Source organism: Undibacterium sp. WLX3042, from assembly GCF_049544825.1.
GTDB lineage: Bacteria > Pseudomonadota > Gammaproteobacteria > Burkholderiales > Burkholderiaceae_D > Undibacterium.
Window position 1 is genome coordinate 3,054,270 of the sequence record NZ_CP186698.1, and the last position, 57,671, is coordinate 3,111,940.

At 51.0% G+C, this 57,671-nt stretch carries 51 protein-coding genes, 3 tRNA genes, 1 pseudogene and 1 riboswitch (1 of these 56 only partly in view); of the genes and pseudogenes, 22 read left to right on the forward strand and 33 right to left on the reverse strand.

The annotated features are described in order from the left end of the window. Positions 1-927 carry the beginning of a VIT domain-containing protein gene (locus ACPAOP_RS13785; protein WP_423708400.1) on the reverse strand. 1,446 nt of this gene lie to the left of the window's left edge, so the window shows 927 of its 2,373 coding nt (coding positions 1-927); it begins with the start codon at positions 925-927; its stop codon lies off the left edge, out of view. A gap of 62 nt (positions 928-989) precedes the next feature. Continuing rightward, a complete protein-coding gene (locus ACPAOP_RS13790) occupies positions 990-1,412 on the reverse strand; it encodes a helix-turn-helix domain-containing protein (RefSeq protein WP_423708401.1) in 423 nt (140 codons plus the stop codon). A gap of 75 nt (positions 1,413-1,487) precedes the next feature. Between ACPAOP_RS13790 and ACPAOP_RS13795 the strand changes: the two genes are divergently transcribed. Further along, the gene (locus ACPAOP_RS13795; protein WP_423708402.1) at positions 1,488-1,907 is read left to right on the forward strand and encodes a hypothetical protein; all 420 of its coding nucleotides are present in this window, start codon (positions 1,488-1,490) and stop codon (positions 1,905-1,907) included. A 14-nt stretch (positions 1,908-1,921) separates the two neighbouring features. Next, positions 1,922-2,257, forward strand: a complete 336-nt coding sequence (locus ACPAOP_RS13800; protein ID WP_423708403.1) for a hypothetical protein — start codon at positions 1,922-1,924, stop codon at positions 2,255-2,257. A gap of 147 nt (positions 2,258-2,404) precedes the next feature. Here the strand turns inward: ACPAOP_RS13800 and ACPAOP_RS13805 are convergent. From ACPAOP_RS13805 to ACPAOP_RS13825, 5 genes and pseudogenes are all read right to left on the reverse strand, one after another. Beyond that, positions 2,405-2,515 (reverse strand): annotated as a pseudogene (locus ACPAOP_RS13805) (GTP-binding protein); the annotation flags it as partial. A 74-nt stretch (positions 2,516-2,589) separates the two neighbouring features. After that, a tRNA-Thr gene (locus ACPAOP_RS13810) sits at positions 2,590-2,664 on the reverse strand. A gap of 32 nt (positions 2,665-2,696) precedes the next feature. Continuing rightward, a tRNA-Gly gene (locus tag ACPAOP_RS13815) sits at positions 2,697-2,770 on the reverse strand. A gap of 39 nt (positions 2,771-2,809) precedes the next feature. After that, positions 2,810-2,894, reverse strand: a tRNA-Tyr gene (locus tag ACPAOP_RS13820). Between the two features lie 71 nt (positions 2,895-2,965). Then, a complete protein-coding gene (locus tag ACPAOP_RS13825) occupies positions 2,966-3,688 on the reverse strand; it encodes an MgtC/SapB family protein (RefSeq protein WP_423708404.1) in 723 nt (240 codons plus the stop codon). 175 nt (positions 3,689-3,863) lie between these two features. Then, a riboswitch (yybP-ykoY riboswitch) is annotated at positions 3,864-3,992 on the forward strand. A 91-nt stretch (positions 3,993-4,083) separates the two neighbouring features. Between ACPAOP_RS13825 and ACPAOP_RS13830 the strand changes: the two genes are divergently transcribed. From ACPAOP_RS13830 to ACPAOP_RS13840, 3 genes are read left to right on the forward strand one after another with little or no spacing between them, the layout of a single operon-like run. Continuing rightward, a complete protein-coding gene (locus ACPAOP_RS13830; protein ID WP_423708405.1) occupies positions 4,084-4,659 on the forward strand; it encodes a TMEM165/GDT1 family protein in 576 nt (191 codons plus the stop codon). A gap of 7 nt (positions 4,660-4,666) precedes the next feature. Then, positions 4,667-5,029 carry an ArsC/Spx/MgsR family protein gene (locus ACPAOP_RS13835; protein ID WP_423708406.1) on the forward strand — a complete coding sequence of 121 codons (363 nt, stop codon included), beginning with the start codon at positions 4,667-4,669 and terminating at the stop codon, positions 5,027-5,029. A 1-nt stretch (position 5,030) separates the two neighbouring features. Next, positions 5,031-5,834 (forward strand): hypothetical protein, encoded by an 804-nt coding sequence (locus ACPAOP_RS13840; RefSeq protein WP_423708407.1) that lies wholly within the window; start codon positions 5,031-5,033, stop codon positions 5,832-5,834. A gap of 6 nt (positions 5,835-5,840) precedes the next feature. Here the strand turns inward: ACPAOP_RS13840 and ACPAOP_RS13845 are convergent, their stop codons facing one another. The 5 genes from ACPAOP_RS13845 to ACPAOP_RS13865 all read right to left on the reverse strand — a co-directional run bounded on the left by ACPAOP_RS13845 (position 5,841) and on the right by ACPAOP_RS13865 (position 11,581). Further along, entirely contained in the window at positions 5,841-6,485 is a 645-nt protein-coding gene (locus ACPAOP_RS13845) for a LysE family transporter (RefSeq protein WP_423708408.1), read from the reverse strand. A gap of 113 nt (positions 6,486-6,598) precedes the next feature. Then, a complete protein-coding gene (locus tag ACPAOP_RS13850) occupies positions 6,599-8,218 on the reverse strand; it encodes an HDOD domain-containing protein (RefSeq protein WP_423708409.1) in 1,620 nt (539 codons plus the stop codon). Between the two features lie 33 nt (positions 8,219-8,251). After that, positions 8,252-9,886: a tetratricopeptide repeat protein gene (locus tag ACPAOP_RS13855; RefSeq protein WP_423708410.1), complete on the reverse strand. Its 1,635-nt coding sequence runs from the start codon at positions 9,884-9,886 to the stop codon at positions 8,252-8,254. 203 nt (positions 9,887-10,089) lie between these two features. Beyond that, the gene (locus ACPAOP_RS13860; protein ID WP_186883809.1) at positions 10,090-10,287 is read right to left on the reverse strand and encodes a DUF2905 domain-containing protein; all 198 of its coding nucleotides are present in this window, start codon (positions 10,285-10,287) and stop codon (positions 10,090-10,092) included. A gap of 112 nt (positions 10,288-10,399) precedes the next feature. Next, on the reverse strand, positions 10,400-11,581 hold the full coding sequence (locus ACPAOP_RS13865; RefSeq protein WP_423708411.1) for a class I SAM-dependent methyltransferase: 1,182 nt from the start codon (positions 11,579-11,581) through the stop codon (positions 10,400-10,402). 45 nt (positions 11,582-11,626) lie between these two features. Between ACPAOP_RS13865 and ACPAOP_RS13870 the strand changes: the two genes are divergently transcribed. The 3 genes from ACPAOP_RS13870 to ttcA all read left to right on the forward strand — a co-directional run bounded on the left by ACPAOP_RS13870 (position 11,627) and on the right by ttcA (position 13,889). Then, complete coding sequence (locus ACPAOP_RS13870; RefSeq protein WP_423708412.1) at positions 11,627-12,424, forward strand: SDR family oxidoreductase; 798 nt, start codon at positions 11,627-11,629, stop codon at positions 12,422-12,424. A gap of 98 nt (positions 12,425-12,522) precedes the next feature. Continuing rightward, on the forward strand, positions 12,523-12,921 hold the full coding sequence (locus ACPAOP_RS13875; protein WP_186883812.1) for a dihydroneopterin aldolase: 399 nt from the start codon (positions 12,523-12,525) through the stop codon (positions 12,919-12,921). 8 nt (positions 12,922-12,929) lie between these two features. Then, positions 12,930-13,889, forward strand: a complete 960-nt coding sequence (ttcA, locus tag ACPAOP_RS13880) for a tRNA 2-thiocytidine(32) synthetase TtcA (RefSeq protein WP_423708413.1) — start codon at positions 12,930-12,932, stop codon at positions 13,887-13,889. 78 nt (positions 13,890-13,967) lie between these two features. On the opposite strand, the gene ACPAOP_RS13885 is transcribed toward ttcA, so the two are convergent. After that, complete coding sequence (locus tag ACPAOP_RS13885) at positions 13,968-14,846, reverse strand: pirin family protein (protein WP_423680552.1); 879 nt, start codon at positions 14,844-14,846, stop codon at positions 13,968-13,970. Positions 14,847-14,883: 37 nt separating this feature from the next. After that, a complete protein-coding gene (locus ACPAOP_RS13890; RefSeq protein ID WP_423680551.1) occupies positions 14,884-15,486 on the reverse strand; it encodes an FMN-dependent NADH-azoreductase in 603 nt (200 codons plus the stop codon). A gap of 177 nt (positions 15,487-15,663) precedes the next feature. On the opposite strand from ACPAOP_RS13890, the gene ACPAOP_RS13895 reads away from it, so the two are divergent. Next, a complete protein-coding gene (locus ACPAOP_RS13895; RefSeq protein WP_423708414.1) occupies positions 15,664-16,575 on the forward strand; it encodes a LysR family transcriptional regulator in 912 nt (303 codons plus the stop codon). Positions 16,576-16,735: 160 nt separating this feature from the next. Here the strand turns inward: ACPAOP_RS13895 and ACPAOP_RS13900 are convergent, their stop codons facing one another. The 4 genes from ACPAOP_RS13900 to hmgA form a co-directional block, all read right to left on the reverse strand. Next, on the reverse strand, positions 16,736-17,272 hold the full coding sequence (locus ACPAOP_RS13900; RefSeq protein WP_423680548.1) for a flavin reductase family protein: 537 nt from the start codon (positions 17,270-17,272) through the stop codon (positions 16,736-16,738). 134 nt (positions 17,273-17,406) lie between these two features. Further along, positions 17,407-17,841, reverse strand: a complete 435-nt coding sequence (locus ACPAOP_RS13905; RefSeq protein WP_423680547.1) for a YidB family protein — start codon at positions 17,839-17,841, stop codon at positions 17,407-17,409. A 142-nt stretch (positions 17,842-17,983) separates the two neighbouring features. Then, entirely contained in the window at positions 17,984-19,315 is a 1,332-nt protein-coding gene (fahA, locus tag ACPAOP_RS13910; RefSeq protein ID WP_423710025.1) for a fumarylacetoacetase, read from the reverse strand. A 26-nt stretch (positions 19,316-19,341) separates the two neighbouring features. After that, on the reverse strand, positions 19,342-20,649 hold the full coding sequence (gene hmgA / locus ACPAOP_RS13915) for a homogentisate 1,2-dioxygenase (protein ID WP_423680544.1): 1,308 nt from the start codon (positions 20,647-20,649) through the stop codon (positions 19,342-19,344). A gap of 114 nt (positions 20,650-20,763) precedes the next feature. Between hmgA and ACPAOP_RS13920 the strand changes: the two genes are divergently transcribed. Both ACPAOP_RS13920 and ACPAOP_RS13925 read left to right on the forward strand, forming a co-directional pair. Continuing rightward, on the forward strand, positions 20,764-21,684 hold the full coding sequence (locus ACPAOP_RS13920; protein WP_423680542.1) for a LysR family transcriptional regulator: 921 nt from the start codon (positions 20,764-20,766) through the stop codon (positions 21,682-21,684). A 94-nt stretch (positions 21,685-21,778) separates the two neighbouring features. Beyond that, the gene (locus tag ACPAOP_RS13925) at positions 21,779-22,915 is read left to right on the forward strand and encodes an alpha-hydroxy acid oxidase (RefSeq protein ID WP_423708415.1); all 1,137 of its coding nucleotides are present in this window, start codon (positions 21,779-21,781) and stop codon (positions 22,913-22,915) included. A 74-nt stretch (positions 22,916-22,989) separates the two neighbouring features. Here the strand turns inward: ACPAOP_RS13925 and ACPAOP_RS13930 are convergent, their stop codons facing one another. Continuing rightward, positions 22,990-23,442: an Hsp20 family protein gene (locus ACPAOP_RS13930; RefSeq protein WP_212677544.1), complete on the reverse strand. Its 453-nt coding sequence runs from the start codon at positions 23,440-23,442 to the stop codon at positions 22,990-22,992. A gap of 225 nt (positions 23,443-23,667) precedes the next feature. On the opposite strand from ACPAOP_RS13930, the gene ACPAOP_RS13935 reads away from it, so the two are divergent. Next, the gene (locus ACPAOP_RS13935; protein ID WP_423680538.1) at positions 23,668-24,219 is read left to right on the forward strand and encodes a thymidine kinase; all 552 of its coding nucleotides are present in this window, start codon (positions 23,668-23,670) and stop codon (positions 24,217-24,219) included. A 359-nt stretch (positions 24,220-24,578) separates the two neighbouring features. After that, positions 24,579-27,125, forward strand: coding sequence for an alkaline phosphatase D family protein (locus ACPAOP_RS13940; protein WP_423708416.1), 2,547 nt, complete (start codon positions 24,579-24,581; stop codon positions 27,123-27,125). Positions 27,126-27,247: 122 nt separating this feature from the next. Here ACPAOP_RS13940 and ACPAOP_RS13945 read toward each other — a convergent pair whose 3' ends face one another. After that, positions 27,248-28,051: a prohibitin family protein gene (locus tag ACPAOP_RS13945; protein WP_423708417.1), complete on the reverse strand. Its 804-nt coding sequence runs from the start codon at positions 28,049-28,051 to the stop codon at positions 27,248-27,250. Between the two features lie 151 nt (positions 28,052-28,202). Between ACPAOP_RS13945 and rlmF the strand changes: the two genes are divergently transcribed. The 4 genes from rlmF (at position 28,203) to ACPAOP_RS13965 (ending at position 33,306) form a co-directional block, all read left to right on the forward strand. Then, positions 28,203-29,189 carry a 23S rRNA (adenine(1618)-N(6))-methyltransferase RlmF gene (gene rlmF, locus ACPAOP_RS13950; protein ID WP_423708418.1) on the forward strand — a complete coding sequence of 329 codons (987 nt, stop codon included), beginning with the start codon at positions 28,203-28,205 and terminating at the stop codon, positions 29,187-29,189. A gap of 716 nt (positions 29,190-29,905) precedes the next feature. Further along, entirely contained in the window at positions 29,906-31,162 is a 1,257-nt protein-coding gene (locus ACPAOP_RS13955; RefSeq protein WP_423680533.1) for a nitronate monooxygenase, read from the forward strand. Positions 31,163-31,468: 306 nt separating this feature from the next. Then, complete coding sequence (locus tag ACPAOP_RS13960; protein WP_423708419.1) at positions 31,469-32,896, forward strand: ammonium transporter; 1,428 nt, start codon at positions 31,469-31,471, stop codon at positions 32,894-32,896. Beyond that, positions 32,893-33,306, forward strand: coding sequence for a hypothetical protein (locus ACPAOP_RS13965; protein WP_423680531.1), 414 nt, complete (start codon positions 32,893-32,895; stop codon positions 33,304-33,306). The genes ACPAOP_RS13960 and ACPAOP_RS13965 overlap by 4 nt, the downstream gene beginning before the upstream one ends. Before the next feature lie 125 nt (positions 33,307-33,431). Here ACPAOP_RS13965 and ACPAOP_RS13970 read toward each other — a convergent pair whose 3' ends face one another. Further along, on the reverse strand, positions 33,432-34,571 hold the full coding sequence (locus ACPAOP_RS13970) for a JmjC domain-containing protein (RefSeq protein WP_423708420.1): 1,140 nt from the start codon (positions 34,569-34,571) through the stop codon (positions 33,432-33,434). A gap of 160 nt (positions 34,572-34,731) precedes the next feature. After that, positions 34,732-35,754: a DUF2804 domain-containing protein gene (locus tag ACPAOP_RS13975; RefSeq protein WP_423708421.1), complete on the reverse strand. Its 1,023-nt coding sequence runs from the start codon at positions 35,752-35,754 to the stop codon at positions 34,732-34,734. Between the two features lie 222 nt (positions 35,755-35,976). On the opposite strand from ACPAOP_RS13975, the gene ACPAOP_RS13980 reads away from it, so the two are divergent. Further along, on the forward strand, positions 35,977-37,359 hold the full coding sequence (locus ACPAOP_RS13980; protein WP_423708422.1) for an exonuclease domain-containing protein: 1,383 nt from the start codon (positions 35,977-35,979) through the stop codon (positions 37,357-37,359). A gap of 73 nt (positions 37,360-37,432) precedes the next feature. Here ACPAOP_RS13980 and ACPAOP_RS13985 read toward each other — a convergent pair whose 3' ends face one another. The 4 genes from ACPAOP_RS13985 to ACPAOP_RS14000 are packed head-to-tail and all read right to left on the reverse strand — an operon-like array spanning position 37,433 to position 41,913. Then, positions 37,433-38,695 carry an ectonucleotide pyrophosphatase/phosphodiesterase gene (locus tag ACPAOP_RS13985; RefSeq protein WP_423708423.1) on the reverse strand — a complete coding sequence of 421 codons (1,263 nt, stop codon included), beginning with the start codon at positions 38,693-38,695 and terminating at the stop codon, positions 37,433-37,435. Between the two features lie 39 nt (positions 38,696-38,734). Then, a complete protein-coding gene (locus ACPAOP_RS13990; RefSeq protein ID WP_423708424.1) occupies positions 38,735-39,787 on the reverse strand; it encodes a bifunctional nicotinamide-nucleotide adenylyltransferase/Nudix hydroxylase in 1,053 nt (350 codons plus the stop codon). 10 nt (positions 39,788-39,797) lie between these two features. Next, on the reverse strand, positions 39,798-40,988 hold the full coding sequence (gene pncB, locus ACPAOP_RS13995; protein WP_423708425.1) for a nicotinate phosphoribosyltransferase: 1,191 nt from the start codon (positions 40,986-40,988) through the stop codon (positions 39,798-39,800). A gap of 55 nt (positions 40,989-41,043) precedes the next feature. After that, the gene (locus ACPAOP_RS14000; protein ID WP_423708426.1) at positions 41,044-41,913 is read right to left on the reverse strand and encodes a cysteine hydrolase; all 870 of its coding nucleotides are present in this window, start codon (positions 41,911-41,913) and stop codon (positions 41,044-41,046) included. Positions 41,914-42,389: 476 nt separating this feature from the next. Here ACPAOP_RS14000 and ACPAOP_RS14005 point away from each other — a divergent pair, with 476 nt between their 5' ends. The 3 genes from ACPAOP_RS14005 to ACPAOP_RS14015 all read left to right on the forward strand — a co-directional run bounded on the left by ACPAOP_RS14005 (position 42,390) and on the right by ACPAOP_RS14015 (position 48,019). Beyond that, positions 42,390-45,035 (forward strand): hypothetical protein, encoded by a 2,646-nt coding sequence (locus ACPAOP_RS14005; protein ID WP_423708427.1) that lies wholly within the window; start codon positions 42,390-42,392, stop codon positions 45,033-45,035. Between the two features lie 369 nt (positions 45,036-45,404). Next, complete coding sequence (locus ACPAOP_RS14010; RefSeq protein ID WP_423708428.1) at positions 45,405-46,895, forward strand: HD domain-containing phosphohydrolase; 1,491 nt, start codon at positions 45,405-45,407, stop codon at positions 46,893-46,895. Between the two features lie 158 nt (positions 46,896-47,053). Beyond that, positions 47,054-48,019 carry a cation diffusion facilitator family transporter gene (locus ACPAOP_RS14015; protein ID WP_423708429.1) on the forward strand — a complete coding sequence of 322 codons (966 nt, stop codon included), beginning with the start codon at positions 47,054-47,056 and terminating at the stop codon, positions 48,017-48,019. Positions 48,020-48,086: 67 nt separating this feature from the next. Here the strand turns inward: ACPAOP_RS14015 and ACPAOP_RS14020 are convergent, their stop codons facing one another. Next, positions 48,087-49,598, reverse strand: coding sequence for a methyl-accepting chemotaxis protein (locus tag ACPAOP_RS14020; RefSeq protein WP_423708430.1), 1,512 nt, complete (start codon positions 49,596-49,598; stop codon positions 48,087-48,089). 419 nt (positions 49,599-50,017) lie between these two features. Here ACPAOP_RS14020 and ybaL point away from each other — a divergent pair, with 419 nt between their 5' ends. Next, complete coding sequence (gene ybaL, locus ACPAOP_RS14025; RefSeq protein WP_423680519.1) at positions 50,018-51,739, forward strand: YbaL family putative K(+) efflux transporter; 1,722 nt, start codon at positions 50,018-50,020, stop codon at positions 51,737-51,739. An 87-nt stretch (positions 51,740-51,826) separates the two neighbouring features. Here ybaL and ACPAOP_RS14030 read toward each other — a convergent pair whose 3' ends face one another. The 6 genes from ACPAOP_RS14030 to ACPAOP_RS14055 form a co-directional block, all read right to left on the reverse strand. Further along, positions 51,827-53,371: a DUF5666 domain-containing protein gene (locus ACPAOP_RS14030; protein WP_423708431.1), complete on the reverse strand. Its 1,545-nt coding sequence runs from the start codon at positions 53,369-53,371 to the stop codon at positions 51,827-51,829. Between the two features lie 455 nt (positions 53,372-53,826). After that, positions 53,827-54,624, reverse strand: a complete 798-nt coding sequence (gene map / locus ACPAOP_RS14035; RefSeq protein ID WP_423680516.1) for a type I methionyl aminopeptidase — start codon at positions 54,622-54,624, stop codon at positions 53,827-53,829. Further along, positions 54,621-54,881, reverse strand: a complete 261-nt coding sequence (locus ACPAOP_RS14040) for a ParD-like family protein (RefSeq protein ID WP_423708432.1) — start codon at positions 54,879-54,881, stop codon at positions 54,621-54,623. The genes map and ACPAOP_RS14040 overlap by 4 nt, the downstream gene beginning before the upstream one ends. A gap of 104 nt (positions 54,882-54,985) precedes the next feature. Beyond that, entirely contained in the window at positions 54,986-55,630 is a 645-nt protein-coding gene (gene maiA, locus ACPAOP_RS14045; RefSeq protein WP_423710026.1) for a maleylacetoacetate isomerase, read from the reverse strand. A 154-nt stretch (positions 55,631-55,784) separates the two neighbouring features. Continuing rightward, entirely contained in the window at positions 55,785-56,204 is a 420-nt protein-coding gene (locus tag ACPAOP_RS14050; protein WP_423708433.1) for an ankyrin repeat domain-containing protein, read from the reverse strand. Positions 56,205-56,310: 106 nt separating this feature from the next. Beyond that, complete coding sequence (locus ACPAOP_RS14055; RefSeq protein ID WP_423708434.1) at positions 56,311-57,105, reverse strand: hypothetical protein; 795 nt, start codon at positions 57,103-57,105, stop codon at positions 56,311-56,313. Positions 57,106-57,671 lie beyond the last annotated feature (566 nt).

Genomic DNA, 57,671 nt, shown 5'->3' on the forward strand with positions numbered 1-57,671 from the left:
ACTGAGGCTAAAGCGATCACCATCGATCAAATTCTCTATAATCGACTTTAATGACCGGCGAGCTGCAGAAATACTGTCACCGGCCATTGAGCCAGAACAATCAACCAGAATTTTTACCGAAATATTTGCACTCGTATTTTGTGGGATCTGAGGGTAAAAACTGGCCAGCATGACATGTCGCTCGGCATTGACATAATCTGGCCCGGTAGTGACTACAGCGTTATCTGAAAGCTGATCCAGTACCAGTACAAAATCTTTATCTAAGGTTCCCTGACGACTAAGTGATATATAAGCAATACCACTCCGGTTTTTCTGCGCTACCAGATGACTGGGTGAGGCAATTCGTGCCTGTGCGAGCACGTCGTGCAGCCGAAGTTCGATGTCGAAGGGATAGTCCGCCGCCAAAGTATGTCGAGGTATCAGATGCTCGGGAATGTCGGATCTCTTCGGCACATAGGATTTACTGCCGTCATAGCGCGGCGCGATCACGGTCGGAATCAATAAACGCAAGCCTTGCTGTTCAAATTGCAGTGTTTGTGCGTACCGGATAAAGATGCTGCAATGCTCTTTCGGCGTAAGATTACCGAGATTCAGGCTATAACTGTGGTCGGAATTTTTTTCCAGCATTACCGCTGTGTCGCCAGACGATAACGCTTCCTCATACTCAACTTCGGCCTGTTTTTTCTCGACCACGATACCTGTCAGCTTTTTGTCTCCTAGAGTCACTTCAACACTCAGCAAGACCGCGCCCCACGGCAATGGAAAGGTATAAATCACTTCGGCATGGGAGGACATGTGGTTATAAAACTGTTGCGTCATCTGCATGTCGAGCATCAGGCCTCGCACGTCGCCGCTCATACGAATACTTTCTAGTATGAACTCTTTACCATTCGTCGTTTTCAGGCAGGCATATTGAAGCGTATTCATCTCTTTCCCTTACATACACATTGATATTTCAAAGAGCAAAAAACTCGATTGCGGAACAGCACTTAATTTTTTTTAACCAGATCAGCATAGGCCTGCATTACACTGCGCACGAATTCCCGGACCTGTTCTGGCGTTAAACCAGCGCGCCCTGGCTCAATCACGATCTCAATGCCATTCGCTACTGTCAGGTGGCTGCGGACTTCTATGCTGCCAGCGGCGTGTGGCTTTGCCGGAACAGGTGGATCTTCGCCATGCAAGAGTTCACGAATCCGATCGAGCGAAACTCCGGCAGCAGTCCATTTTTTAACAAGCAGCAGTTGCTCAAGATGATGAGTGCGATATCTGGCGGCACGTGTTTCCCCATACGGTTTATCCACTAAACCGATCTGCACGTAATAACGCACGGTGCGAACTGGCAAATCGGCCAGAACACAAAGATCTGCGAGCGTAAATTCTTCCGGAGAAGTAGAAGTTGTTTTATTCATACACAATATTAAAACACTTTAACTGTATATAATCAAGCTTCACAAAACCTACCCGATTTAAGTGAAAGTAATGCTATGAATCAAACCTTATATCTTGCAGACGTGCTGCGCCCCTGGAAACTACTCACCTTCGCGGTGGGTATGAGCTGGCTGATCTGGGGTGCGATTCACTATCAATTCAGCGACTGGGATATCGGCATCTGCTTTGTAATGGGTTTTTCGACGTACCTGAGTGCTCCATGGTGCATTAGGACAATACTGAAGAGCTACCGCGAAAGAAAATTATCATGGCCGATTGTCGGTGCCATTTTTGCCTGGTATTGGTCGGTAGATGGCTGTTACTGGGTTTATCACACCCTCCTCGGCAACACTATGATCCGTTATGAAAACCTGCTCGCCTCCACCGGCTTGTACTTTAGCTGCGCAATAATCTGGGGATTTAACGGATCACTTGCGGAACTCTGGCGCGCCATCGTCAATGCAAGAATGACGTGAAGATAGAAAACTCTATGAATTATTTAAAAAATATATCTAAAGGTGTGATTGTGATCGTCAGCTTATTTGCAACGCTGGTAGCGTTTGGCACTTATGAAAAGCGGCAAGCAAGCAAAGCAAGTGCTGCATTCTGCAACTCCGTTGCCATCAACTCGCCAGATAATGGAATAAAAGAGAAAGCTATTTCCTTCGGTGCAGACCCAAGAATGTCAGTCTTCTTTATAGATGACAACAAGCAGCACAAATTTATTGCCGCATTCCATGGCATTTTTGTGTTTGATCACAGCATATGCGAAATCACAACAGAGAATAATCTTGTGCGATCAGTCAAACAGTGGGGGCTAGATTAAATTGCTTAAATAAAAATTGATCAATAACTCTGAAATTTAGAGCCTGTAAATAAATTTGTGTAAATGTCCACGGTCTATTAACCTCTCGAGCGAGGAATTACCGATGGACATTTTAATGGATAGAGAAAAACTGAAAGCTTTGGCAAAGGACAATACTGTTGCAATCGCTGCTGTCAATGTTGTTTTACCGTGATCAACGTGACCAATTGTACCTACGTTGACGTGCGGCTTGGTGCGTTCGAACTTACCTTTTGCCATTTTGGACTCCTAACGATTTTATGAGATACTCAGGCACGCGCCCGACGACTTCAGACTTGAAACACCAGCTTACATGGTGCCCTTGACGTGGATTGAACACGTGGCCTCTCCCTTACCAAGGGAGTGCTCTACCACTGAGCTACAAGGGCAGCTTAGTCTGCACAAACCCATGCAAAATAACTGGAGCGGGTGAAGGGAATCGAACCCTCGTCATAAGCTTGGAAGGCTTCAGCTCTACCATTGAGCTACACCCGCAGGGGCTACCACTTCAGCCGCAATACAAATTCTTACCTATGGTGGAGGGGGCTGGATTCGAACCAGCGTACTCAGAGAGAACAGATTTACAGTCTGTCGCCTTTAACCACTCGGCCACCCCTCCATAGGGAACTCAGAACTATAAAGATCCGAATCCCGACTGTCAAGCGCTATTTAAAAAAATGTCGAAAATAGTTAGTTTCTTGCATGAGAGAGCTGAAACGAATCGACGCCGTCAAATTTTTCAAAATCATTTGAGAGGACACTGATCGGCAGAGCGAGTTTTTTATCCATTGCAACGGCAACAAAGCGCCACTCCAAGGCATTATTACTCTGTGCAATCGCCAGAGTGCCACTCGCCATCTCGTAGCCGCGCCGCAGCGCCATTTCACGCAACGCTTTTTCATCCGGCAAAAAACCCGTCTTGAAACGTACCGTGATGACAATCGCCGCCTGCGACGGCAGCCAGGATTCAAGACGATGCACCCACACCATACAGGCCGCAGACAACAGCGCCAGCAGGATCGCGGCTGCATAAAAACCGACGCCGACCAGTATCCCTATTGCGGACGATGCCCAAACGGAAGCCGCCGTCGTCAGGCCACTGATCGTGAATCCTTCCTTCATAATCACACCGGAACCAAGGAAGCCAATGCCCGTCACAATCCCCTGAATAATCCTGGTTGGATCGAGTGCCACCGGCGTCAATGCACGGCCGCCATACCAGAAGTCAGGATAGCCGGCGATCACGACCAGCGCCGCAGAGGCCATACATACCAGACCGTAAGTCCGCATACCTGCGGCTCGTCCATGATAAGAGCGCTCATAGCCAACAACGAATCCCAGCAACATCGCGCCAGCCAGATTCAGGAAAATAATGATGTTGGCGTTCAGCTCAGCTGGCGACCAGAAACTCATGAAATGACTCAGGTAACTTCCCATACCGCCTCATAAATGATGTAAATCGTTTTTTTAGTTTATCAACTAGCGGTCAGTGGCAGGGAGTAATTTTGATTGCCAGCGACAGCCCTGCAAAGAACACGCGCCACTATTAAACATTTCAGCCGCCAGTAACTATGCAGTATAATCCGCGCTCACATTCATTGGGGAGTAGCCTGCTTCAGCCTGGCTGAAGAAATCGCGCCAACATACTTGACTCAACAGTCATGGTGCGATTGATCCTGTATTCAGCATCAGATCAGCAATAATCTGTGCAGGATTTGGCAAGACCTTTGATAGTCACGCTTCTGTTACCGGAGATCGGGCGGAGTGTTGCTGTCATTGGTTATCAGCGCCCGATCTCAATTAAAATTATGGAAGCTTTCCTCGTCTCTGCTCTGGCTGTCACCGTTGGCGAAATTGGTGACAAAACTCAATTGCTCGCCCTATTACTGGCGGCACGCTATAAGAAACCCATCCCTATTGTTCTCGGCATATTGATTGCGACCTTAGCCAATCATGCTCTGGCCGGATTACTTGGTCAGTGGGTTGCAAGCAATATTCCATCCACGTTGTTGCGCTGGGCACTGGGACTGTCTTTTCTGGCAATTGCGGCCTGGACACTGAAACCTGATGAAATGGAAGATGAAGGTCTGAGTGAAGGAAAATACGGCGTCTTCGTGCTGACTTGTATCACTTTTTTTATTGCCGAAATCGGCGATAAAACACAGCTGGCAACGGTCGCACTGGCAGCAAAATACTCGAATCTCTACCTGGTTATCGCCGGTACAACGCTGGGTATGTTGATTGCTGATATTCCTGCAGTTTTTTTAGGCAAAATCGCCGCTCCGAATTTTCCATTCAAAATAGTCCGCTGGATTGCTGCCGGTGTCTTCGCTATTTTGGGTATATTGGTGCTGATGGGTATCGGCGATCAATTTATGTCATGAGAAAAAAATGCTGACGATTTATCATAATCCGCGTTGTTCCAAGTCGCGAGAAGCACTCGCGATACTCGAATCTGCCTGCGCTGAACACGCGCAGGCGTTACAGGTCATCGATTACCAAAAAACACCGCTGTCGGTCATACAATTAACGACGCTGCTGGAGCAACTGGGCGGCGATGTCCAACAAATGTTGCGCAACAACGAAGCCGAATATGTAGAGAAAAATTTGGCGGATGCCGACGCTGCCCGTGCACTTCAGGCCATCGCCGATTGCCCTAAATTGCTGCAACGTCCTATCGCAACATTCAATGGAAAAGCGGTCATAGGACGTCCGCCGGAACAAGTGCTGCGTTTATTCAAGAAAGTGTCATAGCATGAGTGAATTTAAACTCGCCGCTGGCAGTATCGTCAAATTCGGCTGCACGACAACGCAGCTTTACCCGATTTTAAGAAACGGTATCGCGATGTCCAGCGTGCGCCAGGGTTTGGAAGATACTGCTGCCACAGCAACGCCGGGCATCATGATAGGGGAGTTGATGGCCTATTTCGCTGCGTGTGCAGATTTCTGCAATAACACCGGCGCGGTTCATCACGCACATCAGGACATCATGGCAGCTTTTGTGCAGGCGCTACAGGATCATCGCGGCGAAAAACCACAAATGCCGGAGCTGGAAAGCATTGCCAGTGAAACCGGCTTACCGGTCGTGCTGGAGATCGTGCTCGGCGAAGACTGTGTCGTGCTGGCGGATACCCATTTCGTCAGTGAAGGTGAAGCCGAGAAAAGCTGGAAACTCTGGCGCAGCGGTTCTTTGCAAAGAGAAGGCGGCATTCCGGCGGAATGGATCAGGCAATTTTATTTCCCACGCCTGCTCGATTACCGGGATATCAGCACGGCCCGAAATCCACGCAGCCTGGAACAAACCACCGATACAGCATTAATGGTCGGTGGCCTGATGCAATCGTGGCATAAAGACACACCGGCAGATTTACTGAATGCCTTTAACAAGCAGTACGGCCGCATTAATTTTTCTCAGCACACTCCATTTAATGAAGTAGCACTGGAACGCTTCTTCAATCTGAATGCCATGCTGGACCCGGCAACCCGCTTGTTAAATCAGATGACTATATGGCAAGACATTGACTCTCTCGCCAAGAAACAAGGTATTGAACTGAACTAAAGAAAATCAGTTGGACGGGCTGCGTTTGACGAAAAACAGCGCAGCCCCAATCGCCATCAGTATCCCGCCAAAGAAGCGATTCTGGCTTTTTAACCAGCGTGGATCACTGAAATATCTCTGCATGGTCGAGGCGGCATACGCATAGCTATGCATCACGATCAGATCGACGCCGCACATAGTCGCCCCGAGTATGCAGAGTTGCGGTAGCAACGGCGCATCATGCGCAATAAACTGTGGCAATACTGCGACCATAAAAATGATGCCTTTGGGATTCGTCGTATTCGTGAAAAAACCGATCAGAAAACGTCTGCGCGCAGTCGGCATCTGCGTCATCGGAATATTTTTTTCTTCTTCCCTGACCACATCGACCCGGGCACGCCACTGGTTGAAACCGAGATAAATCAGATACAGAGCACCGACAATTTTCACGATGTTAAAAGCGAATTCAGACGCCAGCAGTATGGAACCCACGCCCGCACCGGCAATCGCCAGAATCAACAGCAAACCAGCCTGCAGGCCCAGTATCGTTGTACTGGCTTTTCTGACACCGTAATTTAAGCCGTGCGACATCGATAACACGGCACCCGATCCCGGGGAAATGGCAATCACACAAGCGGCGAGCAAAAAGGCAAACCAGGTAGAAAAAGTCATAATGATAGGTAGCGCGATAAGCGCCGGAATTAAACTGAGAAAGCAAAATAAAAAAAACGTCGAAGCTATTGTAACCGCTACATTGCAATGAACGTCATCGTATCCATCATAAATCAGCCGCGCATCATCGCCGCAAGTAACTGACTTTTCAAGGTCTTGATCAAAGCGGTTTCATCCGGCGGCACGCCTTCATCCGCGGTGGTCGCGCGATCAGCATAAAACAAGCCCAGAGGCTTCTTTTGTATGACCAGCGGCAAAATAATAAAACTGCGCGCATCCGGTAATAACTCCTGATGCCAGGCAGGTAATAAACTGCGGATTTTTGGCACCATCGCATCTGAAATCATCACGTCAGCGTTATTGTTTAAGGCAAGCGTAAATAAATCAGATTCAGACTTAGCAGAAAAGAAAAAACTTTTTTGTCGTTCTGCATAATGTTCGCCAACGGCCAGACGGGCGACATAACGCCCGCTGCTGATATCGCGCAGGCAGACTGTGGCAAAACGAAATCCCATGCTGGTGTACAAGGTTTCGAGCACCAGCAAGATCAGATCATTGAGCTTATAGTCATCAGAGGTCAGCATCTGCGTGACATCCTGCACGCCGGTCAGCAACAGATCGCGGGCATTGTACGGTTTGCCGCTGGGGTAACGAATCGCTTCCTGCGCAGGTGTGACTTCAGCGGTCTTCAGCAAAAATTCGCTCGGAACGCCCAGCGCCTTCATCAACTCCGGTGCCTCAGCATTCGCTTCCGGCAAAGCAATATCCATACTCTTTGCCATCTGACGTGTTTCAGCTTCGACTTTCTGCAGCAGATCGTCCAGCATCGCCTGATCCAGCTCCAGCACTTTACCGAAGCGCTTCAGCAATTTTTCATAACGGGCAGATTTGTCGCCGGCAGCAGAAATCAGTATGCCTGCCAGTGCATCGCTGAAGCTTGCCACTTGTTTCAGCCAGTCATTGCGTTGTGCGCTTTTGCGCAACTCGCCGGAAGGCAACGGCGCCATCGCCTGAATAATGGCATCTGGAATTTTCCAGCCTTGCAACGCCAGCTCACCAAAACGCTCAAAGCTACAGCCCAGCAGCAATACCGATGCCGCATCTTCGCTGGTTTCTCCGGTGGCAGCGACATTCTGGATACGGGAAAACAAACCATGATCAAACGAGGCTACCAGCACCTTGCCGACATTCTTGAACAAGGAAGCAACCGCCGCTTCTTCGCCATCCTGAAAGCGCCCACGCTGTGCAATTTCGCGGCCGATAATACTGGCACACAAAGATTGAATCAGCTCTTTACGTACACTGATCGCCTGCGCCTGATCTTTGAAAAAATCGACCAGCAGCATCGCCAGAGCGCTGGTTTTAACGGTATTGAATCCGAGCAGAAATATCGAGCGTGAAATGGTCGTCACCGCAGCGCCAGCCGCAGTCCGGTATTGCACCGTATTTGCCAACCGCAAGATTTTTTGCGTCAGGCCGACATCCGACAAGACAAAATGCGCGAGACGGGAAACCGAATCTTCGCCGGACGAAGTAATTTCAACGACTTTAGCTATCGCGACACCCAGTGTCGGTAAATCGTTTTCGTCTCTGATTTTTTTAATAAGCGTTCGCGATGCGACTCGAGGGGAATCTGAGAAAAACCTGCTGTTGGATAAGTTGCCATAGTTCCTGCGTGTGCAGCCAATGAATTCGACAAGATACTGTGCGACTCCTGCCTGCCGTTCGATCAATCGCCGATACGGCTGGCAGATATGGCAATCGATCTAATTTTTTGTAAAACGACTGATACTCAAACCATACTTTTTCTGCAGCTCATCATATAAACCCCGAATCGCCTTCAGACGCGGATTCATAGGATCAAGATGACGCGCAGATTCGATCAGCATCTTTGCCTGTTCTCCGGTAGCATTATCCCAGCCGAGATTTTCCAGACATTTCAGTGCAGCCAGTGCAGCATTCATCACGACTTGTGAATTATCCGGCGATTTACGGGCAGCCGCGGTCATCAGTTCTACGGAACCACGGAAATCGCCCTGCTTCGCTTTCTGCACACCCAGCGCCACCAGATCCATGACTTCTTTCTGGCTACGTTGTGCCAGCTCTTTTGCCAGATGACCTTTACCGGCGCTCTCAAACACGCCCATCGCCTTGCTCATAACCCTCTGATTACTCGCCGCGTTCTTCATCACATCGAGAATGATTTCTGAGGCCGCATCTTCATTGTCATTATCCAGACAACTCTTGGCCAATCCGATCTTGGCGCCAGTCGATAAACCGATGTCTTCGCGCGAGGCTTCGACGGCGGCACCGAGTTCTTCGGTCAGTCGCGCGTCACCGGTTTTGGCATGTACCATCGCATTTGAAATCGCGCGGCAGGCCGCGGTCTTTTTCAGACCCACCATACTTCTGTCCATGTCGCGGATCACCGATTTGGCCTGATCGGTATCGCCTTTTTTGACCAGCGCATCGACCAGATTCATGTGATCTTCAGGATCGCGGAATTCTGAAAATTTTGCCTTGCTGACGACTTTTTTAAACACGTTTTCTGCAGTCTCGATGTCGCCAGTTTCCATTGCAATCCGCCCCAGATTACGCAAGCGGCGCACACCATGCGGCGAAACAGTGACCGCGGTATCGAGCACTTCTTTGGCTTCGGGTAACTGGCCGACCATTTCATGCGTCTTCGCCAGCCAGTCATACGCATCCATGTATTTACTGTTTTCCGCGACCAGATTTTTCAGTATGCTTTCCGCTTCCTGATATTTACCCTGCATATACAGCGTTTTCGCCAGCCCCAGACGAGCCCAGGCAACCGCTTTCATTTCAAATAACTGGGTGTACAAGGCTTCGGCTTCCGCTGCCTCGCCCAGCACCACGTGCAGTTCTGCACGCAAACGCATGAAATCAATTAAATAACGCGGAAACTCGCGTTCGCCATGATAGGTAGCGGTGATGGCTTCATTGATTTCGCCCTGCTCCATCAGATGATAGATTTCGACAAAGGCTTTACGTTTTTCCAGCGCACGCACGACACGTTCGAGCAACATGTCGGCCGTAAATGGCTTGAGCAGATAATCCGACGGGGCAAGTTCGGCAGCACTGACGACTTTCGCATAAGAGCGCTCTGCCGTCACCATGATAAAGATGGTCGATAGTGGCGCGAGCTTGTGATGGCGGATATCTTCGAGTAATTGCTGACCATCCTGACCAACGCCGAGATCGTATTCGCACAGTATCAGATCGAATACTTTGGCCTGTATCGTGCGCACTGCGGTACCGGCAGTCAGCGAGTGCTCGATTTTGGTAATGCCACACAGATTCAGCATATTGTGCAAACTGACCCGCATTCCCTGATGCGGTTCAATGAGCAATGCCCTGATTTCGCTGAGTTCGCTCATTTCTACCTTTAGCGTAATTTTTTGTTTGTAATCGCTAGTAAGACATATCAGATAGCAATGCTGATATAAGTTCAGCAACCTCCTGATTGCTGCCACGCCTGTCGATTCATTATATTAAAGTGACGGCGAAATAGCGTAAAAACTTTAATCGGCTAACGCTGCAAAATCGGTGAAAAACCGACATTGTTTCTGCGCGTTTGTACTCACTTGAAGACACGCGCAAGCAACAACACGACCAGCGAAATCAGTATCGTTGAGGCAAACGGAAAAGAAAAATCACGGCCAAATAAGCGAAAACGAAGGTCGCCGGGCAAGCGTCCTATACCCAGTTTTTCCAGCCAGGGCAGCAGACTCGAAAACACCACGACGGCCAGAAATATCGTCAATACCCAGCGAAACATCAGATACTCCCCCCTGTTTTCATGAAAAACACCTTTATGTCCTTATAAACAATGGGCTTCAAAATATACTCCCCCCAGTATATTGGACACCTATTTTCACGTCAGCACGCGATCAAAGACGGTGACTGCGGTCGTGCCGCAGTAAATTGTCAGGAAGATCAATCCCGCTGCCGACGACAAGGACTTTGAATAACTCGCCCATTTCCGCCGGGGAGATCAGTTTTTGCAGCGCGTTCGCCTGCGGCAGATAAGCCATTACCTCTTCCGGCGAGGTACGGCTGAGGATGTCTGCAATGCCCGATTCGAGTAAAAAACCGGCCTGACTGGTGTAGCTCAATACAGACAAATTTTCTTCCAGCGCCGCCCGCGCCATGGCAGTAAAGTCAACATGCGCGGTAATGTCTTGCAAGCCTGGCAAATAAAATGGGTCGGGATGCGCATGATGGCGATAGTGACACATCAGGCTACCCTGCGAGCGTTGCGGATGATAATACTCGTGCGCCGGAAAGCCGTAATCGATCAGAATTGCCGCGCTGCCTTTGCCGCTGGCAGCACGCCCGGCATTGAGCATCTGCGCCAGACTGTGCATGAAGCCGCTGGCGACCGCATGCACTTCCGTCAGGTAGCCGACCGGCAGCTCGTTAGGATCAGGAATCTGCGCGCATTTTTCTGCATCGCAGGCGCGTTCGCGGTATTGCAAAGACGCGGCGTCATTGTCGTTGTCGTCTGCCAGCGCCACTCCTATCTCACACCAGCCATCAGCGGTCTTGCGCACCAGATCAACGGGCATCGCATCAAGCACTTCATTGCCGAGCACGATGCCGGAAAACGCAGCCGGCATTTGCTGCAACCAGACCACCTGCGGAAAGTCTTTCAGCAAATCTTCCTGACGCGCGCGCAATTCGCCGGACAATTCCACGATAAAATAGCGTTCTATCGCGATACCGGATAATTGACACTCCGTTAAAAAATCTTTGGCGAGCTTACCTGTACCGGCGCCGAATTCCATGACTTGCGCGGTGGTTTGGGCGAATAATTTGCCCGCCAGCGTGGCCAGCGTCGCACCGAACAAAGCAGACATTTCCGGGGCTGTTGTAAAATCGCCGTCTTTGCCTAATTTTGTGGCACCGCCGCTGTAATAACCCAGATCCGGCGCATACAAGGCCAGTTCCATGTAGCGCGAAAAAGGGATCCAGCCCTGATGTTGCCTGATGTCGTCAATGATGAGCTGTTGCAGTGCCTGTGAAGCTGCGAGCGCCTCCGGCGCAGGATTAGGAAGAGATAATTTTTGCATACCGGCATTGTAGTAAAAACCCCGTAGTCACGTTAAAGAATTTCCATGACCCAGACCAAGCTCAACAACACCGAGGCGCGTGTTGCTCTCGTTACCGGCGGCGCGAAACGCATAGGGCGGCATATCGCCCTGACGATGGCGCAACAAGGCTGGGATATCGTCGTGCATTTCGGCACGTCGGCCACCGATGCCGCCAGCGTGGTGCAGGAAATTCAGGCACTGGGGCGACGCGCAATCGCTTTGCCATGCGACCTGGCCGATGAAACCGCGACGCGCGCTTTGTTACCGCAGGCGATTGCCGCGATGGGGGCGGTGCATTGTGTGGTGAACAACGCGTCCCTGTTTGCCGAAGACAGCGCTAGCAGTTTTACTTATGCCGCGCTCGACCGCCACATGCACGCCAATCTGGGCGCACCGTTGATATTGGCACAGGCACTGCATGCGGCCACCGCTGAAGGTCAGCAAGCCTGCGTGATTAATTTGCTCGATCAGAAATTATTTAATCTGAATCCCGATTTTTTATCGTATACCCTGTCCAAAGCTGCACTACAATGCGCGACCACGACACTGGCACAGGCGCTGGCACCGAAAGTACGGGTGGTTGGTATCGCGCCCGGCATTACGATGGTGTCCGGTCATCAGAGCGAGGCCGATTTTCAGCAGGCGCATCAGGTTACGCCGCTGGGTCGCTCCAGTACACCGGAAGATATCGCGCGCACAGTCTGTTTTGTGGCTGACAGCCCGGCCATGACAGGTACGACCCTGCTGGTTGATGGTGGCCAGCATTTAATTCCTTTGCTGCGCGATGTGATGTTTGTCGCCACTGCGAATAATACGAACTAAGATTAATACGAATAATACGTCGGCCTGGCGATAAGCTTGCCACAGCTTACCCGCTGATACGCTACCCAGAATCACGTTTTTACTTTATCAGGCTACTTATGCTATCCATTTTGCACCACCCACAACTCGCTGACTGCCGCCGCTTGTTTTTACGGAACTACGAAATATCGATCAACATCGGTGTGCACGAGTTCGAGAAAAAAGGCGAACAGCGCGTCTTGATCAATGTCGATCTGTATATCCCGCTGGCACTCTCGACGCCGAAAGACGATCAGCTCGATGAAGTCGTCGATTACGATTTCATGCGCGGCACGATTGCCGCCCGCGTTGCGCAGGGTCATGTGCATTTGCAGGAAACCCTGTGTGACGACGTGGCCCGTATCATGCTGGCACATCCGCGCGTGCGCGCTGTGCGTGTATCGACCATGAAGCCGGATGTGTATCCCGATTGCGAAGGCGTCGGTGTTGAAGTATTCCAGATCAAAACAGAAATTTGAGTCACCCCATGCAAGTAACTAACGTCTCTTTCAATGAGCAGGCTGCCGACAGCAAGCAAGCGGCAGATAGCGCTGCGACTAAATCGCAGGAAAAAATCATCTACGAAAACAATAAACTGCACAAACGTCTGTGCCGCCAGGTTGGGCAGGCGATTGGTGATTTCAATATGATAGAAGACGGTGACAAAGTCATGGTCTGCCTGTCGGGCGGCAAAGACAGCTATGCGCTGCTCGATATCCTGATGACGCTGCGTGAACGCGCACCTATCCATTTTGATATCGTCGCGGTCAATCTCGATCAGAAGCAACCCAACTTTCCGGCCGATGTTTTACCGGCGTATCTCGAAAAAATCGGTATTCCGTATCACATCGAAAACCAGGATACCTACAGCATCGTTAAGCGCCTGATCCCGGAAGGCAAAACCACCTGCTCGCTGTGTTCGCGCCTGCGTCGCGGTATTCTGTACCGCGTTGCCGATGAACTGGGCGCAAATAAAATCGCACTCGGCCATCACCGAGACGACATTCTGGAAACCTTTTTCCTGAATATGTTTTTCGGCGGAAAAATCAAAGGTATGCCAGCGAAATTGCAATCCGATGATGGCAAGCACATCGTCATTCGCCCGATGGCGTATGTCAAAGAGGCCGATACCGAGCGTTATGCACAGGTCAAAAATTTCCCTATCATTCCTTGCGATCTGTGCGGTTCGCAGGAAAATCTGCAACGCAAACAGATCAAAAATCTGATGCGTGAATGGGATAAGAAATATCCGGGTCGGGTAGAGAATATTTTCTCGTCCTTATCGACCGTGGTGCCTTCCCATCTGATGGATAAAAACCTGTTCAACTTCACCGATCTGCAACTGAACGGCGAAGCCAATCCCGATGGCGATATCGCATTTGACGAAGAACCATGCGCCACGCCAACCAGCGGCGTGATTCAACTGCATCTGGATCAGGACGATTAAGTCTTTTTCACTGACATAAAAAAAGCGGGCATGAAGTCAGTTCATGTCCGCTTTTTTATTTTCTTTGCTGCGTTCGTTTCAGGCCAGTTTCCCTTCGCGGAAATCGCTGATCGCCTTGAAGATCTCTTGCTGACTATTCATCACAAACGGCCCGTACTGCACTATCGGTTCACCCAGCGGCTCTCCGGCAATCAACAGCGCACGGGTAGCTGTGGCTGCGCTAATGATGACGCCATCCGCCTCTGCTACTTTTTTCAGGATCGCCATTCTTTGCTGTGGTACGGCTTTGCCAGCAACGTCCAGCTCGCCTTCGTACACATACAAAAACGCATTGGCCGTCGCACTCAGATGCTGGCGGAATTGTGTACCGGCAGGCAGGTGAATATCGAGATACAAAGGCTGCGTTACTTCACGCTGCATCGCACCAGCAACGCCATGACTATGCCCGGCAATCACGCGTGCTTTCACGCCTTCTGCGGTCAGCAATTCAGGAATCGCTTCACTCTGAATATCGCGATACCAAGGCGCGATCATCTTGTCTTTGGCAGGCAGATTCAGCCATAACTGAAAACCTGCCATACGGCCTTCTTCCTGTTCCGGCATTTCTGAGTGAATCACGCCTCGCCCGGCGGTCATCCATTGCACGCCACCGTTTTGCAGCAAACCTTCGTTCCCGGCGCTGTCGCGATGACGCATGCGCCCGGTCAGCATATAGGTGATGGTTTCAAAGCCGCGATGCGGATGGTCGGGGAAACCGCCGATGTAATCATCCGCTTCGTCACTGCCAAACGCATCCAACATCAGATAAGGATCAAGACGATACTGGAACGGTTGCGTCAACACCCGTGTCAGTTTGACACCGGCGCCATCGGAGGTCGCCTGACCGGCAACCAGTTGCTCCACCACCCGTGACTGGCTGACGTTTTCTGTCTGCAGATCTGTATGTACAGTGCTCATCCTGATTCTCCTTGTAACTGATTGCGCCAGAGCGTAATCAGGCTTTCAGTGCGTCTTCAATTTGTTGCGTCGCTGAAGCAATCGCTGCCGCTTCGGCGTCCGGGCCCATCGCCAGACCTTCAGCGTAAATGAATTCCACATCGGTCATGCCGAGGAAGCCGAAGAAAGTTTTCAGATACGGCATTTGAGTGTCGTTCGGTGTATTGCGATACAAGCCACCGCGGGTCAGCACTACATACACTTTTTTACCGGTCAGCAAACCTTCAGGGCCATTCGCGGTATAGCGGAACGTGACCTGGGCGCGGGAAATCGCGTCGATCCAGTTTTTCAGCTGGGACGAAATACCGAAGTTATACATCGGTGCGCCGAGCACAACCACGTCTGCAGCCTGAATTTCTGCGATCAGCGCATCATCTTGTGCCACACGCGCCTGCTGCGCTGCATTGCGCTGATCGGCCGGTGTGAACAAAGCTTGCAAGGCTGCTTCGTCGAGTGCCGGATGTGGCGTGTGTCCCAGATCACGCACGGTCAGGGCTGCGCCGGGATTAGCCGCGAGCAAACGCTCGACCAGCACTTTAGACAAACGGTTGGAATGGGAACCTTCGGAACGGACGCTGGAATTGACTTGTAAGAGTTTCATTTTCTTGCCTTTGATAAAGTGGTTAAGGGTCAGATGACCATGAACGTACTTTATCTGTTCCAAAGAGATTACAGAAGACCATAAATTGGATATCATTATCCCAAATATGAAACAATACCTTATTTCATCAATCAAGCCACCCATCTCCACAAAAAATCAAGCGAAAAGAGAACGACGATGCAACTGGAAGCGAATGATCTTTTACTGTTTGCCCGCATTGTGGCCGAAGGCAGCTTCAGCAAGGCAGCTGCCCGTTTAGCGGTACCGAAATCGACTTTGTCACGCCGCATCACGGCACTCGAATCGCAGCTCGGTGAACGGCTGCTGCTGCGCACGACCCGCAAACTCAGCGTCACTGAATTTGGTCAGCATGTCTTGCAGCACGCGCAGCATGTGCAGGAAGAAGTGGATGCAACTCTGGCGCTGACCCAGCATCGCCAGGCCGAACCTTCGGGACGCCTGCGGGTCTCGATGCCCGCCGATTTTGCGAATCAGGAAATGAGCCAGTTTTTATCTGCGCTGATCGCTGCGCATCCGGCGATTGCGTTTGAAATTGATTTGTCGCCGCGCCGTGTTGACCTGATCGGCGAAAACTATGATGTCGCCATCCGCGCCGGTGATCTGCCGGACGATGCCTCGCTCGCGGCGCGCCGGCTGGCCGTGTTCACAGTCGGCCTGTATGCGTCGCCCGCGTATATCGCGCGGCACGGCTTACCCAGCGAACCGGAAGCGCTGATGGAGCATGATGCTTTGCTGCTGTTGGCGCGCAATGGCGAACCGACGCCGTGGAAACTCAGTCGCAATGAAGAAAAATGGGAAGGCATTCCGCCCGGACGCGCCAGCGCCAATTCGCCGGAACTGCTGACCCGCCTCGCGCGCAATGGTAATGGCATCATCATGCTGCCGGATAATTTTGCGGAATGCTATGTGAAATCGGGCGAACTGATACGCATCCTCGGCGACTGGCAATCGCCGGATATCAAACTGTGGGCAGTCTTTCCCGGCCGTCGTCTGATGCCAGCGCGCACCAGAGTGTTTCTTGATGCCTTGCAGCAGCAATTCGCCGGAGCATGTCCACAGAAAACTTAGTCTGCAACATCCTGAAAATCTGAAAAAATGAGGTTTTGATGGGAGTATATGGCGATTTCGCCTTTATCTCCTTATAAACAAAGGGCTTTAAAATATACTCCCCCCAGTATATTTTCCGCTTCCGGGGCCGGAAATAGCTGAAAAATGGTAGCCGCAGCCATTAACGCATGCTTGATTTCAACTGAATGATGTCGCCAGCGACCATGAACTTGCCATAACCCAGATGATGCAAGGTGCGCGGCGCCGTCACCGCCGGATCACGCCAGGCCTTGACGACTTCCAGCACAAACTGACCGTATTTTTTGACCCTGCTGATGTCCACCACCCGGCATTCCAGACTCGCATAACATTCAGCGATCAGCGGCGCACCCACCATTTTTGCGGCGACCGCCGTCAGCCCGGATAGCAGGAATTTATCGGTATCCGCCCCGCTGACATTACCGCATTGCACGACTTGTTCCGCAATCTCGGCGGTCGGAATATTGATCACACATTCCCGCGTCGCCATCAGCAAATCGAAAGAGTAATTACGGTTGCTGACAACGCAGCTCAACAGCGGCGGCTCGAATTCCAGCATCGCATGCCACGACATCGTCATCACATTCGCCCGCCCTGCAGCCGCCGTCGTCAGCAACACCACCGGCCCAGGTTCCAGCAAGCCATAGACCTTGGCTAAGGGATAAGATTTTTTGGGCATGATTTCAGTTCGCTCAATTGTCGTCTTCACTGCTGCACGCTATCCATACAAGCACAAAAAACTGAGCCCGTGAAACGATCAACGATTCACAGGCTCATATTGTGCAACATTCCCTTATCAACAAAACGCTGCGATCAGCGGCTCATGCCCTTTAACATCCCCAACACACTACCCAGGGTATCGTCCATTGCATTACCTTCAGGCACAGTGCCGTCCGGCGTTAACTTGTCAACGACCTGAGGTAACAGCTCTGCCAGATGACCTGACACTTCCTCCGCGGAAAATCCAAATTTTTCAGCGATCGCCTGTACCTGTTCACTGCCGAGTACCGACTGTAACTGCTCAGCAGATATCGGCAGATTCTCGCCGGTTGCGACCCAAGAGGAAACCACGCCACCCAGCCCTTTTTCCTGAAATATGGTGATCAAACCGCTCAGGCCGCCGATCTGCGGATTATTCATCAAACCGCCTATCGCTTCCAACAACCCCGCATGCTGCGTTGCGCCTGTCTGACCGGACTGCGTCAACGAGCCCAATACTTGTCCTGCGATTGAATCGAATAACCCCATCATCATCTCCTCAACTAAGCTACTGAACGCCTGAATGTCCCTACATTCAGGATCTGACCAGATTTCCTTACCTAGTATAAGCACAGATCAGCCAAATGAGCAGCAACTGGTTTCAGCGATGAATACGGTCTGCGCCAAAACCTTAGCTTCTGGCAGGCAATAAAGTCCCGGCAACTTCGCCGAAACCTATGCGTGGCAGGCCTTGTTTTTGTGTCCAGCCGCGCAGGATGACGGTGTCGCCATCCTCCAGAAACAGCCTTTGCTCACCATTACTCAGTGCAACCGGCTTTTTGCCGCCGTCGGTCAGTTCCAGCAGGGAACCTGCTTCTTCCGGAGCCGGGCCGGACTGGGTGCCGGAACCGAGCAGATCGCCGGGATTGAGGTTACAACCATTGACCGTGTGATGCGTGACGAGTTGCGCGACCGTCCAGTACGAATCGCGGAAATTCGATGTGGACAGGCGTTGCGGCGCAGCGCCGTCGGCACGCATTTTTTCAGTTTGCAGTAAGACTTCGAGCTGAATATCAAACGCGCCGCTGTCGCGCAGATCGGGTGCGTCCAGATACGGCAAGGGTTGCGGGTCAGCCGCATCGCGTTGCCACGCCTGACGATATGGCGCCAGCGCTTCCAGCGTCACGACCCATGGTGAAATCGTGGTGGCAAAATTCTTGGCGAGGAAAGGGCCGAGCGGCTGATATTCCCAGGCCTGCACATCACGAGCAGACCAGTCATTCAACAGGCACAGGCCGAATACATGCGCTTCGGCCTGATCCATGCCAACCACATCGCCCAGCGCATTACCCTGACCGATAAAAATGCCGATTTCTAGTTCGTAATCCATGCGCTTGGCCGGGCCGAATACCGGTGTCTCTGCTGTCGGCGGTTTGGTTTGCGCGACCGGGCGACGGAATTGCTGGCCGGACACGCCTATCGACGAAGCGCGTCCGTGATAACCGATCGGTACCCATTTGTAGTTCGGCAGCAGCGGATTATCGGGACGGAATAATTTGCCGACGGCGGTAGCATGATGCAGCGAGGTGTAAAAATCGGTGTAATCGCCAATCTGCGCAGGCAAGGCATATTCTGCCGCGCTTTGCGGCAGCAGGCAGTTTTGCAATGCGGCCAGATGTTTCGCATCAGCCCGTAATACACGTGATAAAGCCAGACGCAGTGCAGACCAGACCGGCGCACCGAGTGCCATCAGCGCGTTCAGATGTGGCGCATTGACCGCCGCCGTAAAATGCCCGCCCTGCAATTCGGTATAACCGGCAAATGCATGAATCGCATGAGCTGCAGCCAGATCAAGAATCTGGTCACCGATCGCCACACCGATGCGGAAAGCCTGATGGCTGCCGTGGCGGCGAAATACGCCGAAAGGCAGATTCTGGATAGGAAAATCACTGTCAGGCTGATTCGCTGATACAACCCAGCTGCGCAGCTCAGGATTGTGGGTTTCATTCAATTGTATCGTCATGGTGGTGCGGTCTTTCACGCTTGTTTTTACGCTTGTTTTGGATTGAAATTTTTTCTGATGCCCTGCCAGCATTGATAATAATCCGCCTGCAATTGCGGCGAAGTCATCGCGGCGCGGGTCGGTTTGATGATGTTACGCGTTTCTATCATGAACGCCATCGTATCAGCGACTTTATGCGGTGTGCTGGTGTCGATGCTGCTGGCTTTTTCAAACGTCGCCGCATCCGGGCCGTGGCCGCTCATGCAGTTATGCAGACTCGCACCACCCGGACGGAAACCGGTCGATTTCGCATCGTATTTTCCATGAATCAGCCCCATGAATTCACTCGCAATATTGCGATGGAACCAGGGCGGGCGGAAGGTATTTTCCGCAGCCAGCCAGCGCGGCGGGAAAATCACGAAATCGATGGTATCGACACCCGGCGTGTCGCTGGGCGATTGCAGCACGAGAAAAATCGAGGGGTCAGGATGATCGTAACTGATCGAACCAATGGTATTGAAATGACGCAGATCATATTTGTACGGCGCGAAATTGCCATGCCAGGCGACCACATCGAGCGGCGAATGGCGGATGTTTGCCGACCACAGATTGCCACTGAATTTGGCCAGCAATTCAAAATCACCTTCTTTATCTTCATACCAGGCGACTGGCGTCTGAAAATCACGCGGATTGGCGAGGCCATTCGAGCCAATCACACCAAGATCAGGCAAGCGGAACATGCTGCCAAAGTTTTCGCAGACATAGCCACGCGCCTCGCCATCCGGTAACTGCACCTGAAAACGGATACCGCGCGGAATCACGGCAATCTCTTGCGGCTCAATATTCATGCGACCCAGCTCGGTGCGGATATGCAAGCGCCCTTGCTGCGGAATGATCAGTAATTCGGCATCGGCGTTGTAATAGAAACGCGTATTCATGTCGCGGTTTGCCGCATACAGATGAATCGCGCAACCGCTCTGCGCATCGGCTGACCCATTGCCTGCCATTGTCAGCCAGCCATCAATAAAATCGGTGGGTGTCTGCGGCATGGGCTGCGGATCCCAGCGCAGTTGATTCGGTGTCGATGGCATCTGACTGAAATCATTCGTCATATTGCCATTGCTGACTTGCTGAAACGGCTGATGCATTGCCGCCGGACGTATGCGATACAACCACGAACGCCGGTTCGCATGGCGTGGTGCGGTAAAGGCCGTTCCGGAAATCTGTTCGGCATACAAACCGTACGCACATTGTTGTGGTGAATTCTGGTGTTGCGGCAACGCGCCAGCCAGAGTTTCGCTGGCAAATTCGTTCGCAAAACCGGTCTGGTAACGAAGGATATCTTGCATGCTCATAGCGCCATCCTTTCAGAAAATAGGAGAATTTCCGGCACTCTACTGCACACAGGTGTTTTTTACGATATAAATACAGAAATACAGATCATTCACAAAATCAATAATTATCAAAGCATGTTAGAAGCCAAAGATATCGACCTGAATCTGCTGGTGGTGTTTCAGCATATTTTTGAAAGCAGACAGATTTCGCTGGTGGCGCGTCAGCTTGGCCTGTCGCAACCGGCGGTCAGCAATGCGCTGGCAAGGCTGCGCCGCAGTTTTGATGATGAACTGTTTGTGCGCACCGCTAACGGCATGCAACCTACTCCACGCGCCGAACAACTGGCAGGTTCCGTCACACTCGCACTCAGCCATATCACGCAGGCCTTGAACAGCGAAGGCAGCTTTGACGCAGCCAGCTCGGAACGCCACTTCACCATCGCCATGACGGATGTGGGAGAAGTCTATTTCATGCCTTTGCTGGTAGAGGAATTGCTGCGGCAAGCACCGCAGATACAAATATCAACAATACGTGCCGGCAGTATCGACCTGAAAACCGAGATGGAATCGGGTCGGGTCGATCTGGCAATTGGCGCGTTTGATGATTTATCGGATGCCTGGTTTCAACGTCGTTTATTCCGGCAGAACTATGTCTGCATGTTGCGGCAAACGCATCCGCTGGTCGGCAAGCCGTTGGAAATCAAGGAATTTGTCGCGGCACGCCATCTGATAGTCGCTTCGCAAGAGGAGCCGTATATCAGTATCAATCAACGTTTGGAAAAAGCGGGCATCCATTCTCACGCTCACTTTAAAGTGCCGCATTTTGTTGCTGTTCCGTATATCGTCAGCAGTAATGATTTACTGGTCACCGTGCCGCGTAAGCTGGCAGAACGGGCGGCAACGCCTTTTGGTTTGACGTATATCAAACCGCCGCTGCGTTTGCCAGCACTGCAAACAAATCTGTTCTGGCACCGTCGCTATCACCAGGATGCCGGCAATCAATGGCTACGGCAGTTTATTTGCGAACGTTTTGTCGAAACGGAAACGCTCAGTTGAAAATACTTCACCGCAAAACTGAAACGTTTTCCCCCATCAGACAGTCAATTTCCCCTACACTTTTGCCTATTCATTAGTCCACCGGAGAATCAGCATGCCTGTCATTACTTGTGTAGAAGACTTACGTTTACTCGCCAAAAAGCGCGTACCTAAAGCATTCTATGACTACGCGGACAGTGGCTCTTATACGGAAAGTACCTATAAGGCGAACAGTAGCGATCTGGCCGCGATCAAGCTGCGCCAGCGCGTCGCCATCAATGTGGATCAGCGCAATACGCGCACCACGATGATAGGTCAGGATGTCACGATGCCGGTCGCCATCGCGCCGACCGGGCTGACCGGTATGCAATGGGCGAACGGCGAAATGCTGGGCGCGATTGCCGCAGAAAAATTCGGCATTCCCTTCACCCTGTCCACCATGAGTATCTGCTCAATTGAAGATGTTGCCAGCGTGACCACCAAGCCATTCTGGTTTCAGCTGTATGTGATGCGCGACCGTGGCTTCGTGAAGGAAATGATACAGCGCGCCAAAGCCTGCAAATGCTCAGCGCTGGTGTTGACACTGGATCTGCAAATTCTCGGTCAGCGTCATAAAGATTTAAAAAACGGCATGTCAGTACCACCGAAACTGACGCTCGCGAATATTCTCGATCTCGCGACCAAACCATCATGGGCGCTGCGCGCACTGGCAGGACGTAAAACCTTCGGTAATCTGGTCGGCCATGTCAAAGGCGGCGACGGCATACTGACCCTGAGCCAATGGACGGCCAGCCAGTTCGATCCTACGCTGAACTGGGACGATGTGGCGTGGATCAAAAAGGAATGGGGTGGCAAGCTGATCCTGAAAGGCATACTGGACGTCGAGGACGCCAAACTGGCAGTGGCTGCCGGTGCCGATGCGATTGTCGTCAGCAATCACGGTGGCCGCCAATTGGATGGTGCGATGTCGTCGATAGAAGCCTTACCGGCGATCGTCGATGCCGTCGGTCATCAGACCGAAGTCTGGTTTGACGGTGGCATACGTACAGGTCAGGATATTCTGAAAGCCACGGCGCTTGGTGCGAAGGGCAGCATGATAGGCCGCGCGTTTCTGTATGGTCTGGGAGCGATGGGCGAAAAAGGCGTCACCACGATGCTGGAAATTTTACAAAAAGAGCTGGATGTCAGCATGGCACTGACCGGCACCAAAGACATACGCGAAGTCAATCTGAGCAATATCATCCGCAAGTAAATTGAATCAAGTGTCATAAAAAAAGCATGGAGAAATTCCATGCTTTTTTTTGTGTATCAGAACAAGCGTCGTGCTTATGCTGCTTGTGACTGCACCAGTTGCAGGTTGTCGCCATCAATCAGGATGCGGCGTGGTTTATAGGCTTCCGGCACTTCACGCACCAGCTCTATGCTCAGCAAACCATTATCCAGACGTGCGCTAACCACTTTCACATGATCGGCGAGGCGGAAGCGGTGTTCAAAATCGCGTGAGGCGATGCCGCGATGCAGATAGTTTTTCTGAGTTTCATCTTTTTGCTTGCGACCGACGATTTTCAATGTGTCGCGTTCGGTTTCGATATCGAGTTCGCTGCGGTCAAAACCCGCCACCGCCATCGTGATGTTGTATTTATCTTCCGCGATCAGTTCAATGTTATATGGTGGGTAACTCGGTGCAGCATCATTGCGCTGCGCGTCATCAAATAACTGTGCGAGACGGTCAAAACCAATCGCAGAACGATACAGAGGAGCAAAGTCAAAATTACGCATGGTGATATCCTTTTTAATAGAAGCGATATAAATAATTTCCGCAGACCTCAGATGAGCATCTGCTGAGTCAAAGATAGGGTGCGTCAAATGCTTTTCAAGAGAAAAATTTGTATACATTTTTTTCGTGACCCAAGGCTCACTGATTCTCTACAATAACGCTTCCGCCGCTCTTGAAATCGCATCAGAGCGCCACTATTTACCCCGACCTCAATTTTAAGGAACACCGTGGCAAAGCTTTATTTCAGATATTCCGCCATGAATGCAGGAAAATCGACTGCCCTTCTGCAAGTCGCACACAATTACGAAGAACAGGGGCAGCAAGTCTGTCTGTACACGGCTGCGATCGACCATCGCTACGGCCAGGGCAAAGTCACTTCGCGTCTCGGTCCGCAACGTGAAGCTGCCGTATTTGATGCCGGCTTTGATTTTTTTAAAGAAGCGCCGCAAGTCAGTTGCGTGCTGGTCGATGAGGCGCAATTTTTATCTGCCGAGCAGGTAAAGCAATTGCATCAGCTCGCGCATGTGCGCGGTGTGCCTGTCATTTGTTACGGCCTGCGCAGCGATTTTCTGGGCGAACCATTTACCGGCTCGACCTATTTACTGGCACTCGCCGACACGATAGAAGAACTCAAAAATATCTGCAGCTGCGGTAAAAAAGCAACGATGAATATCCGCGTTGACGAACATGGTCAACGCACCCGCAGCGGCGAACAGATCGATATCGGTGGTAACGAACGCTACCATCATGTCTGTGGCCGCTGTTTTTACCGCACCTGAGCCCGAACGACGCTGCTGTCAGCCCGTCATCTGCTTCACACTGGCCTCAGACATGAAACCGCCGCTACCTGCGTGGCGACGGGCAGCGGCTATCTCTATTTTCTGTTTCGGGCGCAAATACCAAGGACCGGATGAGTCAGTTGACGAATAGAGGAATTTCCCTAGTATCAATGTCATCACAATGACATATCCACCCCCTAGTCTTTCTGATTTTTAGTTTGTTGTTGCGGTTTGCTTTTCACTTACACCAGCAATGCGATCTGCTGCAGTATTGTCTGCAGGGCCAATGCATGACATCTGCTTCACGATGTCGATGTAAGACACCCTCACCAATCTGCGCGGCCACTAACTCCAGGGAGATGAAATTGGATAGACGACAGTTTTTGAAATACAGCGGCTTTTTATCAGTATCAGTCGCTACCGGCAGCCTGAGTGCCTGCGGCGGTAGCAGCAGCGTTGCCAGCGACCAGTCTGAATTACCACTGGCTACCGGCACAGGCTGGAAATTCCCGCAAAGTGTCGCTTCCGGTGATCCACGCCCTGATAGCGTAATCCTCTGGACACGTGTGACGCCAGCATCGCTGGGCGTCGCAGCGGCAGCGCCAACGGGCAACGACGTTGCGATACGCCTGATCGTGACGGCCACGGACAATACAGCTCTGCTCGGCAGCAATGCAGCACTAACCGGTACGACCATCGTCGATACACGCTTGTCTGTACTCGCCAGCTTTGACAACACAGTTCGCAATAAAGTGACCGGCTTGCAGCCTGGTCAGACTTATTTTTATCAGTTCATCGCCGGTGATGTGCGCTCGAATGTCGGCCGTTTCAAAACAGCGCCAGCAGCCAACGCAGATGTCGCCCAATTACAGTTCGCCTATCTGACTTGCCAGGACTGGAGCGTCAATCACTGGGGTGCGATGGATTACATCGCCAAAAATGAAAACCTCGATTTCATCATTCACCTTGGCGACTATATTTATGAAACAGTCGGTGCGGCATTCCAGACAGGAAATGCTGAAGCGCGCCACACTGCACTGCAATTGCCGGATGGCACTGCATTGCTGAACGCCGATGGCACTACCGGCAAAGCCAAGTATGCAACCACACTCGCTGATTACCGCTACCTCTACAAAATGTATCGCAGCGATCCGCGTCAGCAAGCGGTGCACGAACGCTTCGCCTATATCGCGATCTGGGACGATCATGAATTTTCTGATGATGCCTGGAAAGATGCCATCACCTATGAAAATAACAGCCTCGATTCAAGCGGCAATAATATTCACCAGACCAGCCGCCGCCGCACAGCGAATCAGGCGTGGTTTGAATTTATGCCCGCCGATGTCAGCCTGGATGCGGCCAATACCGGCTTCCAGAATATCCAGATTTATCGTGACTTCCAGTTCGGTAAGCTGATGCAACTGGTGATGACCGATGAACGCTTGTATCGTTCCGATCATATCGTCCCGGAAAGTCTGTTCAATCCGACGACAGGTAAAGCGCTGAACAGCAGCATGGGCACTCGTTATGTGGTGCCGCAAGATGTGTTCAATCTGATGGAGGCACAAAAGATTACCGCCGCCACAGCCATGACTGGTGATCCGCTGTCGGATGTCAGTATGCTGGGTAAAACTCAGCGCGACTGGTGGAAAAACAAAATGCAGACATCGACCAATACCTGGAAAATCTGGGGTAATGAAGTCTGCCTGATGCGCATGGGTCTCAATGGTACCGATGCGATTGCGACATTGCTCGCGCTCAATTCCATCTCGACACTGGCAACGAATATCACCACTGCGCTGAGCAATCCTGCGCTCGGTGGTAACGTACTGGTCGCAGCAACGCTGGTCGCGGCAATGACCGCCGGTGCTTCACAAGCTGTTGCCAGCGCAGCCGCAGGCGCGATCGCGACAGCAGCAGCGACTGGTGGCAATCTTGCCAGCGCCGCTACAACAGCAGGCCTGACTACTGCCCAGGCAGGTATTGCCGTAGCGACGTTCAATGCCGCGAAAGCAGCCGCAGCAGCGGGAACAGCGGCACAGATCGGTGCAGCCGCTCAAACCATCGCCTTTGGTTACATCAAACCGGATGTGCAGACCAACAAGCAAAATTCCAGCTTCGTCATCGCTTCCGGTCAACAGGCAGCGCTGTCATCGTTCTTCACGAAGTTCTTGCTGAACTGCGATCAGTGGGACGGTTATAACAGCGAACGTAAAGCGCTGATGCAACATCTGCTGACGAATAAAATCAGCAACGTGGTCGCGATTACCGGTGATATTCACGGCTTCTTTGCCGGCACCGTCAACGACGATTTTGATGCGCCGGGCGGTGGCACACCGGCAATGGTGGATCTGGTCAGCGCCGGTATCAGCTCTGACTCTTTCTTCACTTATATGAAAGACGGTGCAGGTTCGACAGGTCTGGCAACAATCATCTTTTACCCGCTGAGCATTCCTGTTCCGAATATCGGCACGATCACGATCAACGTCAATATGCTCGATTACACCATGGGTAAAGCAGCGCCGACGGTTGATGGTCTGCTGGAACAGGTTCGCGTACAACTGACAGGCGCGCTGACAGCCAAAGGCGTACCTGAAGGTGCAACACTGACGGGCACAGTCCAGGCCATTCTGGCGGGGTTGAAAACGAACAGCGACTTCAACACCAGTCTGCTGGGTCTGGCGCAGCAACTGGCAGCACTCGGAAATAATCAGTGGATGAAGTACATCAATTCCGATGCACAGGGATATACGGTGGTGACATTGACGCCGGGCAAACTGGTCGCTCAGTTCAAGCAAGTGAATAAGCTGGTCAATAACGGTACGATGACAGCACCAACAGATGTGATCGCCCGTATTACTACTGCCACCGTCAACAGCGGCACCAGTGCGGTCAGCATTTCCTAATAACTCGCAATAATATTTACCAGAAAATCAGGTGCCGGTTCTGCGGCACCTGTATTCACAGCAGTAATGATGCATGAACGCCGTTGTCTGACACGTTTGCCAGACAAGGGCTTTTTTTTTGCTTATTTATTGTTGCCGTTACTGTTGATATTCAAAAACGGAATCGCGCCACCGGTTGTAGTCGGCAGACGACCATCCCATTTCTCTATCGCTTTCGCCTGATTTTCTGTTTCACGCAGACGCAGCAACTCCGGTGTCACCTGCTGACGTTGTAAGGCCAGCGCTTCCGCTTCAGCACGCGCACGCGACACTTTCTGTTTGGCCTCGACTTCGATACGCTGTAAATCACGTTCCGCTTTCATCTTTAACTGATCTGCGGTCGTTTTTGCTTCAATCGCTTCATTGAATGTGCGACTGAAATTAAAGTTAACGATAGAAAATTCATCCACCACCAGACCGTGTCTGGCCATACGTTCTCTGAGGGCGACGATAATTTCATCGCGTACTTGCGAACGCTTAGAAATCAGTTCTTCTGCAGTGAATCTTGCCGTCACCGCCTTCACCGCTTCCTGCACACTAGGAATAATGATGCGCTCGCCCGGCTCGTTTCCGAGATCACGGAATACAGAGACAACAGCATCGGGTCTGACGTGATAATTGATCGCAATTTTAGTGTGAACAGTTTGCAGATCTTTCGACGCCGCATCACCATCGCCTTCACCTTTTTGTATCGCAACCGAGACCTTATGCAAGCGTTGCGCGATCGGCCACACAAAATGAATGCCCTCGCTGTACACCTCATCTGAAGGCTTGCCAAACGTCGTTAACACACCTCGATGCCCGGCCGGTATCGTGGCAAAAGGATTCAGAATTAACAGCAGCATCAGCACAATAATGATGGACGCAATAGCAGGAATTTTTTTCATGATGTCTTGATCTCGTTATTGAAAAAGCATGCAAAGTATAGTGGCAAGGTTTACAAGTAACCGTGGTAATTTTTTCAAAAAAATACCACTGTCGTAATTTCGCCGCAGTTTGTGCAACAATGCCTCCTCGACCACACCGCTTCATCTACACATGTCACGCCCGCATCCCCGTCCTGCCAGACAACAACCCGGCCAGAATTCCGGCAAACTGCATCCGCGCAATCGCCATCAGGGACGCTATGACTTCAGCCGGCTGATGGCGGCCGACACTGGACTGGCAGCGTTTGTGATCCAGAATGGGTACGGTGAATCCAGTATCGATTTTGCTGATCCGGCGGCAGTCAAAGCACTGAACCGCTCGCTGCTAAAAAGTGATTACGGGATTAATGACTGGGATATTCCGGAACAACAGCTTTGTCCACCGGTGCCGGGACGTGCCGATTATCTGCATCATCTGGCAGACTTACTGACGTCATCGAATAAAGGTGTGCGCCCGAAAAGAAACCTGTTGACGATCCTCGATATCGGCACCGGCGCCAACGGCATTTACCCTCTGATCGGTGCCAGTGAATACGGCTGGCATTTCACCGCGACCGATATCAATCCGGATTCGCTGGCGAATGTCCAATGTATACTCGATGCGAACCCAGCAATCGCTGACAAGATCCATTTGCGATTGCAGCCATCAGCTGACGCTATTTTTGACAACATCATCGGTGAAGATGACTGGTTTGATCTCAGTATGTGTAATCCACCTTTTCACACATCCATGGCGGAAGCGCGGGCAGGCTCGCAGCGCAAATGGAATAATCTGGGAAAAGAAAAACTTGCGGATGCAACTGCAACGATACTGAATTTTGGGGGCCTCAACGCGGAACTTTGGTGTCCGGGCGGAGAAGCTGCTTTTATCGAGCGCATGATCAGCGAAAGTGCAAAAATACCGGGACAATGTTTCTGGTTCACGACACTGGTAGCAAAAGCAGAAAACTTACCTGTGCTGAAAGCTGCACTCAGACGCGTCAACGCATTGGAAGTCAGGGAAGTGCCCATGAGGCAAGGCAATAAACGAAGTCGCTTTCTGGCCTGGACTTTTCTGACACCGTCACAACAAGCCGCCTGGAAAAAAATGCGCTGGTAATGAACTGGCAAATTTCCGTGTCGTGTATCACGATGTCAATCGCATCTGAAATAAAGCTCAGGCCGATATTGTTTTTTACCGGAAATACCTCACGTATACCGAACAGCAGGATGGGTGGTACTGCTCAGGGTCAGTCTTAGGTAACGCCAGCGCGCATCTGCGCTGATACTATCGTGCCGCATTAGCCGCCGCCTGCAAGAAGTGCCAGCTAATGCGACAATAACGGGAGTAAGCAGTGATTGTCATGTGCCTGAAACAGTCATCAGGCACATTGAGACGTCAATAACGCCACGTCACGCAAAAACAAATTTGAGGGATATCAACTGGCAGTAAAAAAAATACTGCTGACTGTAATTATTTTCCGGGAGCATAAAACAGGAAAAATAATATTTTGACCAAAGTCCGCATCAGAGAAAATTGCTTAACTAGGATTATTTCCCTCCCTTTGTCGTCTAGCTGTATGCAAAATTATAAAAATGATGCGAATAGCAATTTTTTCCGATTGAAAATTGCCGCTTTTTTAGGCAAAAATTCGGATAATGACAAGGCGAAATTATTCACAGCGCATAGCTAGCCTGGCTTACAATCTGGGGCGCTGTTATTTTTGAAATAGCTTTGTGAACATATTTGACAAACTTATGTTGAATAACGGCCTCACTCAGTAACGAGATTTCGCCATCGGGTGCGACTTACAGCTCAATGTGTCAAGGATTGCAATGAAACGAGTAGATGATTTCCGCCTGAAGTTAGGCAAAGATGAACTGGTTCCTATCGTGATAGGTGGGATGGGTGTCGATATTTCCACTGCTGAACTGGCATTGGTCGCGGCACGCCTCGGTGGTATCGGACATATTTCTGACGCCTTGGTGCATGATGTGTCGGATCGCCGCTTCGGAACCAGCTACATCAAGGAAAAAACCAAATTCTACAAATACAACATCAACAATTCCGATAAGACAAACATCAAATTCAATCTTGAGGATCTGGCAGCGGCGACACGTCTGCACATTGGCCGTACCATGGAGGCCAAACAAGGCCCGGGTATGATCTTTGTGAACTGCATGGAAAAACTGACCATGAACGGTCCGCGCGAAACCCTGAAAGTGCGTCTGGAAGCCGCTCTGGATGCGGGTATTGACGGTATTACGCTGAGCGCTGGTCTGCATCTGAGTTCCTTTGGTCTGATAGCAGATCACCCACGTTTCCGCGATGCCAAGCTGGGCATCATTGTGTCATCGGTACGCGCCTTACAGTTATTCCTGCGTAAAAATGCAAAATTGGACCGTCTGCCGGATTATGTGATCGTTGAAGGTCCGCTGGCTGGTGGTCATCTCGGTTTCGGCGATGACTGGGCCACATTCGATTTACAGACGATCGTGACCGAGGTGTCTGAATATCTGAAAGCAGAACAACTGGATATTCCTATCATTGCGGCAGGTGGTATTTTCACAGGCAGCGATGCAGTATCTTTTCTCGAAAACGGCGCCTCCGCAGTACAGGTTGCAACCCGTTTCACGGTAACCAAAGAATGTGGTCTGCCGGATAATGTGAAGCAGGAATATTTCAAAGCCGACGAAGACGATATCGAAGTCAATCATATTTCTCCGACCGGCTACCCCATGCGTATGCTGAAAAATACGCCAGCCATCGGTGATGGTATCCGCCCGGGCTGCGAATCGTATGGTTACCTGCTGGATGCGAATGGAAATTGTGCGTACATCACTTCATACAACCGCGAAGTTGCCCTGCACCCGGATGCAAAAAAAATCTCGGTCATGGACAAGACCTGTCTGTGCACCCATATGCGTAACTTCAATTGCTGGACTTGCGGTCAGACCACATACCGCCTGAAAGATACCACTCGCAAACTGCCGGATGGTACTTATCAGATCCTGAGTGCGGAACATGTATTCCGGGATTACCAGTTCAGTACCGATAATCAGATCGCCTTGCCTGACCCAGTGACTGAATAAATATCCCCGGTATAACGCCGGACATAACACCAGACGCCAGTGCTCTCCTGACACCACAGTCAGAAGACACTGGCGTTTTTTATCGAGTTTGCCTCGCTGGCGCTCAATGCTCCGTTTTCTTACAGACGGGTCTTGATTTGGTGCAAAAACAGCGCTGCCAGGCTCAGCAAGCCGGCGCAGTCAATCTCTTCTCCAGAGCGCTCCCGCCCTCAGTCTCCGTCTTAACGTTAAAGATGTGGCATGAATTATGCTGCGCTGCACACAGGGTAGTGGCAATTCATGATGCGTTTAGACTAAGGATCTCTGATGAAAATACATTCTCTGTCAACACCTTTCATCCTGTTCAGCTTACTGTTTTGTCTGGGCTCAGGGCCAGCTTTCGGACAAAACAGCAATCCGGCTCCGGTATCCGGTACTGCCGATATCAGCACCCCGGCAGTACCGCTGGCACAAGCGGGGCCAGCAGTAACAACCTCCTTGCCACCGGCACCGATGACAACGCCGACGCTCGTCAATGCAGCCACCATCAGTGCAGGTGATACCGCGTGGATGCTGACATCAACAGCGCTGGTGCTGCTGATGACCATTCCAGGTCTGGCTTTGTTTTATGCCGGCATGGTCCGCAAAAAAAATGCGCTGGCAACCGTCGCGCATAGTGTCGCCACCACCTGTATCGTCACGATTATCTGGGTCGTTCTGGGTTACAGCCTGGTATTCACGCCAGCCACACCGTATCTGGGTAGCCTTGACCGGCTACTGTTGCACGGTATGGTATTTCTGAAAGATGCAGGCCAGCTGACAGTGCATCATGTTGCACCGACAATACCGGAAAGTGTGTTCATGATGTTTCAGATGACATTTGCAATCATCACGCCCGCCCTGATTACCGGTGCATTTGCAGAAAGGATGAAGTTCTCCGCATTTCTGCTCTTCATCACGCTCTGGTCACTGATCGTCTATGTTCCTGTTGCGCACTGGGTATGGGAGCCGACCGGCTGGCTGGCTGCGCGCGGCGTCCTCGATTTTGCGGGCGGTACGGTGGTCCACATCAATGCGGGAGTGTCAGGTCTGGTTGCTGCCATGATCATCGGCAGACGCAGCGGTTTCGGCAAGGAGCCGATGCCACCACATAATCTGATTCTGACCGTCATCGGCGCAGCACTATTATGGGTAGGCTGGTTTGGCTTTAATGCCGGATCTGCCGGCGCAGCAGATGGTCGTGCGGGCTATGCGATGCTGGTGACACAACTCGCTGCCGCCGTATCTGCTTTGGCCTGGATGTGCGTTGAGTGGCTGCGCCGTGGTAAGCCATCTGTGCTCGGTATTGTTTCCGGCGCTGTTGCAGGTCTGGTTGCAATCACCCCTGCCTCGGGTTTTGTCGATGTGACCGGAGCATTCGTGATCGGTGCGGTGGCTGGTGTCGCCTGCTATTGGGGGGCAACCTCTCTCAAAGCAATGGGGGGGTACGATGACTCTCTGGATGTGTTCGGTGTACACGCGATAGGCGGTATCGTTGGCGCCTTACTCACAGGTGTATTTGCCCTCAAAAGTATAGGCGGTGTTGAAAGCAGCCTCAGCAATCAGGCATTCGGGGTCGCGGTGACGGTCGTCTATTCTGGTGTCATGACGGCAGTCATTCTCTTTATCGTGCGTCTGCTCACGGGTTTGCGTGTGAAACCGGAACAGGAAAGAGAGGGGCTGGATCTGGAACTGCATGGGGAGCATGTATTATGACTGCGGCCCTTTCCGACAATCTGGCATTTTCTCTGATGGCGCGGATGCACGTTATTTTGCGGCGTCAGAATGAACGGGTGATCGACATTGAATACATGCGTATTGATCCGGTTTATTGCCGTTATATTCTCGATCTGGCTTTGCAATCGCCCAATACTGATCTGCACGACATCGCCGTCAAACTGAACGACATCTATTTTGGCGAACAGGGTCTGTTTGTCGTGACCGAACCGGTGCCACTGATAGGGAAACTTGAAGGCTTAAAAATACGTCCCAAAACGCCAGCGATAACAACACCCGGCGTCCCGGTTAATCTGGTCGCTGCAGCACCATCCGTGGGTGCGACAGAGTTGCCGCCACTTGATCAGAACTCCGTCGTCGATCAGACCTACATCGGCCGGTTGCGCTGATTGCTCACTCATCAGTCTCAGTATTGATGTGGCTTACAGACCAGAATACGGCTGTTATCCGCATCAATACTGAGATTCTTTTTTAGAAACAACACTCATTTCCTGTGTTGCTCTGCATGCACAGCTCAGAAATACCAATAGCCGTCGTTCACCCATTGCAGCAGCGCTTTAACGAAAACGGCATGCTGTAATCCTGGTTCCAACGCAGCGAGGCTGAGACTATCGTTGTTGCAGAGTGCCAGCACCGTGGCGCGGGAAGCCGCGCCAAATTCATAACGTTCGCCATTAACATAACAAACTCCCTGACTGATGCTGTCGTCAAGGTAAAAACAACGCAAGCCACCGGTGCGGATCAGATCCGTCTGCTGCAAATTCTTGCGTAATTCGGTTTCATTGATAGGAAAATCCAGCGCCTGTAAATCGAGTTCGCATTTGGTTTTCGATAAATGGCAGCCGACAAAATTCATCATGATTTCATCATCGTTCAGTATCGTCTGCATTTGCTGTTTGATCAGCGCAAAATCACCGGCGTTGATATGCCCCTGATGCTGATGCATACGGCGTTGCGGATCACTGATCAGATTGCTGCCGAGTTCATTATCTATCAGGTAGTCCGCCAGACCGCTCAGCATGTCGCTGGCTGATTTGCTGCGAAAACCCACGGAAAAACTCATGGAACTCTCGAGTGCCACACCGTCATGCGGAAAGCCGGGTGGGATATAAAGAATGTCACCCGCCGTCAGTACCGCATCGATAATGGGCTCGAAAGGATCGGTATGTAATAAAGCAGCGTGAGCAGCGAATTGACGATGGTTACCTCTGTCACCGACGCGCCAGCGACGGCTGCCTGAGCCCTGACAGATAAACACATCGTACAAATCGATGTGCGGCCCGACACCGCCGCCCGGTACGGCAAAGCTGATCATCACGTCATCCAGTCGCCATTTCGGGATGAAGGAAAATGCCCGCACCAGACTGGCGACTTCCGGCGACCAGTGATCAACCGCCTGCACCACCAGCGTCCAATCGCGTTCGCCAAGATGCTCATAGCTTTCAAACGGACCATTTTCAGCCTGCCATTTTCCGGATTGTCTATAAATCAGACGAGAATCGATCTGCGATTCACATGCCAGCCCAGCCAGTTCATCCGGTGAAATCAGATCGCTGAATCCAGGAAAGCCCTGACGTATCAGGACCGGCTTTTGCTGCCAGTAATCAGCTAAAAATTTATCAAGCGAAAATTCATTGAGCGTGAGGGTCAACATGGCAAAATGAAAATAAGAAAGTAAAGCTGTCTTGTAGCATGAAGAAATCAAACCTCATACCGGACAGATCAAACTTTCAGCAGAAAACCGCCGGCCCGCACATCAATCCGGCAGAATCAGGCGCATGCCGTTGATCTTGCTTGATCGCAATCAAGAAAAATTACCAGCGTGCAAAATGGTCTTCAGTCACACCAGCCAAACGGCTGACGGGACGTGGCAGCTCATCTGTATGCGCCCTGACCCAGCCGCTGAAAGTGCCCAGAGGTTGTTGATAACGACTCGCGGCAATCAGCAGATTCTGGTTTTCACTGCGCACACCTTCCGGCTGGAAATGCAGATCCAGTAAGCCATCGCTGGTGTGGATATGCCACGGTGCCAGCACATTCGCAGAGTCATAGTCAAACTGAGCACTGCTCAGAGAAATCAGGCGTCCATCCAGCCACAAGGCATTTTCCTGATCGCCGAAATAGCCGGATTGCAGATTAAAGCCCATATCCAGATTATGTGCCGACGCCCACAGCCAGCGTGTTTCCCGCGCCGGAAAACCATTACTGTGATCGACACTACCGCAACCATCGGTCAGGCCGAAACACTGTTGCCCAACTTTCACTTCCCCGCTCAGGCGCATCCCGCCAGATTTCATCGTCGCATGCGCACCGCCACCGACGATGCTACCAACTGCCAGCAATTCCGGTGCTGCATCGGCTATATGTAATTCGGCACTGATCTGACAATCACGAAACGCTACCTCGATACGGTAAGTATTGTTGGCAGGCTGATGCGAAAAATGCAGTCGCCGGCCACGAAACCGGAACCAGCTTTCAGCACCGGTAGCAGGGCATGCGTTCAGATGCGCAGTCAGACCCGGTATGCCATTCTGAGAAAATTCTGTCAGTATTTTTTTTTGCTGGCGATCAAACACATAAGCAAACGCGGTATTTGTCCACCCCAGATCCACAATCGCGATGCCACAGAATATCTGCTCCGTCACCAGTGCAGCGTACTGCCAGTGTTTATGATGAAAGCGGCGCCAAATGGCGCTGCGCCGGACAGGTGCGGCAAGCGCAGACCAGTCGATAACAGGTACGCTACCAGCATATTTTCCGGCACGAATCTGGCCACACGCATCGACCAGCGCATCGGGTGCGGCTGGCAAGTAAGCTGCCTCAGTAGTATTTGCCATAATGTCTTTATGAAAATAAATTCCATGCATTGTCTAACAATACCGTACTGCAAGACATCAAAATCAGTTGATCTGTTGCTTCAGATTCAAGTTCAGCAAACGCATGCCGGTACCAGACGTACAAACGACGCGAAAGACGCACTAGGCATAGTTGAAGACGATTCATAAAGTGGCGATCCCCTATACAATGACGGGCTACACAAGCATCAACTGAGTCAGATTTTGAGCCTACTTGCAAGCCCTCTTGCCTTCGTCGACCTGGAAACCACAGGCACCATCGCAACCCGCGACCGCATTACTGAAATAGCGATCGTCACTTTTGACGGCGAACATACAGAACGCTGGTCGCAGCTATTAAATCCTGAAACAGTGATACCGCCCTTTGTTGAGCAACTGACCGGCATCAGCAATGCGATGGTCGCTGACCAGCCTGTGTTTGCCGACATTGCAGAGGAAGTCCTGCGACGTCTGCAAGGTCATATCTTCGTTGCCCATAATGCCCGCTTTGATTACGGTTTTTTAAAAAATGAATTCAAGCGACTTGGCCACACTTTCAGAGCGACGGTGCTGTGTACGCTGAAGCTGTCGCGTCAGCTATTCCCGCAATTTGCCAAACACAATCTGGACTGTCTGATTGAACGCCATCAGATCAGCGTCGGCGACAGGCATCGTGCCTTAACCGATGCCGATGCGATTTACCAGTTCTGGTGCGATCTGCAGACGACTTTACCCGCGCAAACTTTACAGGCAGCAGTACAAGAACAAACAGCACGCCCCAGTCTGCCACCGCATCTGGATGCGGATATTGTGGAACAACTGCCGAAAGGCTACGGCGTCTATCTGTTTTTCGGAGAAAACAGATTACCGATTTATGTCGGCAAAAGTAATACCCTGCGTCAGCGGGTGCTGTCGCATTTTTCTTCGGATCATGCGATTGCCAAAGAAATGAGCATCTCACAACAAGTCCGTGATATTGAGTGGATAGAATGCGAGGGTGAAATTGATGCGCTGATTACCGAAGCAAGACTGATCAAGGAAATGCAACCGACGCTGAATCGTCAGCTACGCCGCAACACAGAATTCTGCTCGTGGCGTCTGAAAGATATGGGTAGCGGCCTGTTACAACCACAACTGGTATATGCACGTGACCTGGACCTGGGCAGACAAGAGCAGTTATACGGCCTGTTTAAAAGCGGCGCCAGCGCCCGCGAATTCTTATTGCAGGCGGTCAAACAATTTCAGCTGTGTGCAGCGACACTGGGACTAGAAAAAGGCGGCGCTGGCAAACCTTGTTTTGCACGCCAGTTGAAGCAATGCAAGGGAGCGTGCATCGGTGCAGAATCACCTTTACAGCATAATCTGCGGCTGGCAGAGGCGCTCGAAGAAATGAAACTGAAGGCATGGCCGTTCTCTGGTCCGGCAGTCCTTAAAGAAGGTAATGCCTATCATGTGATTGAGGCATGGTGCTATCTGGGGAAAGCAAAGAATGAAGCGGATATTCAGGATTTGCTGACACGCGGCAAACCGCGTTTTGATCGTGATACTTACAGAATTTTGCTCAAGTATCTGAACAGGATGAAAGCTATCAGCGTCGCAGGTCACTGAATACAGGCTCGCAAATACAAAGAACGGAACACAGCCGGGCGGCTGTGCTCCGGAAAAATAACAGAACAGAATATTAATTCAGCGCTGCCGCTGTTGCTTTCTCACTGCCATCCGAAGGTAAGGCCTGAACGCCGATCAGTTTCATCAGTAAAGGATATACATCAACGTTGTCAAACGCGGGAATCACTGTATTTTTTTTGAATGCGGGTCCATATGCAATAAATGTCGCCGCCATTTCCGGTGTCGTATTGTCATAACCATGCGCGCCGCCGTTCGTCCGGTTTTTGATATTTTCCTCACCAAAAATCAGCCAGCCGACATCGGCCAGACAAACGACGGATGGCACGCGTGTATTACTGCCAAAATGGAAGCGCGCAGGGATATCGGTTTTCTTCCAGCATTCCATATGCTCATGTTTCTTCAACAGCTGTTGCTGCACAAGTGTCTCTTGTCCGGGAGCTACTTCGATGCCGGCATAGGTTCCTGCCGTCACCACTTTAAAACTGTCAGACGGCAGGATTTTATTCAGATATACCACCCGTTCTGCACTGGTGGCGGCCATCCCGTGATCCGACACCACCACAATATTGGCATTGACCTGACGCGAGCGCAGACCAGCCATCAGACGGCCAATTGCGGCATCAACGCTCGCAACAGCGTCTGTGGTGTGCTGATCGTCCGGCCCGAATTCATGACCCGCGTGATCCACATCGTCAAAATACAGCGTCAGAAAGCCTACTCTTTTTTCCAATGGCTGATCGACCCAGCCCAGCAGGGTATCAACGCGTTTTTCCGGCGGTAATTTGCCATCAAATACGCGCCACTCTGTCGGCCGTACGCCATGAATATCCGCTTCTGAGCCTGGCCAGAACATAGTGGCAGCGCGGACACCATTTTTTTCTGCGGTCACCCAGACTGGTTCGGCCTGATCCCACCAGCGACGGTCGATGACGGCATCGCGGTTACCCAGACTGAAACGGACACCGGGAATCGCTGGATCTATCATCGTATTTCCGACGATGCCGTGATGATCAGGCCGTAAGCCAGTCACCAGCGTGTAGTGGTTAGGGAACGTGATCGAGGGAAATGAAGGCAGCATCTTTTCTGCACGGACCCCGTCTGCAACCAGGGCATTCAGATTAGGCGTCACGCCACGTTGCAGGTATTCGGGCTTAAAGCCATCGATCGATACCAGAATCACCGGCGGCCTTGCTGACTGTGTAGTCGCAATAGAAACCGTCGTCTGCTTTACCGGTTGTGCGCAGCCTGTAACACCAATCACCAATGCCGCACAAACCGCTTGAATAAAGCGTTGTTGAGAAAAAATCTTAATCACATGTCACCTTAAAAAAAGGGGCAAGCTGCCCCGCATCAATTAATTTCCTTCCACGATCAGTTGCAAAAACTGATCAAGAATATGGAAATGATCATCAAAAAACTGCTCTTCCATTGCACACAATGCGCTCAACGGAAACCACGCCGCCCGCGCTGCATCATCGGCAGCAACAATCTCAGGCAGCGTTGCCAATGGCAGATCAAAGAAGTGGGCATGCGTAATCGTACGTCCACGCTGACTGCGAGCCGGGTGATCAAATACGCGAACATCAACCAGCGCCTCTTCGAGTTCCGGTTTGGACACCGCAAGATTCGTCTCTTCGATTAATTCTCGGATTGCGCCTTGCAGCAAAAGTTCCTGCTGATCGAGGAAGCCACCCGGCAAAGCCCACAAACCTTTGCCCGGGTATCCCCCACGTTGCACCAGCAACACATGGCCGGCAGCCTTCACCACCGCATCCACAGTGCAAAACACCGGTGGATAAGGTGCCGCTTTCCAGGCATCTTTATACTTCTGCAGTTGCAAATGTTCCTGCACTAATCCGGCGTAATCAGGCAACAACATCCAATGGCGGAGAAAATTCACGACGGATACTGGCAACAGTGCTTCCACTTCATCCAAAGTCGCCTGACTGTCTTCGGCTGTCAATAACTGTTGACGTATCTGTCCCGCATCTGTTGCGTTGATTCGTTCTGCCTCTATCCGCCGCCATTGCGTGACATGCTGCAGGTAATTGCCGGATGCATCTTTCTTACAGCCGATCAGCGCGATACGCAATACATCACCACCTTGCATTGCCAGGGTTTGCATCACGCTGATCCGTACGGTATTGGCCCAGTGCTGCTCGTCGTAGTAATCGCGAACCGGAATGAAGCTGACACGCGCCTGCTCTGCCTCGGACAAACTTGCACTGATTATCGCCGCCCGCTCCTGCCAGGTGAACGGGTTTCTGACGCTTCTGGCGCAAAATGCTGACACTAGCACCACGATCACTTTATCCGCAGTCGATAGTGCAAGCGTCAATAAACTGGCATGACCCTGATGGAATGGCTGAAAACGTCCAATCAGGACAGCAACATCAATACGATGCATAGTGACATCCTCAGATTGCGGGATGATGAAATACCTGGCGCAAGTAGGCCAGAAAGGTTTCATCTGTGCAGAGTGTTTTACCTGCAGAGTCAGATAACTTGGCAACTGGCTGACCATTGCATGACATGAGTTTCATGACGATATTCAACGGCGGGATTCCTGTATCGTTGGTCAGATTGGTACCGATGCCAAAGGCAGGCATCGTGCGGTCGGCAAAATGGCGATAAATTCTGAACGCCGTATCAAAATCGAGTGCATCCGAAAAGACCAGGCGTTTGGTTTTACTGTCGATTCTGAGTTTCGCATAATGCGCCAGCGCCTTTTCGCCCCAGACGATAGGATCGCCTGAATCATGTCGCAGACCGTCAAACAGTTTGGCAAAGTACAAATCAAAATCCAGCAAAAATGCATCCATACCGACCACATCTGTCAGGGCAATACCGAGATCACCGCGATATTCTTGTACCCAGCCTTCGAGCGCGGCTTTCTGAAAATCACGCAAACGGACACCAAACGACTGATATGACTGCAAATATTCATGCGCCATCGTACCCAGCGGAACTACCTGATGTTTTTTTGCGAGATAAACATTCGACGTGCCTTTGAAAAATTCCGGCACCTCGCGCGTCAGGGTGGCGATGACTTCATCATGCCAGACCCCGGAAAAACGGCGACGCACGCCAAAATCAGAAAATTCAAACGGATGAAATTTCTTTGGCTCCTGCGCAAACGCACGTAACTGCTCAATCTTTGCAGCCAGTCGCCGGCGCGCTTCCGGCAGGGTTGCATCAGTCTGTAACCGGCGAAAATACAATTCATTGACGATATGCAGTACAAAAATTTCAAAACCGGTGACGTGTACTTGCGGTCCCGCAGCAACAATCTCCAGTTGCGCACCGTTCGTACTGACTTTGATGAACTTCCGCTGAAAATGAAACAAGGCCAGAAAATCAGTGAAGTCACTTTTGATAAAACGCAGGGACCGCAAATAATCAAGCTCATCTTCTGAAAACTGCAGCGAACACAGGTGATCAAGCTCACGTTCGACATCGTCTTTTAATTCGGACAAAGGATATGCCGGTGTATTCCTGCATACAAACGCATATTCAGTATGGGTATTCGGATGACTGTGCAGCAAAGCCTGCCACATCGTGAATTTGTATAAATCGGTTTCCAGCAAGCTCTGTACAACTGGCTTCATTTGATGTTCTTTACGGTAATTGATAGACACCAGCAAGATGGCTGGCGTATGAAATTCAGGCGGCCTGATTCGCTAATAAGTCAGGCAACACTTCGGCAGCGGTCGCAATCTGCACACCGAGTCGCTGCATCTCGCTGAGAAAACTGCCATATTGCGTCTCAAACCCGGCTACAGGGCTGATGCAGTCACTCAGCAAGACCAGCTTTGACAATTGTGTTCGGTCAAAGTGTTCAACGATGTGTTCCGTCGTCGCTTTGACACAATGACTGCCCGCCTCGCCCGCAATGTAGATCTGATCTGCACTGGCAAGCCTGTCAATAAAGCTGCGGTTCAGCTGAGTGGCAGGATCTTGCGGGTCCGGTACTTCTGCCATCACCGCGGAATAATGTTCCGTCCAGGGATTGCTGCCTTTGATCAGTTTCATCGCGATCCTGCTGCCAGCTTCCTCCCAGCTTGCACACGTGGCCCGCACATCCGCATGAACATTATGTCCCCAGCTACCGATTTCGCAATGCACAGGCCACACCATAAGTTGATAACGCCCGTTTGCTTCCAGGCTTTCCAGATAAGCGAGCGTGCGGACAAGTGAATCCGGCTGACGCGGCAGATAGCGCCCATCTCTTACATCCTGCCTGGAAATGATAGTGAACGGTGCGACCGGTTTTCCATCTGCATCCATCCAGAAAGAAGGATGGGCGATGTCATAGCGGTGATGAGTATCCAGTGTGATGCTGATATCAGACAGCCCGGCACCGGCGCGAGCGATGAGTTCAGCAATCCTTAACATATCGGCATGCGCACCCGCCACCGGTAAAGCGGGTGCGACAACTTTCTGACTAACGGGATCAGTCATCAGATATTCCTCGGGAACATCACAAAAATCATTCTGAGGATCAATAAGGAGGAGATGCAGGTTACGTTTCATAAACTTTCCTAGTCTGAAGGCATGATTCTATGCCATGACGCCTGATCGCTCATGAAATACAGGGTTTAAGCGTTAACACGTGGACGAATAGTCTGTCATTATTTGCGGCGCGTTGCGCGGTTCATCACTGAAACTGGTGATTCATGTGTGTACCGAGCGGCACGACATGAATGAAGGTAGCAAAAAAGTTCAGAAACTTATCAAGATGTAACGTTATTCAATTTAACAATGTAGAATATGCAAGATTCCTTCATCAGATCATCTGATTCGGGCCATACAGATTTTTGTTATGTAGCGTCATGCCTGGTATCAACTGATTTCGGAATTGAATAAAGGCAGATGTTGAATAATACTTCCTCTGTTTGTCCCTGTAACACCCGTTTTTATCAAAAAATAAGATTCCATCGTGGATGGATATAGGAACATGATATCCACTGCCGGGACTCCGCTTATTCCTCAATCAAAATAGACACATTATGCTCAGTCATTTATTTAAGTCTCTCTTGTGCAGCGTGCTGATTGCAGCGCTGGCTGCTTGTGGCGGCAGTACGCCGGATACAAAATCAAGCAACAGCAACAATGCTGCCGGAAATGCCGTGCAAGCAATGGCTGCAAATTATGTGCAACCAAGAACCGGTTGGTTCTGGAATCCAGCGGAAGGTGGCCGGGGTTTCGCCATTGAACGTCAGGGCAGCCAGTTATTCGTCGCCGGTTTCATGTATGAAACGACAGGTGAATCCACCTGGTATGTCAGTACCATGAATCAACAGGCTGATGGCAGTTACCGCGGCGACTTCCTGCGCTATACCGGCGGCCAGTCCTTGCTGGGTGCCTACAAACCAGCGCAACCAAGCACCTATGCGACGGCAGTCGCGTCTTTCGACACCAGCACCACCGGTCAGTTAAGCGTCACCAGTGCCGGCAGCAATACAACGACGGTGATTGCGCTTCAAGCTTTTCCTATTTCAACACCAACAGCTTTCCTTCCCTCCACCGACCAGTTTCAGAGCGGCTGGTGGTGGAATCCGGACGAAGGTGGACGTGGTTTCTTTATCGAAGCACAAGGAGCGCAAGCCTTTATCGGTAGCTTCATGTATCAGGATAATGGTTTACCGACATGGTATGTCAGCAGCGCGAAGTTGCTGACGCCGAATCTGATCAGCGGTTCGCTGGAGTCGTATTCCAATGGACAATCGATGTTTGGCGGCTACAGACCGGCATCGCTCTCGCCAACCAGTCCCGGCGTTGTCAGCTTCGAGATGACCAGCAACACCACCGGTGTCATGACACTCACGAAAGGCAACAAAATCAACGTGCAGCGCTTCGTCTTCAACACCGAGCCTGTCGCAGCAGAGATTGCAAAAAATCTGCTGATTTCTGAAGTGTCGTCGGATTATTTCAGTAACGGATCAACCTGGTTTGAAGTCTATAATCCGAATGCAACAACCGCGATCAATCTGGCTGACTATACATTGCGTAGCACTTATCTCGATCAGGGGTCGTTTTATTCAACGCCGACGACTTTCCCAATGCCGTCAGTTACTATTCCACCAAAATCGTATCTTGTAGTCTCAAGCAGAACCGTAGATAACCCTGTCGACAGCAAACAGATTGTCTATGTTGGCAACAGCGCACAAAAGCCTTTCTGGAAATCCTCAGGTTTCTTAGAACTGGTCAAAGGCGGACAAACCGCCGACGTTGTCCGTTTTGGCAGTAATAGTGCGAATCCGATAACGGCCAGCGCATGGACTGGTGCCAATGCACCAGCGCTTCCTTATGATAAAAACCAGTATGGTTACTCTATCGTCCGTCTGGCAGCATCCGGAATGGTCGATACAAATACCGGCTCGGACTGGTCTTCGGTAAACTTCGCCACACCTGCAGGCCCGAATGACGTTGGTGTCGGCGTGGTTGATTCAGATGGCGACGGTATACCTGACAGCGCCAAAATCAATGGTAAAACCTTTGCCGGACTCGATCTGTACGCGATGGGCGCCCGCCCGGGGCAACGCGATGTGTTCATGCAAATCGACAGCATGAACAGCAACGATCCTGGCATCATTCTGCGTCCGGAAGCGGCGCAAAAACTGGTTGATACGTTCGCCAATAAAGTCTATAGCCCTGGCAAGAAAAAAATTGCCCTGCATCTCGATGCCGGTAATTTGTTCTCTCCGACCATCAACCCGGGAGCATTTAACCTCGGTGGTGGAAAATCCGTACCATACACACCTTGTCTGGTAATGGAATACGATAAGGTAACGACATCCGGCTGCACCAATTTGTACGATGTAAAACGAACCAATCTTGATGTGCGCCGTAAGCTGATTTTCCACTACGTCATCATGGGAAACTCTCAACAAGTGGACGGTAGCTGTGGTTCCAGTGGTCTGGGTGAAGTCAATGGCAACGACTTTATTATTACTCTCGGTAACTGCGGTTTCAAAACGACTGCCGGTACGCAAGTCACCTATCTGATCAATGCCCAGGCAGCGACACTGATGCATGAATTTGGTCACAATCTGGGGCTTTTACATGGTGGTTTTGAAAGTAATAATTACAAGCCCAACTACTACAGCATCATGAACTACATGTATAGTTTCCCTGGCTTAAGCGCAAATCCGAGTGGCACGCAGGCAGCTAACCGCTTTTACCTGACAAACAAAAGCTATGCCAAGGCAAGTGGTCTCACTATCTGTAATATCGATAATTCGCCTTGCGGCAACAGCTTCATCATGGATTATTCGAACGGCAGCAGTATCAATCTGGACGAAAATAATCTGAATGAATCGTTGAATATCGGGCGTGGCGCAGTTGCAGGCGCTTACGCAGACTGGGATAACAGTAATTCCCTGACCAGCGGCACATTTGCGTTCAACATCCACAATCCCGATACGACGGTAACTCTCGGGGTGCTGAAGGATTACAACGACTGGGATAACCTGGTGTTGCCATTAGCGCGCACTTTCCAGGGTGTGAATTCCGGCGCTGTATTACCAACAATGCAGCAGGTAAAAGAAATTGTCCGCAAAGATACGATGAGTGACAAACCACGAAATCTGATCTATGAAGACCCGAATCTGTTGCCGCGACATGTAGATTCGATACGAAGAACTCAGCATTAATAAGAACAGCCCGCACTCTTTTGACTGCGGGCTTTTTTTATTTGTATCCGCTCATTTATTTTCTGATTAAAGGTAACCACTGCCGTCACTCTTTCCGGTCAACACCTCCTGCCGCAGAATCGCAGTTAACAATAATTGTCATCCAGCGGATCAAGATAATTACAGCCATATCTATTACAATGCGCACACTTCCTGTGTGACTTGTTATATCCCTCTGCGTTTGAGCTCGGACCGCGGATATCGGCCACCAAACCACGCATGTTATTTAATAATAAATTTAGTGATTATTCAAATATGGACATCCCTGTAGCCGATATAAATAAAACGGCAAGTAATGAAGACTTACATACGATGGCCTGGAATCACTCAATGTTTCCCCTGTTTGCAATTGAAATGGCTTCCGGTCAGTTGCTCGATGTGAACCGCGCAACAGAATTACTGACAGGATATGACCGGGCAGAGCTGACAAGCATGTCATATGATTTGCTGTTTCCGGAAAACGAGCGCAATTCCCTGCGTACGACGCTACTGACTATATCGACACCGGCTGTTCTGAAAGACCTGTATATACTGACAAAAACAAAGCAACTGATCCCGGTGGAAGTCGCACTGGAGACGATGTTTGAAAACCAAGACAGTTGCCAGCTCATAGGCAGTTTCAGAAATCTGCAAACCATCGCTGATACAGAATATGAACTGGCGGCAAAAAAATGGGAATTATCTGCCTATGCCGCTGCCGCACTGGCGTTGTCTCAGGCGAGTTCAGCAGAAGAATTAATGCAACTGGTATGTGAAGCATTGACGCACGAACACCGCTATGTGCTTGCCTGGGTTGGTCTTGCGGAAAACGATGCCGATAAGCACGTACGTATTGCCGCCAGATCCGGTTGCAGCAAAAACTATCTGACGGATTTAACCGTCAGCTGGGCAGAAGACAGCCCCTGGGGACAAGGCGCGACTGGCCTGGCAATACGCAGTGGTCTCACCCAGATGATCAAAGATACGGAAACCAATCCGGGCTTTATACCCTGGAGTGAAAGAGCAAAACAGGAAAATATACGTGCCAGCGTCGCAGTTCCCTTCCAATGTATGCATGATCAGCGTGGCGCATTGATGGTCTACTCATCAGAACCTCAGACCTTCGGCAAAACCATGCTCGAATTATTTGAGCATCTGGCAGGAGAAATTGCGCATGGCCTGAATAAGTTTGCTCAGAATGCCGTTATCGACAGCGAACGTCAGCAACGCGAAGCAGCACAGCTGAACCTGTCGAATGCGCTGGGTGCGGCGATACGTGCAATGGCCAAAACCATGGAAAATCGCGATCCTTACACTTCAGCTCATCAGGACAGGGTGTCAGTGATTGCCTGCGGTATCGCTCAGCGCTTGGGCTGGAGTACAGATCGCCTGCATGCACTGCAAATGGCGGCGGTCGTGCATGACATAGGAAAAATTGCGATCCCTATTGAAATTCTGACCAAACCGAAACGCCTGAGCAGTGCTGAGTTTTTACTGATGAATGAGCATCCATATACCGGCTACACGATACTGAAAGATATTCCTTTCCCGTGGCCTGTTGCTGAAATCGTTTATCAGCATCACGAAAAAATGGATGGTTCAGGCTATCCGCGGGGCTTACGTGGCGATGAGATTCTGCCAGAAGCACGCGTACTGGCAATCGCCGATATCGTCGAAGCAATGGCGTCCTATCGTCCTTACCGGCCGGCTCTGGGTATAGAAAAAGCACTGAATGAAATTGAACGGCTAGCAGGTACACAATTGGATGCTGAATTTGTTTCCGTTTGTCTGCGTATGTTCAGAGAGGAAAATTTTGCACTGCCTTTGCCTGATCATCTGTGATCTGAAGCCTGAGACGGCAGAATGTCCGTAGCGGCAATTTTTAAGCGGCACCCGGATCGTTTATGCTATGAAAAACAGCTGTTCACAGGACGACATTTGATTCAGAGTTTCGTCACCATGATGCCGGCAATCCCGACAAATTTCAGACTACATTTATTATGATGCACAACGATATGCACGATGACAAGCATGACGACACAGAAGATGATTATCAGACTGTCGCGGAGCGGAATGCAGCAGCCGGACGCAGCACCTGGACCAGCGTTGTCGTTAATCTCGCCCTGACCACGCTGCAGATCGGCGTCGGGATATTCGGTAAATCACAGGCACTGATCGCCGACGGTATACATTCGTTGTCCGATCTGGTCGCCGATTTCGTCGTTCTGTTTGCCAGCCATCACAGTAAAAAAGATGCGGACGAGGATCACCCTTACGGACATCAACGCTTCGAGACAGCAGCCTCGCTGATTCTTGGCCTGCTGTTGTTAGCGGTTGGCATAGGCATGTTGTGGTCAGCATTCAGAAAGCTGGAATCTCCGGAAAGCGTCCCTCAGGTCCACAGCATCGCTTTGTGGGTTGCATGCAGTGCGCTCATTTCCAAAGAACTCCTGTTCCGCTACATGCTGGCGATTGCGCAGAAAGTCAAATCCAGCATGCTCGTTGCGAATGCCTGGCACGCACGCTCAGACGCGGCTTCTTCATTAGTGGTCGCAGTGGGTATTATCGGCAATCTGGCTGGCTACCCTATTCTTGACCCGATTGCTGCGCTGATCGTCGGCTTTATGGTGACAAAAATGGGCTGGGAATTCGGCTGGGAAGCGCTGCACGATCTGATGGACCGCGCCGCCGATGATCAGGAAGTACAGGCAATACGCCAGACGCTGCTGGAGACCCCGGGTGTGATCGACGTCCACGATGTGCATACCCGTAAAATGGGTGACATGATCGTGGTTGATGCGCATATTGAAGTCGATGCGACAATCACAGTGGAAGCAGGACACGACATCGCCGTCGAAGCCCGGCAACGCGTGATGATGCGACACCGGGTACTCAACCTGATGACACACATCGACCCATGGAAGCGTCCCGACAGAGATCACGCCGAATCAACGACAACGGTCTGACGGGAAAAAGACGAACAGATGATCCGGCGTTTTCGGAATCAACCACAGCTCACGTCAGGTTCAGCGATTATCTGAGTCGGGCAACCGGCGTGGCTGGTGTTCTTTGTATTTTCGTTTGCGCGTACTGACTCTGCTGCTGATGGAAATTATTCGTGTTGCCTTCAGCGATCACAAACAAACGAACCACGCCCTCCAGCTTCTCAGCCTGTTCACGCATACTTTCAGCTGCTGCCGCCGCTTCCTCAACTAATGCCGCATTCTGCTGCGTCATCTCATCCATATCGCTGACGGCCAGGCTGATCTGTTCAATTCCACCGCGCTGTTCCTGACTCGCCTGCGCGATTTCGTGCATGATGTCGGCTACTTTCTTCACACTGAGCATAATGTCTTCCATGGTCTGACCGGCTTTATCAACAAGCTGGCTGCCCTGTTCGACTTTATCCACCGAATCATCAATCAGCGCCTTGATCTCTTTGGCAGCACCCGCACTGCGCTGAGCAAGATTACGAACCTCGCTGGCAACAACGGCAAAACCCCGCCCCTGTTCGCCGGCACGCGCGGCTTCCACCGCTGCATTCAGAGCGAGGATATTGGTCTGGAATGCGATACCGTCAATAACGCTGATGATATCGACGATTTTTCTGGAGCTGTCTTTGATTGAACCCATGGTCGTGACAACCTGCCCTACCATGTCGTTCCCCTTACTCGCAATATCAGAGGCGGTAATGACCAGCTCATTTGCATGGTAAGCATTATCCGCATTCATCTTCACGGAGTGCGTCAGCTGAGTCATGGAACTGGCAGCTTCCTGCAAGGAACTTGCCTGCGCTTCAGTACGGCGGGAAAGGTCAGAATTGCCGGTGGCGATTTCAGATGAAGCGACCACGATAGAATCGACCCCTTCTTTGACGTTACGCACAGCGTCATGCAAAGTCGTAATCACTTGCTGCAACACAATGCCGGATTCGCTGGCCGGATGTGTATTGTGATCACGTAAGTTGACCCTGCCCTGTTCTCCATTCAGCGCCTTCGTATAGTCCATCAACTCACCTTCCTGTAATCGCCCTTTATAGATCATCAGCGAGATATAGGACAAAACCGCGGCCTCCACCACCACATAAGCAGCATGCGTGAGCAGAATCAGCCAGCTTGGTTTGGTAAAGCAGAAAACACCGACGCCTAATTCCTGCAGATAATTAAAACTGAAATGATGCGCTGCCACCACGACTGCGGACGCCAATATCACGCGCCAGTCACCATAAATCACCAAAAACGCCAGGAATGCAAAAATACCAAAGTGAATTTCTGTCATCCCCATTGATTGATGGATATGCAAAGCGCAATAAATCATCACTGCGCATCCATTGAACAGACGGGTCAGCAACTGCCCCGGTTTTGCATAGACAAGAGCGATCGAAATCAATAGTACAGGCAGACCGATCAGAAAAGAGAGTATCCATGTTCCATACCAGTCGGCGAGCGCAAATGAAAATATCTGCATTCCGCCCAACACGGCCAAAATAACTTTGTCCGCCCTCGCGAAAATGGTGTCTATGTAGTATTTGCTTGCATTGGCCATAAGAATCTCTGAGAGTTGACTGCTTTCAGCCCGAAGATTAGCCTCAGTTGCAATTTCAGGTGATGTCAAATTAGATTTTTTAATATAAATTAACCCTATTTAACGAAGTTTTTCATTTGTCTGTGAGACGCGGCGACAAGTTGCGATGAGTGGAATCTGATAAGTGACCGCCTTATTGCTTGTCTGATATTGACATAGCAAAGTATCATAGAAATAAATTCACCCGCAGGCACCACCATTGCGCTTAATCGAATGGTAACCACACGCACTGCGATACACTCTCTTTCCGCGCACATGCTGCGTATCGTCTTGCCATTCACGGCGAAGACCCGGAAAGTTTCTCCGCCAGTGCCCGCACTGGTATCACCTCAGTAACATTGTCAGTCATGCTCACCGGGCTGTCTGAAGAAAGGGATTGAATGGATCACGGCGTATCTCTGATCACCACTGTCGCGGCCGCTTTTGGCGTCGCACTCATTCTTGGCTTCATCGCTGAGAGGATAAAAGTACCCGCCTTAGTCGGTTATCTGATCGCTGGAATTATTATCGGCCCGGCATCGCCCGGCTTTGTTGCCGATGTCAATATCGCCTCACAACTCTCTGAAATCGGCATCATGCTGCTGATGTTTGGCGTAGGTCTGCATTTCTCACCCGCCGACCTGCTTGCCGTAAAACGTCTGGCCGTGCCCGGTGCGATGCTGCAGATGGGTACTGCTGCCTTGCTCGGTATCGGGTTGGCGTCATGGTGGGGGTGGTCGTTTGGTGCGGCGCTGGTGTTCGGTTTGTCACTGTCATGTGCAAGTACCGTTGTACTGCTGAAGTCATTAGAGGCACGTAATCTGCTCGATACCATGAATGGCAAAATCGCGGTCGGCTGGCTGGTAGTGCAGGATCTGGTCACGGTGATGGTATTGGTGTTGCTGCCAGCACTGGCAGGAATACTCGGAAGTCAGACCGCTGCCGTAGAGAGCAGCCATTCTTTATGGTCAACCATAGGTCAGACGCTGCTGCAGGTCAGTGCTTTTATAGCGCTGATGCTGGTCGTCGGACGACGCCTGCTTCCTTGGATGCTGTGGCAGGTTGCACGCACCGGTTCACGTGAATTGTTCACCCTGTCTGTGATTGCAACAGCAATTGGTATTGCGTACGGTGCGGCAGAATTGTTTAAAGTGTCTTTCGCCCTCGGTGCTTTTTTTGCGGGTTCAGTCATGCGCGAATCCGAATTCAGCCATCGTGCAGCGGAAGAATCCCTGCCTTTGCGTGACGCTTTTTCCGTCCTGTTTTTTGTCTCGGTCGGTATGTTGTTTGACCCATCGGTACTGGTTGATCAGCCTGTGCATGTACTGGGCGTGGTTGCAATTATCCTGCTCGGCAACTCTTTGCCTGCTGCAACACTGGTGCTGTTTTTCAAATATCCACTCAATACTGCACTGACGATCGCCGCCAGTCTTGCCCAGATCGGTGAATTCTCCTTCATTCTGGCTGGCCTTGGAAAATCGATCGGTTTGTTACCGGCCGAAGGTGTCAATCTGATTCTGGCTGGTGCACTGATTTCTATCGCGCTCAACTCGTTTGTGTTTACTGCGATCTCTCCTTTCCGCCGCTGGATACTCGATCGTTCAGCGCTCGCGCGCCGTCTGGAAGTCAATCTCGATCCTTACGCTGAACTGCCTATGACTACTGAGCGCAAATATCTGGAAGGACAAGTCGTGCTGGTCGGCTATGGTCGGGTTGGCAGACGGATTGCCAAAGCGCTGGATGAACGCGGTATACCTTACGTTGTCGCAGAACAGAATCGTGAAGTAGTCGAGGATTTACGTAAAAACGGCCGTGCCGCGGTATCTGGCAATGCAGGTGATCCATCCGTGCTGATTCAGGCGCACATTGCAAATGCCGCCATGCTGGTGGTGGCGACACCGGATACGATCAACGTTCGTCAGATGGCAGAAACAGCACGCGCACTCAATCCGGAGATCGAGATTATTCTGCGTACCCATAACGAAGAAGAATCTGTGCTGTTGCACAACGAAGGCATCGGTTCCGTGTTCTTTGGTGAGGAAGAACTGGCCAAGGGCATGACCAGTCATGTTCTTGACCGCTTTGCTCCGGCCCCGGTCGCTACGCAGGTACATTCTCATTAAAAAAAAAGCAGATCGTCCGCTATATCTCCGGACGATCTGCTTTCATTATGAAATCAGTTTTAAAACAGACGATGTAACAGTATTACTTCAGCGTTTTTTCTTAGCTTCAATCTTGATGACCTGAAACACACCTTTCGTATCAAGATAACCTTTTGCCTCGACATACATACCATTCACATACTGGCCGCCATCTTCCCATCGTGCTGCCGACAAATTTGCATTTAATACAGAGCTGCCGCTCAATGTGCAATTCGACGGATAACTCGTACAGTTCAGAGTTGCATAGATTTCAAAGTTACGATTGCCACTCGACAAATCACTGCTATTGCCGGTTCCGGTTGAAATACCTGTCGTCGCCCCTTTCAGCTCCACCTTCGTCGCCACCAGTATGCCGTTGACCAGATTACCTTTTATCTCGACATAACTATTGTTCGCCAGACTGCTGACGCCGTATTCAAAACGGGCTTTACTCGCATCCACCTGCACGCCTTGCACAGTAAAGCTGGAAAGTGAGACATAATTTCCGACGACGCCGTACAGTTCCTGCTTATAGTTGCCAGTGTAAACAACCTGACCATTGACTCCCAGCACGTCAACACTACGGCCATTCCCCTCGAGTTCAATCTGGCTGGCAACGATAGTGCCTGCGGCCGACAAACTGCCCTTGACCTCAACCACTGCGCCAATCGCAGGTGCGGTTAAGTTACCGAGATCAACTTTAGTGCCGGAGACAACCATGCTGGTGCCGCTGACAGAATCAACGATGCCTTTTATTTTGACGATACTGCCGCTGGCAAATGTGGAACTGCCGAAAGTCAGCTCAGCTGCGTTCAATACCAGTACTTTCGTTGCCACCAGCTTCCCATTGTCAGGAACGGAATCAGACAGAACCCGGACATCAGCGCCGACACGAATCTGCGCGCCTTTTGGCACAACTTTATCACCACTGTACGATACGCTGACGCCATTGGCGAAAGTAAAGCTGCCATCAGTCAGGCTGATCGATGACACGATTCCACGCAATGCCACGGCACTGACAGCACCATACAGATCGCGGTAGGATTCAATTCTCGTCGCCACAAAACTGCCATCGGACTGAGGTAAGCCGTACACTTCAACAAGGTTATTTACTGCTAAACCGGTGAGTGTCGTTGTATTACCGTCGAACACCGTCGTATTCGTAATCTTCACCAGCTGACCGTTGACACGTAAAGTACCGAGCTGCAGATCAATCGCGGTAATTTTTCCACGCAAACCACCGACAATACGAATGTCAGTAGCACTGCCCGCAGCATTTTTTTCATCGACACTGCCGGCCACTGCGACCGTCGTACCAAGACCTATCATAGATTGATACCTGGCCGAACCATAAGGGTCATCACCGTCATGCACAAATGCACCAACGGTTTCAAAGCGGACACCATTGACAATAATTGAACCCAGTCCGGCGACGGGGCCGGCATAGGTTGTCACTCCAGCAGAAGGAGTGACAATCACCTGAGGCGGCGCCGATACCGATGTGCCGCTGCCGCCACCACCGCAAGCGGTCAGTACCAGCAGTGCACCGACACCGGACGTGATGAGTTGAATTCTGGATTGCCATTGGCTGATGAAGGCGGAAGATCTGATCATAACTATTGTCCTTTGAGCTGACGTTGACGATGGTGACGGATACAGCAGATCGGAAGAGCCCTGATCAGACTGCGGGTCAGAGTATGTGCAGGAAAACTTAAGGCGAAATTAAGTTGTACCAATTTAGCTGCAAACGGCTCTGTGTGTGAATGACAAAAATTTTGCAGTTCAGACGGCGTGCAGGCAATACGGCTTGATTCTCCTGAACAAACCGGAGGTCTGGGGGAATATGTCTGAATCCATGGAAAGAGGATGTTTCTGTCTATTCTGGCCCGGTATGGCATGGAGAATGGTGACAGACACGAAGGACGAAACGGTTTGCTGACCGGATCATAGTGCTGTTTGACAGCAATCCACTGATTGCACCGGATAGCGCATCAGTGGGAAGAGAATCAATGAGTGATTGATTGATCCCCGTGCACCTTCTGTGCACAGGGACTTTGCAGTAAAAGCAATCAGCCTATCGCTGGATAAGTACCGGTGCCGTCTGGCCATGGTGTCAGCACTTCAAAACCGTTAGCCGTTACCGCTACCATGTGTTCCCACTGTGCCGACAAGGAATGATCCTGGGTCACCACAGTCCAGCCATCTGCCAATTCTTTGACGCCGCGCTTACCGGCATTGATCATCGGTTCTATCGTGAAAATCATGCCTTCTTCGAGGCGCAGACCTTCGCCGCGTTTGCCGTAATGCAGCACCTGCGGTTCATCATGATAAATTTTGCCGATGCCATGGCCGCAGTATTCACGCACCACGCTGAAACCATCGCGATGCGCAATGCTTTGTATCGCATGGCCGACATCGCCCAGTGTCGCCCCCGGTCGCACCTGCATGATCCCCGCCCGTAAGGCCTCATAGGTTGTATTCACCAGACGGCGCGCCTGCTGGCTCGGCTCTCCGGCAAAATACATACGGCTGGTATCACCGAACCAGCCGTCTTTAATTACAGCCACGTCGATGTTAACGATGTCGCCTTTTTTCAGAATTTTTGACGGCGATGGTATGCCATGACAAACCACATGATTCACCGAAGCACAAATCGTTTTCGGGAAACCGTGATAACCGATATTGGCCGGAATCGCCTGCAACTCATTGACGATGTAATCGTGGCAGAGCTTATCCAGGTCTTCGGTACTGACACCGGGTTTGACATGCGGTGTGATCATATCGAGTACCGCTGCCGCCAGTTTGCCAGCAGCGCGTGACATGGCGATTTCTTCCGGCGTGTTAATTTTGATTTTAGCGCCTCTCATTGCACACCTCCGACCGCGGTGCCTGTACCCGGCCCGGCTGTACGGACAGACGACAAGGTTGCCAGGTCGAAGCCCCCTGCCTGTTCGGCACGAATCAGCAACTGACAGATATCGCGGTGATCCAGATCTGGGTAGATTTCGGCCAGCATGCCGATCCGCATCCAGTGTTCAGCCTGCGCGTTGATAGAACGGGAGAGCGCGTTGCTGGCAACACGCAGATTCTCATGCATTTGTTCGGAAATTTTTACGATGCCCATGGCTTTTTCTTATATATGAAACATAAACAATTCATATATTATCATAAAGCGCTGCCAGCGTTGTCAGCCAGCGCCTTCTCTAGCCCTGAGCGAGGACCTGCCAACTATTCCGCATCAAATTGCTGCGCCGGTGAAGCCATCTGAAATGCTGGCAGTGATTCACAGGCAGCAACGATGCGGCTGATCACGGGTAAGTCGTCCAGCGGACATTGAAAACGGCGGGCATTGAATACCTGCGGGATCAGGCAGCAATCCGCCAGTCCCGGCGTATCGCCATGGCAGAAAATGCCGGTACGCGGGTCGTTGGCCAGCAATTGCTCAACCGCTGCCAGCCCTTCATTGACCCAATGCCGGTACCAGTCATTTTTCCGCTCTTCAGTGATGCCGATATTTTTTGTCAGATAAGCGAGTACCCGCAAATTATTCAGAGGATGAATATCACAGGCGATCGTCTGTGCAATCGCCCTGACGCGGGCGCGTCCGTCGGCATCGTCCGGCAACAAAGCGACCTGTGGATAAGTTTCATCCAGCCATTCGATGATCGCCAGCGACTGCGTGAACACCGCGTGCTCAGTCTCCAGCGCAGGGACGATGCCTAAGGGGCTTTTCTGTTTGTAATCTGCCTGTTTCTGCTGACCACCATCGCGCAGCAAATGCACAGCCACGGCCTCATACGGCAGTTGTTTCAGATTCAGCGCAATGCGGACACGATAAGCAGCCGAGCTGCGGAAATAGGTATACAGCTTCATGGAAGAAATTTCAGTGTGATGATTGATCAGTCGGTTATCAGCGCAACCTGTACTCGCATAACCAGAAAATACAGCCACTGTATTCTATTGAAGTTTCAACGATGGCGTTCGCTTATCTTGCTTTGAATTTGCATAGATTCTGTGCCGCCATCGGTTACAGCCTCACCAATGGTATTGACGGTGCCAGTGCGCTACGTAGCAGATCAGAGGAATGATGTTGAGGAATGCAAGAGTTGGATCGATCGGTGGAACACGTCTCTACGGCATGTCCCAATGGCGCATGATCTTGCCAACCATCACCACTCGCTTGCCCATTGACATCAGCACCTGCGCTGACCAGATACTCAACCATCTCAAGTTGATTATTCGCCGCAGCAAAATGCAATGGCGTTCGCCCGCAAATATCTATCACAGTGATCGCACAAGCTTGCGATAAGAGAGCCTTGGCTGCGGCAAGGTCTCCAAGCTCGGCTGCTTGGTGCAACCGGTTATCAACATCGGTTTCTGAGGGAATATTACCTAGCCACATAACGCCCAGGTTAACCGGCGCCGGAGCGCGAAACGCGGAGGGCACCAACACTGACCATGAAAATGCCGAAGGCATGGCCCATGTTGGCGTCCGCTTGACCGACCAGTTAGGCTGCGGCACGGAAAGGCTGTGTTTGAGTCGATCATGAGATTCAGGAAAAAATCCAGCCAATAAGGCGCTTCAACCAAGAATTTGGCTGTGTTATCCCGGATGGCATTTGATCATCAGCCTTTGCTTTACTGTTAACGTTTGATTTTGGCGACTTTGGAGGTGGTGCCGGTTGAGCACTCACTTTACCGTCAGCTATCAGCTTCTCGGAAATCTGTTGGCAAAAGCCTTGTAGGCGCCAATAGGCCTCTTTTGCGACTTCGATTTCATATGCAATGCCGCGACGTAGTTCCGCGTGAAGGTGAATGGCGTTGCGATAGCTATAAACATTGCACACAACGTCTTTGATGCTCTGATCAATCAGCCCAAGCAGTCTGGCGGTTTCGGCTTTGTCTTCGAAGACGATTTTTCGCTCATCAATGGGCCGTGTCGCTATCTCGTAAACCGAAATAGACCCGGTGGGCTTGTAGGCGTTCTGGATTTTCGTCCGGATGTCGCCTGAAATGTTTATAGGCTTTCTGTGTTCATAAGACGTCAGGGTGACTACTTCGGGTGACGCTATATATTCCTGCATAAGTACGTGATGAAGCACTGCCTCATAAATTGATGCATAGAGCAGGATTTGAATCTTGACCTGCGCGGTCAGTAGCCAATCCGTTGCTGTCAGCCCCTCTAGTAATTTATAGATGTACCGCGCCGATCGAAACTCTTCCTCCAGTCGCTCCCGAAGGTCTGCGTCAGAGATAAACCAGAAATAGCGTTCATAAAATTCTTCGCTGGGAAGGTCGCGTTCCACGTAATCAACGACTGCTTTCCGTATAGGTTCTGTGAATGCCATGGACACTGCCTAAGATAGAAGGAGCCTAACTTGCTTTAAAGTGCAAATTGGCAAAATATCAGATGGATGAAAAATAAGCAACAAGTTCCAATGCCTCGCAAGTCCTTATCTGGTATAGTTTCTTTTCGTTATACTGATTAAATAATCAGTATAACAACAGGAACCTGCCATGACCGTGCCCCCTCAATTCCTCGATGAAGTCCGGCATAGATTGCCGTGCCAGTATGATGTCCTCGCCACTGAAAAAAAGTAGCTGCGTTGAGGCTGGATTGGTTTGCTTTGTTCTGGTCTGCGTCAACTACCGTAAATAAGAACGGCTTGAATGGTGGGAGCGAGGGTTGGGATGGCGCTGCGGATTTGCATCTCCTGCTGCGCTGACAACAGCACGTACATCGCCGCTTTGAAACGATCATTTTGGAAAAAATTGGGGAGTATGTGCCAAAAACACCTTATTCTCAGCATAAAACAAGGGCATTTAAAAATACTCCCCCCAGTATATTTAGCCCTTTTACAGGCAAAATTTGCGGCAAACGACGCGGTTGGCGCAGCTGACGCCATCTGCGTCA

What these genes read in the sequence shown, in the direction of transcription:
- ACPAOP_RS13960 (WP_423708419.1), top strand. Translation starts at nt 31,469, where the DNA reads ATGAAAATACATTCTCTGTCAACACCTTTCATCCTGTTCAGCTTACTG.
- ACPAOP_RS13975 (WP_423708421.1), bottom strand. Translation starts at nt 35,754, where the DNA reads ATGGCAAATACTACTGAGGCAGCTTACTTGCCAGCCGCACCCGATGCG.
- ACPAOP_RS13930 (WP_212677544.1), bottom strand. Translation starts at nt 23,442, where the DNA reads ATGCGTAATTTTGACTTTGCTCCTCTGTATCGTTCTGCGATTGGTTTT.
- ACPAOP_RS13890 (WP_423680551.1), bottom strand. Translation starts at nt 15,486, where the DNA reads ATGAAACTCTTACAAGTCAATTCCAGCGTCCGTTCCGAAGGTTCCCAT.
- hmgA (WP_423680544.1), bottom strand. Translation starts at nt 20,649, where the DNA reads ATGAGCATGCAAGATATCCTTCGTTACCAGACCGGTTTTGCGAACGAA.
- ACPAOP_RS13990 (WP_423708424.1), bottom strand. Translation starts at nt 39,787, where the DNA reads ATGCATCGTATTGATGTTGCTGTCCTGATTGGACGTTTTCAGCCATTC.
- ACPAOP_RS13870 (WP_423708412.1), top strand. Translation starts at nt 11,627, where the DNA reads ATGACCCAGACCAAGCTCAACAACACCGAGGCGCGTGTTGCTCTCGTT.
- ACPAOP_RS13795 (WP_423708402.1), top strand. Translation starts at nt 1,488, where the DNA reads ATGAATCAAACCTTATATCTTGCAGACGTGCTGCGCCCCTGGAAACTA.
- ACPAOP_RS14005 (WP_423708427.1), top strand. Translation starts at nt 42,390, where the DNA reads ATGCTCAGTCATTTATTTAAGTCTCTCTTGTGCAGCGTGCTGATTGCA.
- ACPAOP_RS14010 (WP_423708428.1), top strand. Translation starts at nt 45,405, where the DNA reads ATGTTTCCCCTGTTTGCAATTGAAATGGCTTCCGGTCAGTTGCTCGAT.
- ACPAOP_RS13965 (WP_423680531.1), top strand. Translation starts at nt 32,893, where the DNA reads ATGACTGCGGCCCTTTCCGACAATCTGGCATTTTCTCTGATGGCGCGG.
- ACPAOP_RS14040 (WP_423708432.1), bottom strand. Translation starts at nt 54,881, where the DNA reads ATGGGCATCGTAAAAATTTCCGAACAAATGCATGAGAATCTGCGTGTT.
- ACPAOP_RS13925 (WP_423708415.1), top strand. Translation starts at nt 21,779, where the DNA reads ATGCCTGTCATTACTTGTGTAGAAGACTTACGTTTACTCGCCAAAAAG.
- ACPAOP_RS13875 (WP_186883812.1), top strand. Translation starts at nt 12,523, where the DNA reads ATGCTATCCATTTTGCACCACCCACAACTCGCTGACTGCCGCCGCTTG.
- ACPAOP_RS13885 (WP_423680552.1), bottom strand. Translation starts at nt 14,846, where the DNA reads ATGAGCACTGTACATACAGATCTGCAGACAGAAAACGTCAGCCAGTCA.
- ACPAOP_RS13940 (WP_423708416.1), top strand. Translation starts at nt 24,579, where the DNA reads ATGAAATTGGATAGACGACAGTTTTTGAAATACAGCGGCTTTTTATCA.
- ACPAOP_RS13955 (WP_423680533.1), top strand. Translation starts at nt 29,906, where the DNA reads ATGAAACGAGTAGATGATTTCCGCCTGAAGTTAGGCAAAGATGAACTG.
- ACPAOP_RS13970 (WP_423708420.1), bottom strand. Translation starts at nt 34,571, where the DNA reads ATGTTGACCCTCACGCTCAATGAATTTTCGCTTGATAAATTTTTAGCT.
- ACPAOP_RS13830 (WP_423708405.1), top strand. Translation starts at nt 4,084, where the DNA reads ATGGAAGCTTTCCTCGTCTCTGCTCTGGCTGTCACCGTTGGCGAAATT.
- maiA (WP_423710026.1), bottom strand. Translation starts at nt 55,630, where the DNA reads ATGAAGCTGTATACCTATTTCCGCAGCTCGGCTGCTTATCGTGTCCGC.
- map (WP_423680516.1), bottom strand. Translation starts at nt 54,624, where the DNA reads ATGAGAGGCGCTAAAATCAAAATTAACACGCCGGAAGAAATCGCCATG.
- ACPAOP_RS13835 (WP_423708406.1), top strand. Translation starts at nt 4,667, where the DNA reads ATGCTGACGATTTATCATAATCCGCGTTGTTCCAAGTCGCGAGAAGCA.
- ACPAOP_RS13895 (WP_423708414.1), top strand. Translation starts at nt 15,664, where the DNA reads ATGCAACTGGAAGCGAATGATCTTTTACTGTTTGCCCGCATTGTGGCC.
- ttcA (WP_423708413.1), top strand. Translation starts at nt 12,930, where the DNA reads ATGCAAGTAACTAACGTCTCTTTCAATGAGCAGGCTGCCGACAGCAAG.
- ACPAOP_RS13905 (WP_423680547.1), bottom strand. Translation starts at nt 17,841, where the DNA reads ATGGGGTTATTCGATTCAATCGCAGGACAAGTATTGGGCTCGTTGACG.
- ACPAOP_RS14020 (WP_423708430.1), bottom strand. Translation starts at nt 49,598, where the DNA reads ATGGCCAATGCAAGCAAATACTACATAGACACCATTTTCGCGAGGGCG.
- ACPAOP_RS13945 (WP_423708417.1), bottom strand. Translation starts at nt 28,051, where the DNA reads ATGAAAAAAATTCCTGCTATTGCGTCCATCATTATTGTGCTGATGCTG.
- ACPAOP_RS13900 (WP_423680548.1), bottom strand. Translation starts at nt 17,272, where the DNA reads ATGCCCAAAAAATCTTATCCCTTAGCCAAGGTCTATGGCTTGCTGGAA.
- pncB (WP_423708425.1), bottom strand. Translation starts at nt 40,988, where the DNA reads ATGAAGCCAGTTGTACAGAGCTTGCTGGAAACCGATTTATACAAATTC.
- fahA (WP_423710025.1), bottom strand. Translation starts at nt 19,315, where the DNA reads ATGACGATACAATTGAATGAAACCCACAATCCTGAGCTGCGCAGCTGG.
- ACPAOP_RS13800 (WP_423708403.1), top strand. Translation starts at nt 1,922, where the DNA reads ATGAATTATTTAAAAAATATATCTAAAGGTGTGATTGTGATCGTCAGC.
- ACPAOP_RS14015 (WP_423708429.1), top strand. Translation starts at nt 47,054, where the DNA reads ATGATGCACAACGATATGCACGATGACAAGCATGACGACACAGAAGAT.
- ACPAOP_RS13840 (WP_423708407.1), top strand. Translation starts at nt 5,031, where the DNA reads ATGAGTGAATTTAAACTCGCCGCTGGCAGTATCGTCAAATTCGGCTGC.
- ACPAOP_RS13920 (WP_423680542.1), top strand. Translation starts at nt 20,764, where the DNA reads ATGTTAGAAGCCAAAGATATCGACCTGAATCTGCTGGTGGTGTTTCAG.
- ACPAOP_RS13855 (WP_423708410.1), bottom strand. Translation starts at nt 9,886, where the DNA reads ATGAGCGAACTCAGCGAAATCAGGGCATTGCTCATTGAACCGCATCAG.
- ACPAOP_RS14000 (WP_423708426.1), bottom strand. Translation starts at nt 41,913, where the DNA reads ATGAAACGTAACCTGCATCTCCTCCTTATTGATCCTCAGAATGATTTT.
- ACPAOP_RS14055 (WP_423708434.1), bottom strand. Translation starts at nt 57,105, where the DNA reads ATGGCATTCACAGAACCTATACGGAAAGCAGTCGTTGATTACGTGGAA.
- ybaL (WP_423680519.1), top strand. Translation starts at nt 50,018, where the DNA reads ATGGATCACGGCGTATCTCTGATCACCACTGTCGCGGCCGCTTTTGGC.
- ACPAOP_RS14030 (WP_423708431.1), bottom strand. Translation starts at nt 53,371, where the DNA reads ATGATCAGATCTTCCGCCTTCATCAGCCAATGGCAATCCAGAATTCAA.
- ACPAOP_RS13825 (WP_423708404.1), bottom strand. Translation starts at nt 3,688, where the DNA reads ATGAGTTTCTGGTCGCCAGCTGAGCTGAACGCCAACATCATTATTTTC.
- ACPAOP_RS13845 (WP_423708408.1), bottom strand. Translation starts at nt 6,485, where the DNA reads ATGACTTTTTCTACCTGGTTTGCCTTTTTGCTCGCCGCTTGTGTGATT.
- ACPAOP_RS13865 (WP_423708411.1), bottom strand. Translation starts at nt 11,581, where the DNA reads ATGCAAAAATTATCTCTTCCTAATCCTGCGCCGGAGGCGCTCGCAGCT.
- rlmF (WP_423708418.1), top strand. Translation starts at nt 28,203, where the DNA reads ATGTCACGCCCGCATCCCCGTCCTGCCAGACAACAACCCGGCCAGAAT.
- ACPAOP_RS13860 (WP_186883809.1), bottom strand. Translation starts at nt 10,287, where the DNA reads ATGTTTCGCTGGGTATTGACGATATTTCTGGCCGTCGTGGTGTTTTCG.
- ACPAOP_RS13790 (WP_423708401.1), bottom strand. Translation starts at nt 1,412, where the DNA reads ATGAATAAAACAACTTCTACTTCTCCGGAAGAATTTACGCTCGCAGAT.